The 57525-nt window shown below is 63.3% G+C and carries 56 protein-coding genes and 1 pseudogene (2 of these 57 only partly in view); 33 read left to right on the plus strand and 24 right to left on the minus strand.

Going from position 1 to position 57525, the window contains the following annotated elements; genetic code table 11:
• The 4 genes from XH92_RS20165 to XH92_RS20180 form a co-directional block, all read right to left on the minus strand.
• Window positions 1-201 carry the 5' portion of a PAS domain S-box protein gene (locus XH92_RS20165; protein WP_194460744.1) on the minus strand. 1230 nt of this gene lie to the left of the window's left edge, so only the first 201 of its 1431 coding nucleotides appear in the window; its start codon is at window positions 199-201; its stop codon lies off the left edge, out of view.
• A 93-nt stretch (window positions 202-294) separates the two neighbouring features.
• Window positions 295-492 (minus strand): hypothetical protein, encoded by a 198-nt coding sequence (locus XH92_RS20170; protein ID WP_194460745.1) that lies wholly within the window; start codon window positions 490-492, stop codon window positions 295-297.
• A 31-nt stretch (window positions 493-523) separates the two neighbouring features.
• The gene (locus XH92_RS20175; RefSeq protein ID WP_194460746.1) at window positions 524-880 is read right to left on the minus strand and encodes a hypothetical protein; all 357 of its coding nucleotides are present in this window, start codon (window positions 878-880) and stop codon (window positions 524-526) included.
• A 403-nt stretch (window positions 881-1283) separates the two neighbouring features.
• Window positions 1284-1466, minus strand: a complete 183-nt coding sequence (locus XH92_RS20180; RefSeq protein WP_194460747.1) for a hypothetical protein — start codon at window positions 1464-1466, stop codon at window positions 1284-1286.
• Between the two features lie 105 nt (window positions 1467-1571).
• On the opposite strand from XH92_RS20180, the gene XH92_RS20185 reads away from it, so the two are divergent.
• From XH92_RS20185 to ccoS, 12 genes are all read left to right on the plus strand, one after another.
• Window positions 1572-2321 (plus strand): CBS domain-containing protein, encoded by a 750-nt coding sequence (locus tag XH92_RS20185; RefSeq protein WP_194461347.1) that lies wholly within the window; start codon window positions 1572-1574, stop codon window positions 2319-2321.
• Window positions 2318-2527 carry a hypothetical protein gene (locus tag XH92_RS20190; RefSeq protein WP_194460748.1) on the plus strand — a complete coding sequence of 70 codons (210 nt, stop codon included), beginning with the start codon at window positions 2318-2320 and terminating at the stop codon, window positions 2525-2527. Before XH92_RS20185 ends, XH92_RS20190 begins: the two co-directional genes overlap by 4 nt.
• 220 nt (window positions 2528-2747) lie before the next feature.
• Window positions 2748-2975, plus strand: coding sequence for a hypothetical protein (locus XH92_RS20195; RefSeq protein WP_063695308.1), 228 nt, complete (start codon window positions 2748-2750; stop codon window positions 2973-2975).
• Window positions 2976-3074: 99 nt separating this feature from the next.
• Complete coding sequence (locus tag XH92_RS20200) at window positions 3075-3587, plus strand: hypothetical protein (RefSeq protein WP_194460749.1); 513 nt, start codon at window positions 3075-3077, stop codon at window positions 3585-3587.
• 26 nt (window positions 3588-3613) lie between these two features.
• A complete protein-coding gene (ccoN, locus tag XH92_RS20205) occupies window positions 3614-5236 on the plus strand; it encodes a cytochrome-c oxidase, cbb3-type subunit I (protein WP_371818088.1) in 1623 nt (540 codons plus the stop codon).
• A gap of 8 nt (window positions 5237-5244) precedes the next feature.
• The gene (ccoO, locus tag XH92_RS20210; protein WP_194460751.1) at window positions 5245-5979 is read left to right on the plus strand and encodes a cytochrome-c oxidase, cbb3-type subunit II; all 735 of its coding nucleotides are present in this window, start codon (window positions 5245-5247) and stop codon (window positions 5977-5979) included.
• A gap of 10 nt (window positions 5980-5989) precedes the next feature.
• Window positions 5990-6154, plus strand: coding sequence for a cbb3-type cytochrome c oxidase subunit 3 (locus XH92_RS20215; RefSeq protein ID WP_050402627.1), 165 nt, complete (start codon window positions 5990-5992; stop codon window positions 6152-6154).
• A 6-nt stretch (window positions 6155-6160) separates the two neighbouring features.
• On the plus strand, window positions 6161-7033 hold the full coding sequence (gene ccoP / locus XH92_RS20220; protein ID WP_194460752.1) for a cytochrome-c oxidase, cbb3-type subunit III: 873 nt from the start codon (window positions 6161-6163) through the stop codon (window positions 7031-7033).
• Between the two features lie 95 nt (window positions 7034-7128).
• Window positions 7129-8586: a cytochrome c oxidase accessory protein CcoG gene (gene ccoG, locus XH92_RS20225; RefSeq protein ID WP_194460753.1), complete on the plus strand. Its 1458-nt coding sequence runs from the start codon at window positions 7129-7131 to the stop codon at window positions 8584-8586.
• 16 nt (window positions 8587-8602) lie between these two features.
• Window positions 8603-9103 (plus strand): FixH family protein, encoded by a 501-nt coding sequence (locus XH92_RS20230; protein ID WP_194460754.1) that lies wholly within the window; start codon window positions 8603-8605, stop codon window positions 9101-9103.
• A gap of 11 nt (window positions 9104-9114) precedes the next feature.
• Window positions 9115-11301 (plus strand): heavy metal translocating P-type ATPase, encoded by a 2187-nt coding sequence (locus XH92_RS20235; RefSeq protein ID WP_194460755.1) that lies wholly within the window; start codon window positions 9115-9117, stop codon window positions 11299-11301.
• A complete protein-coding gene (gene ccoS / locus XH92_RS20240; RefSeq protein WP_026191809.1) occupies window positions 11301-11468 on the plus strand; it encodes a cbb3-type cytochrome oxidase assembly protein CcoS in 168 nt (55 codons plus the stop codon). The genes XH92_RS20235 and ccoS overlap by 1 nt, the downstream gene beginning before the upstream one ends.
• Here the strand turns inward: ccoS and XH92_RS20245 are convergent.
• Entirely contained in the window at window positions 11450-11635 is a 186-nt protein-coding gene (locus XH92_RS20245) for a hypothetical protein (RefSeq protein ID WP_194460756.1), read from the minus strand. The genes ccoS and XH92_RS20245 overlap by 19 nt on opposite strands.
• Before the next feature lie 746 nt (window positions 11636-12381).
• Here XH92_RS20245 and XH92_RS43925 point away from each other — a divergent pair.
• Window positions 12382-12725, plus strand: a pseudogene (locus XH92_RS43925) (molybdopterin-binding protein); the annotation flags it as partial.
• Window positions 12726-13771: 1046 nt separating this feature from the next.
• Here XH92_RS43925 and XH92_RS20255 read toward each other — a convergent pair.
• The 4 genes from XH92_RS20255 to XH92_RS20265 all read right to left on the minus strand — a co-directional run bounded on the left by XH92_RS20255 (window position 13772) and on the right by XH92_RS20265 (window position 15358).
• Window positions 13772-14143, minus strand: coding sequence for a hypothetical protein (locus XH92_RS20255; protein ID WP_194460757.1), 372 nt, complete (start codon window positions 14141-14143; stop codon window positions 13772-13774).
• The gene (locus XH92_RS43930; protein ID WP_194461348.1) at window positions 14068-14301 is read right to left on the minus strand and encodes an FAD-linked oxidase C-terminal domain-containing protein; all 234 of its coding nucleotides are present in this window, start codon (window positions 14299-14301) and stop codon (window positions 14068-14070) included. Before XH92_RS43930 ends, XH92_RS20255 begins: the two co-directional genes overlap by 76 nt.
• A gap of 30 nt (window positions 14302-14331) precedes the next feature.
• Window positions 14332-14460 carry a hypothetical protein gene (locus XH92_RS43630; RefSeq protein ID WP_256437672.1) on the minus strand — a complete coding sequence of 43 codons (129 nt, stop codon included), beginning with the start codon at window positions 14458-14460 and terminating at the stop codon, window positions 14332-14334.
• 91 nt (window positions 14461-14551) lie between these two features.
• On the minus strand, window positions 14552-15358 hold the full coding sequence (locus XH92_RS20265) for a hypothetical protein (protein ID WP_194460758.1): 807 nt from the start codon (window positions 15356-15358) through the stop codon (window positions 14552-14554).
• Window positions 15359-15978: 620 nt separating this feature from the next.
• On the opposite strand from XH92_RS20265, the gene XH92_RS20270 reads away from it, so the two are divergent.
• From XH92_RS20270 to XH92_RS20280, 3 genes are all read left to right on the plus strand, one after another.
• On the plus strand, window positions 15979-16587 hold the full coding sequence (locus tag XH92_RS20270; RefSeq protein ID WP_194460759.1) for a hypothetical protein: 609 nt from the start codon (window positions 15979-15981) through the stop codon (window positions 16585-16587).
• An 86-nt stretch (window positions 16588-16673) separates the two neighbouring features.
• Complete coding sequence (locus XH92_RS20275; RefSeq protein ID WP_194460760.1) at window positions 16674-17456, plus strand: alpha/beta fold hydrolase; 783 nt, start codon at window positions 16674-16676, stop codon at window positions 17454-17456.
• Between the two features lie 94 nt (window positions 17457-17550).
• A complete protein-coding gene (locus XH92_RS20280; RefSeq protein WP_194460761.1) occupies window positions 17551-17700 on the plus strand; it encodes a hypothetical protein in 150 nt (49 codons plus the stop codon).
• A 517-nt stretch (window positions 17701-18217) separates the two neighbouring features.
• On the opposite strand, the gene XH92_RS20285 is transcribed toward XH92_RS20280, so the two are convergent.
• The 6 genes from XH92_RS20285 to XH92_RS20310 form a co-directional block, all read right to left on the minus strand.
• The gene (locus XH92_RS20285; RefSeq protein WP_194460762.1) at window positions 18218-20107 is read right to left on the minus strand and encodes an HAD-IIIC family phosphatase; all 1890 of its coding nucleotides are present in this window, start codon (window positions 20105-20107) and stop codon (window positions 18218-18220) included.
• A 21-nt stretch (window positions 20108-20128) separates the two neighbouring features.
• Window positions 20129-20557, minus strand: coding sequence for a MaoC/PaaZ C-terminal domain-containing protein (locus XH92_RS20290; protein ID WP_194460763.1), 429 nt, complete (start codon window positions 20555-20557; stop codon window positions 20129-20131).
• The gene (locus tag XH92_RS20295) at window positions 20554-20799 is read right to left on the minus strand and encodes an acyl carrier protein (protein ID WP_157345131.1); all 246 of its coding nucleotides are present in this window, start codon (window positions 20797-20799) and stop codon (window positions 20554-20556) included. Before XH92_RS20295 ends, XH92_RS20290 begins: the two co-directional genes overlap by 4 nt.
• A gap of 120 nt (window positions 20800-20919) precedes the next feature.
• Window positions 20920-21978, minus strand: coding sequence for a hypothetical protein (locus XH92_RS20300; protein ID WP_194460764.1), 1059 nt, complete (start codon window positions 21976-21978; stop codon window positions 20920-20922).
• 176 nt (window positions 21979-22154) lie between these two features.
• Complete coding sequence (locus XH92_RS20305) at window positions 22155-23372, minus strand: MBOAT family protein (RefSeq protein WP_194460765.1); 1218 nt, start codon at window positions 23370-23372, stop codon at window positions 22155-22157.
• Window positions 23373-23399: 27 nt separating this feature from the next.
• Window positions 23400-24470, minus strand: coding sequence for a bifunctional 2-polyprenyl-6-hydroxyphenol methylase/3-demethylubiquinol 3-O-methyltransferase UbiG (locus XH92_RS20310; RefSeq protein ID WP_194460766.1), 1071 nt, complete (start codon window positions 24468-24470; stop codon window positions 23400-23402).
• A 104-nt stretch (window positions 24471-24574) separates the two neighbouring features.
• On the opposite strand from XH92_RS20310, the gene XH92_RS20315 reads away from it, so the two are divergent.
• The 3 genes from XH92_RS20315 (at window position 24575) to XH92_RS20325 (ending at window position 29953) form a co-directional block, all read left to right on the plus strand.
• Window positions 24575-25015: a hypothetical protein gene (locus XH92_RS20315; RefSeq protein WP_194460767.1), complete on the plus strand. Its 441-nt coding sequence runs from the start codon at window positions 24575-24577 to the stop codon at window positions 25013-25015.
• A gap of 79 nt (window positions 25016-25094) precedes the next feature.
• Entirely contained in the window at window positions 25095-27233 is a 2139-nt protein-coding gene (locus XH92_RS20320; protein ID WP_194460768.1) for a hypothetical protein, read from the plus strand.
• Window positions 27230-29953, plus strand: a complete 2724-nt coding sequence (locus XH92_RS20325; RefSeq protein WP_194460769.1) for a carboxypeptidase-like regulatory domain-containing protein — start codon at window positions 27230-27232, stop codon at window positions 29951-29953. The genes XH92_RS20320 and XH92_RS20325 overlap by 4 nt, the downstream gene beginning before the upstream one ends.
• A 107-nt stretch (window positions 29954-30060) precedes the next feature.
• Here XH92_RS20325 and pyk read toward each other — a convergent pair whose 3' ends face one another.
• The 6 genes from pyk to XH92_RS20355 form a co-directional block, all read right to left on the minus strand.
• The gene (gene pyk, locus XH92_RS20330; protein WP_194460770.1) at window positions 30061-31476 is read right to left on the minus strand and encodes a pyruvate kinase; all 1416 of its coding nucleotides are present in this window, start codon (window positions 31474-31476) and stop codon (window positions 30061-30063) included.
• A gap of 3 nt (window positions 31477-31479) precedes the next feature.
• On the minus strand, window positions 31480-32775 hold the full coding sequence (locus XH92_RS20335; RefSeq protein ID WP_194460771.1) for a glycerate kinase: 1296 nt from the start codon (window positions 32773-32775) through the stop codon (window positions 31480-31482).
• On the minus strand, window positions 32765-34084 hold the full coding sequence (gene oxlT, locus XH92_RS20340) for an oxalate/formate MFS antiporter (protein WP_194460772.1): 1320 nt from the start codon (window positions 34082-34084) through the stop codon (window positions 32765-32767). The genes XH92_RS20335 and oxlT overlap by 11 nt, the downstream gene beginning before the upstream one ends.
• 65 nt (window positions 34085-34149) lie before the next feature.
• Window positions 34150-34932, minus strand: a complete 783-nt coding sequence (locus XH92_RS20345) for a fumarylacetoacetate hydrolase family protein (RefSeq protein WP_194460773.1) — start codon at window positions 34930-34932, stop codon at window positions 34150-34152.
• Between the two features lie 5 nt (window positions 34933-34937).
• Entirely contained in the window at window positions 34938-35954 is a 1017-nt protein-coding gene (locus tag XH92_RS20350; protein WP_194460774.1) for a 2-dehydropantoate 2-reductase, read from the minus strand.
• A gap of 85 nt (window positions 35955-36039) precedes the next feature.
• Window positions 36040-36453, minus strand: a complete 414-nt coding sequence (locus XH92_RS20355) for a CBS domain-containing protein (RefSeq protein ID WP_194461349.1) — start codon at window positions 36451-36453, stop codon at window positions 36040-36042.
• Window positions 36454-36691: 238 nt separating this feature from the next.
• Here XH92_RS20355 and XH92_RS20360 point away from each other — a divergent pair, with 238 nt between their 5' ends.
• From XH92_RS20360 to XH92_RS20380, 5 genes are all read left to right on the plus strand, one after another.
• Entirely contained in the window at window positions 36692-37534 is an 843-nt protein-coding gene (locus XH92_RS20360) for an IclR family transcriptional regulator (RefSeq protein ID WP_194460775.1), read from the plus strand.
• 193 nt (window positions 37535-37727) lie between these two features.
• Complete coding sequence (gcl, locus tag XH92_RS20365; RefSeq protein ID WP_194460776.1) at window positions 37728-39515, plus strand: glyoxylate carboligase; 1788 nt, start codon at window positions 37728-37730, stop codon at window positions 39513-39515.
• A gap of 37 nt (window positions 39516-39552) precedes the next feature.
• On the plus strand, window positions 39553-40338 hold the full coding sequence (gene hyi / locus XH92_RS20370; RefSeq protein WP_194460777.1) for a hydroxypyruvate isomerase: 786 nt from the start codon (window positions 39553-39555) through the stop codon (window positions 40336-40338).
• A 25-nt stretch (window positions 40339-40363) separates the two neighbouring features.
• Window positions 40364-41251 carry a 2-hydroxy-3-oxopropionate reductase gene (locus XH92_RS20375; protein ID WP_194460778.1) on the plus strand — a complete coding sequence of 296 codons (888 nt, stop codon included), beginning with the start codon at window positions 40364-40366 and terminating at the stop codon, window positions 41249-41251.
• Between the two features lie 150 nt (window positions 41252-41401).
• The gene (locus XH92_RS20380) at window positions 41402-42994 is read left to right on the plus strand and encodes a gamma-glutamyltransferase family protein (RefSeq protein ID WP_194460779.1); all 1593 of its coding nucleotides are present in this window, start codon (window positions 41402-41404) and stop codon (window positions 42992-42994) included.
• A 51-nt stretch (window positions 42995-43045) separates the two neighbouring features.
• On the opposite strand, the gene XH92_RS20385 is transcribed toward XH92_RS20380, so the two are convergent.
• From XH92_RS20385 to XH92_RS20395, 3 genes are all read right to left on the minus strand, one after another.
• Window positions 43046-43777: a TetR/AcrR family transcriptional regulator gene (locus XH92_RS20385; RefSeq protein WP_194460780.1), complete on the minus strand. Its 732-nt coding sequence runs from the start codon at window positions 43775-43777 to the stop codon at window positions 43046-43048.
• A gap of 142 nt (window positions 43778-43919) precedes the next feature.
• Window positions 43920-45140 carry an amidohydrolase family protein gene (locus XH92_RS20390; RefSeq protein WP_194460781.1) on the minus strand — a complete coding sequence of 407 codons (1221 nt, stop codon included), beginning with the start codon at window positions 45138-45140 and terminating at the stop codon, window positions 43920-43922.
• Window positions 45141-45157: 17 nt separating this feature from the next.
• A complete protein-coding gene (locus XH92_RS20395) occupies window positions 45158-46141 on the minus strand; it encodes a polysaccharide deacetylase family protein (protein ID WP_194460782.1) in 984 nt (327 codons plus the stop codon).
• Between the two features lie 142 nt (window positions 46142-46283).
• Here XH92_RS20395 and XH92_RS20400 point away from each other — a divergent pair, with 142 nt between their 5' ends.
• The 9 genes from XH92_RS20400 to fdrA (XH92_RS20440) form a co-directional block, all read left to right on the plus strand.
• Complete coding sequence (locus XH92_RS20400; RefSeq protein ID WP_194460783.1) at window positions 46284-47486, plus strand: ABC transporter substrate-binding protein; 1203 nt, start codon at window positions 46284-46286, stop codon at window positions 47484-47486.
• 40 nt (window positions 47487-47526) lie between these two features.
• Window positions 47527-48402 carry a branched-chain amino acid ABC transporter permease gene (locus tag XH92_RS20405; RefSeq protein ID WP_194460784.1) on the plus strand — a complete coding sequence of 292 codons (876 nt, stop codon included), beginning with the start codon at window positions 47527-47529 and terminating at the stop codon, window positions 48400-48402.
• Complete coding sequence (locus tag XH92_RS20410) at window positions 48399-50933, plus strand: branched-chain amino acid ABC transporter ATP-binding protein/permease (protein ID WP_194460785.1); 2535 nt, start codon at window positions 48399-48401, stop codon at window positions 50931-50933. The genes XH92_RS20405 and XH92_RS20410 overlap by 4 nt, the downstream gene beginning before the upstream one ends.
• A gap of 120 nt (window positions 50934-51053) precedes the next feature.
• Window positions 51054-51890, plus strand: coding sequence for a DUF2877 domain-containing protein (locus XH92_RS20415; protein WP_194460786.1), 837 nt, complete (start codon window positions 51054-51056; stop codon window positions 51888-51890).
• Between the two features lie 206 nt (window positions 51891-52096).
• Window positions 52097-52285: a hypothetical protein gene (locus XH92_RS20420; RefSeq protein WP_050404632.1), complete on the plus strand. Its 189-nt coding sequence runs from the start codon at window positions 52097-52099 to the stop codon at window positions 52283-52285.
• A 10-nt stretch (window positions 52286-52295) separates the two neighbouring features.
• Window positions 52296-53546: a DUF1116 domain-containing protein gene (locus tag XH92_RS20425; RefSeq protein WP_194460787.1), complete on the plus strand. Its 1251-nt coding sequence runs from the start codon at window positions 52296-52298 to the stop codon at window positions 53544-53546.
• Complete coding sequence (fdrA, locus tag XH92_RS20430; protein ID WP_194460788.1) at window positions 53543-55051, plus strand: acyl-CoA synthetase FdrA; 1509 nt, start codon at window positions 53543-53545, stop codon at window positions 55049-55051. The genes XH92_RS20425 and fdrA (XH92_RS20430) overlap by 4 nt, the downstream gene beginning before the upstream one ends.
• Before the next feature lie 4 nt (window positions 55052-55055).
• Window positions 55056-56015, plus strand: a complete 960-nt coding sequence (gene arcC / locus XH92_RS20435) for a carbamate kinase (protein WP_050404635.1) — start codon at window positions 55056-55058, stop codon at window positions 56013-56015.
• Window positions 56016-56300: 285 nt separating this feature from the next.
• On the plus strand, window positions 56301-57525 hold the 5' portion of the coding sequence (fdrA, locus tag XH92_RS20440) for an acyl-CoA synthetase FdrA (RefSeq protein ID WP_246788504.1). It continues 320 nt past the right edge of the window; 1225 of the gene's 1545 nt are visible here — the first part of the coding sequence; the start codon lies at window positions 56301-56303; its stop codon lies beyond the right edge, outside the window.

Raw genomic sequence — 57525 nt, forward strand, 5'->3', positions numbered from 1 at the left:
GGCGCTGACGACAAGGCAGAGCACGGTCGTGACGATCGCCGGACCGCGGCCGCCGGCGAATGCGGCAAACAGCACGACCGGCACGTAGATGATCGTGAAGGTTCGGTCCTCGAAATAACTATCAAGCCCCGCGCGCACTGCGAACACGAGCGCGGCCGCTGCCGCGGCAGTGCCATAGCGGTACCAGATGCGGTCGGACATATTCCCCCGGCAAAGCCCTCAGTCTGCTTGATGTTACAACGTCCGGACGGCTGGTGCTACCGGCTGCTCTGTCCAGGACAGTGGGCAGATGACCTATATGACCCAGGCACGCCAATGTGTGGGCTGCACCGCGATGCGTTCGGTGGTGTTCGCCTTCACCCAGCCGCCCAGAATACGGCGGCAGGGGAAGACGAGTTTGTGAATGGCGTTACCTTCGATCACGGCGAGCTCAAGGTCGCGGTCGAAAGGGGCCGTCGCGACCCCCTCCCATGTCGCGCCGGCGCCGGCCACTGGGCGTTCTCGAGCGTCGCGTGCCGGCACGTCAGGCGGCCTTCTGAGTAGCCTCGTCGACACTGCCGGTCTTTCGTGCAAACAGGTTCAGCTCGATCGTACCCAGCGAACGCGCGGTTTCGATCGCGTAGGTCGCGTCGCTCGCGCTACGCGCCGTGACGCCCTTGGCCCAATCCTGCAACGCCGTGACCTTCTCGGCGACCGAGGCCGTGGAATTGAACCTGCGGAAGAGCTCCCAGGCCTCGTTTGATTCGACCTGGATCTGCTCGAACCAGTACCGGTTCGCCTCAATCAGCTTCTCCGAGAATTCCGACTGGACGGTCATGGCGCGCCTCGCATAGCTCTGGATGGCGTCGGAGACGGGACGGGCGTCGTTTCGCTCTGTCATGTTCAAAATCCTTCGTAGGGGGAGGCCTTCATCCCATATGGGCGGCACTTGCGTCTTGATATCCATCAACTCGATGGCTTCCGGTCCGCACCGGTTCTGGCGATCAACCTAACTGCGCTTGGGATCGACGACTGCACCGGTTCGCAGGTTGATGAAGTGGACGCCATCGCAGGCGGCGCACGAGATCGAATGCAGATCGTCAGCCAGAGGTCCGGACGCGTCATCGGGAAGCAGGCCTTGGACGCGATCGCCAGTAGTCGGACACGAGAAGATGATGGGGCGCCAAGCCGTTCTGTCTGCCATTTGCACAATCCCGACGGAACAACATCATCCGGCCGCACGCGTCGTGCCGCATTGACGCACGTCAAAATTCCGGGTGAACGGTCGAGGCGGCGCCGACAGCCTAGAACGGGCGGCGGCGATGGAGCTGGACAGGGCTCGATTTGGCCGATCGGCTTAGCGAAGGCCGCTTTGCCTGCAACATCATCCGGATGAAGGCGACGACAGCGATCGCGAGCGCACCGATCGAGGCGAGCAGGTTCTGCAACATAACTTTGTTCTCCTGACCAGCAGCATCCTCGATCATCGGTCGTAGCGCCTTGATTTCTGTCAAGTGCAGGCATTGAGGGAGATCAAGACGAATGGGCCGGGCTTGTGTGAGCTTGCTGCAAGTCTCGAAAGGAGAGCGGCAATGCGCGCACATCAGATCATGGCGAGACATCTCATCACCGTTGGAACCGAGACCTCCATAATCGAGGCCGCCAAACTGATGATGGATCACCATATCAGCGGCCTGCCGGTGGTCGATGCGGCCGGAAGATTGGTCGGAATCCTGTCCGAGAGCGACTTTCTGCGGCGAAGCGAGATCGGCACGCAACGCCGGCGGGGCCGCTGGTTCAAGTTTCTTCTCGGCTCCGGCTACGCAGCCGCGGACTTTGTCCACGAGCGCGGACGGAAGGTCGGAGAGATCATGTCGTGCGACCCCGTCACCGTGACGGAAGAAACGCCTTTGCCTGATTTGGTCGATCTCATGGAGAAGAAGGGCGTCAAACGGCTGCCAGTGATGCGTGACGGGCGCCTCGTTGGGCTCGTGACGCGTGCGGATCTGCTGCGGGCGGTCGCGTCCGTCGCGCATCAGATTCCGGATCCAACGGCGGATGACGAGCACATCCACGATCGCATCGCGCGAGCGCTCGACGGTACAAACTGGTGTCCGCTCGGGCTGCAAGTCTCAGTGCGCGACGGCGTGGTGCATCTTCGTGGGGTCATCATGGATGAGCGGGCGAGGCAGGCGGCGATTGTCGCCGCGGAGAATGCCGCCGGCGTCAAGGAAGTGCACGATCATCTGTGTTACGTCGATACCTATTCCGGCTTCTATATCCAATCCGCGGAAGACGAACGAGCGGCAGCCGCCAAAGCGCCGAAGGAGACGGCAGGATGATCATTCGCCCCGCAATCATACTGATCCCGTTGATCGCGACCGCGGTGGTCAGCGCCGATGTCGTGGGATTCGCCGCAACGTTGCTAGCGATCTGTGTAATCGTGGGCTTCGCGATCGCTGCTGCCGGATGGACCGTCAACGGCAAGACGACGTCAATACCGGCAGTCCGGCCGTCATCAGCGGACTGGACATCTCGCCACAAATAGCACCTCGTCCGATCTGGTCTCAGTTCCGGATGATGAGAGCCGGACGTCGCGGGAAGCGCGTCACTCGTGGTTGCGGTCGAGATCGTCCAAGGGTTTAGCCGCCCTGTGTATCCTACGCAACAAGACAGTCGCGCCTCAGAGCATTCCGTTGCGACAGATCAATACGGACATCGCGCACCAATGGCAGCATGAGCATGAAATCAGCCCATGTGAGGGTGCCATGACATCATTCGACGTTCGTTTCATCAAAACGGTTTGCGACGACACCGGCCACGAACATCGCGCCTGCCAGGCAGCGTTCAAGGTTGACGCAGTCTCGCTTTCTGCGGCCGCACAGCTGGCCGAGGCCGACTTCTGCAGACAGAAGGGTGTCCGCGACTGGACGATCTTTGCCGACTCCATGGAGCTTCGAACGCCGCCGACACTGCCATCAGCCTGGGGCGGCTAATGATCTTGCGCCGTGGTGGCGATCGATCGCCGCGACATCGCGTGTTTGACCAAGATCAAATCCGAGATCGGGTCCTTCCGCTAGAGCTGGAGAGCCAAAATGGGGCTTGAAGAAATGACCGACCGATCAGAAGGCAACAGCTCGCCGCAATTCGAGAGTCTTCTCGCCCGCTTGCGGGCATTTCTTGCGCGTCGACACGAATTCGATCTCCTGACTCCTCGAGAGGTCGACGAGATCGCTCACGAGCTCAATCTCTCGACGCCCGATCTTCGTGCGCTTGCCCGCGAGCAAGGCTCGCCGAAGTTGCTCAGCAAGCGTCTCGAGCACGCAGGTTTGTCCGAGCAGACGCTGGCGTCGTCGCACTGCGACGTCTTGCGTGATTTGCAGCGGGTGTGCGGTCTCTGCCGTGAGAAGGTCCGTTGTGCGGAGGATCTCGCGCGGGAGCGGCGGGCCAGCCCGGCAAAATACTGCCCGAACGAAATGACCCTGACCGCGCTGAGCCGCGGCGCCGGCGGCATGCGACGTGGCGTGGGAATTGATGCCGATCAAGCAACGGGCAGGGAGATCGTGGTTTCCATGACGCCATCGCACTCAAAGAAAGCCTCCACATGACAGGTCCATCCTCCGTTTCAAAGTCGATGACGATGGGCGAAGCCGGTTTGGCGTCGGCACTCGCAGCTTTTGCCTTCATCAGCTTTCTCGGCGCGGCGATGGGGCACGATGCGGCGTTCAGTTTTCACGCGTCGCTTGCTTGCGCCGCCAGCCTGATCTCCGTGATCATGATCGGCAACCGCTACCTCGACCGTCCGGCCCAGCTGCCTCCGGCGGAGATCGGCGGGCGCCCCAACTACAATCTCGGCCCGATCAAGTTCGCTTCCGCCATGGCGATGTTCTGGGGCATCGCGGGTTTCACCGTGGGTCTCATCATCGCCATGCAGCTGGCATGGCCGGCGCTCAATTTCGATCTGCCCTGGACGACATTCGGCCGCCTGCGGCCGCTGCATACGTCGGCCGTCATCTTCGCGTTCGGCGGCAATGTCCTGATCGCAACATCGTTCTATGTCGTACAAAAGACCTGCCGCACCCGCCTTGCGGGCGACCTGTCGCCCTGGTTCGTCGTTGTCGGCTACAACTTCTTCATTCTGATCGCCGGCACCGGCTACCTGCTCGGCGTGACCCAGTCGAAGGAATACGCCGAGCCGGAATGGTACGCCGACCTCTGGCTGACGATCGTCTGGGTGACGTATCTGCTTGTGTTCCTGATGACGCTGGTGAAGCGCAAGGAGCCGCACATCTTCGTCGCCAACTGGTTCTACCTGGCGTTCATCATCACCATCGCGGTGCTGCATCTCGGCAACAACCCCGCGCTGCCGGTGTCTTTCCTCGGCTCGAAGTCCTACATCGCCTGGGGCGGCGTGCAGGATGCGATGTTCCAGTGGTGGTACGGCCACAATGCCGTCGGGTTCTTCCTGACCGCCGGCTTCCTGGCGATCATGTACTACTTCATTCCGAAGCGGGCGGAGCGTCCGGTCTATTCCTACCGGCTGTCGATCATCCACTTCTGGGCGCTGATCTTCCTCTACATCTGGGCCGGCCCGCATCATCTGCACTACACGGCGCTACCGGACTGGGCGCAGACGCTCGGCATGACGTTCTCGATCATGCTCTGGATGCCGTCCTGGGGCGGCATGATCAACGGCCTGATGACGCTGTCGGGAGCCTGGGACAAGCTGCGTACCGATCCCGTGCTGCGCATGATGGTGGTATCGGTCGCCTTTTACGGAATGTCGACCTTCGAAGGCCCGATGATGTCGATCAAGGTGGTTAATTCGCTGAGCCACTATACCGACTGGACCATCGGCCATGTGCACTCCGGTGCTTTGGGCTGGGTCGGCTTCGTGTCGTTCGGCGCGCTGTACTGCCTCGTCCCGTGGCTCTGGAATCGCCAGCTCTACAGCCTGAAGCTCGTCAACTGGCACTTCTGGATCTCGACGATCGGCATCGTGCTCTACATCTCCGCGATGTGGGTGTCGGGAATCCTGCAGGGCCTGATGTGGCGTGCCTACACCTCGCTTGGCTTCCTCGAATACTCGTTCATCGAATCCGTCGAGGCCATGCATCCCTTCTACATCATCCGCGCGGCCGGCGGCGCGCTGTTCCTGGTCGGCGCCCTGATCATGGCCTTCAATCTCTGGATGACGGTCAATGCCGGCCGAGCCAGCGAAACCGAGGGCGCCGGCGCCCTCCAGCTTGCCGAATAGGTCACGACATGTCTCTCTGGAATCGACACAAGATCTTTGAGAAGAACTCGATCATCCTGATCGTCGGCATTCTCGTCGTCATTGCCATCGGCGGACTGGTCGAGATCACACCGCTGTTCTACCTGAAGAGCACGATCGAGGCGGTCGACGGCGTGCGGCCCTATACGCCGCTCGAACTCGCCGGCCGCAACATCTATGTCCGTGAGGGTTGCTATCTCTGCCATTCGCAGATGATCCGGCCGCTGCGCGACGAGGTCGAGCGCTACGGCCACTATTCGCTCGCGGCCGAGAGCATGTATGACCATCCGTTCCAGTGGGGCTCCAAGCGCACCGGGCCGGACCTTGCGCGCGTCGGCGGCAAGTACTCCGACGATTGGCACGTCACGCACCTGATCAATCCACGCTCGATCGTCCCGCAATCGGTGATGCCCGGGTACCCGGCGCTCGCCAGGACGGAGCTCGACCCGTCCGACGCCGCGGCTCATCTGCGGACGAGCCGCGCGGTCGGCGTGCCCTATACGGACGAGCAGATCGCCAACGCGGCGGCCGATCTGAAGGCGCAGGTCGATCCAGACAGCCCCGGCTCCGACGCGTTCCAGAAGCGCTATCCGAAGGCGGTAGTACGTAACTTCGACGGCAAGGCTGGCAATCCGACCGAGCTCGACGCGCTGATCGCCTATCTGCAGATGCTCGGCACGCTCGTCGACTTCAAACTCTACAACGAAAAAGCCAATCTGCGCTGAGGGCACGAGCATGAAAGCGATCATTCAAGTCGAGAATTTCGCGTCGAGCCTGGTCGGCACGCTCTGGACTCCCGTCTTCGTTGGAATCTTCATCGCCATCGTCGTCTACGCGCTTTGGCCCCGCAACAAATCTCTCTTCGATGCTGCAGCCCGGATGCCGCTGCGGGAGGACTGACCGATCATGAGCGAGCACAATGAGATCGACCGCGTTTCCGGCCGCAGCACGACTGGTCATGAGTGGGACGGCATCAAGGAGCTGAACACGCCGCTGCCGCGTTGGTGGGTGCTGACATTCTATGCCACGATCGTCTGGGCGCTCGGTTACTGGGTCGTTTATCCGGCCTGGCCGCTGGTCTCGGGCTACACCACCGGTCTGTTCCATTATTCCACCCGCGCCAGTGTCGCGACCGACCTTGCCGATCTCGAGAAGCTGCGCGGCGAGAAGATGGCGGTGCTCGGCAACGCGTCGCTGGCCGACATCGAGAAGGATCCCGCTCTGCTGGCGCTGGCTCGCGCCCGCGGCAAGACCGTGTTCGCCGACAATTGCGCGCCCTGCCACGGCAGCGGCGGCGCAGGTGCAAAGGGCTATCCGAACCTGAACGACGACGACTGGCTGTGGGGCGGCTCGCTTGACCAGATCATGCAGACGATCCAGTTCGGCGCGCGCTCTGGACACGCAAAGACCCATGAGGGCCAGATGCTCGCATTCGGCCGCGACGGCGTCCTCAAGAAGGATGAGATCGTGACTGTCGCCAACTATGTGCGCTCGCTTTCCGGCCTTTCCACCGGGCCGAAGTTCGACGCCGCTGCTGGAAAGAAGCTATTCACCGAGAACTGCACCAGCTGCCACGGTGACAACGGCAAGGGCAACCCGGAGCTTGGGGCGCCGAACCTGACCGACCGGATCTGGCTCTATGGCTCCGACGAGGAGACGCTGGTCGAGACCATCACCAACGGCCGCGCCGGCGTCATGCCGGCCTGGGTCGGCCGCCTGGACCCTGTCACCGTCAAGGCGCTGGCGGTCTATGTGCACTCGCTCGGCGGCGGCAAGTAGCCGCCACCGCGAGGGGCCGGGATCATTGACCAAGGTCAAACCCGGACATGGTGCAGCGATGTAGGTTTCAACCAAGAGCCTCACTCGAGCAACCCATGAACAAGCCCGTGTCGCCTGATGAACTCATAACCGACGAAGACGGGCCGCTCTACGCGCCCCGCAAGAAGGTATATCCGCAGAGCGTCTCGGGCCGATTTCGCTCGATCAAATGGCGGCTGATGGCCGTCTGCCTCGGCGTCTACTATCTGCTGCCCTTCGTACGCTGGCATCGGGGTCTCGGCGCGCCCGACCAGGCGGTCTTGATCGATTTCCCAAATCGTCGCTTCTATTTCTTCTTCATCGAGCTCTGGCCGCAGGAAATCTACTATTTCACCGGCCTTTTGGTGCTGGCAGCGCTCGTCTTGTTCCTGATGAATGCGCTGGGTGGCCGGATCTGGTGCGGCTATCTCTGCCCGCAGACGGTCTGGACGGATCTGTTCTATGCGGTGGAGCGCCTGGTCGAAGGTGATCGCCGCGCGCAGATGAAGGCGGATGCTGGTCCAATGACCGCAAAGCGCGCCGGTCGCCGTGCGTTGAAGCACGCGATCTGGCTGATGATCGCCTGGTGGACAGGTGGCGCCTGGGTGCTCTATTTCGCCGATGCGCCGACCTTGGTGCGCGATCTGGCAACCTTTCAGGCGCCGGCGATCGCCTATGTCTGGATCGCGATGCTGACCGCGTCGACCTATCTGCTGGCCGGCTACATGCGCGAGCAGGTCTGCGTCTATATGTGCCCGTGGCCGCGGATCCAGGCGGCGCTGACCGACGAATGGGCACTCAACGTCACCTACAAATACGATCGTGGCGAGCCTCGTTGCTCGGTGAAGAAGGCGTTCGACATTCGCTCGCTCGGCGAGAAGGCCGGCGATTGCATCGATTGCAACCAGTGCGTTGCCGTGTGCCCCACCGGGATCGACATTCGCGAGGGCGCGCAGCTTGGCTGCATCCAGTGCGGCCTGTGCATCGATGCCTGTGACGTCGTCATGACCAAGGTCAACCGCAAGACGGGTTTGATTGGATACGATAACGATATCAACGTTCAGCGGCGCGTTGCCGGCAAGCAGGAGGTTTTCAAGCCCGTTCGCGCCCGTACCGTCGTCTATGCCGGCCTGATCACCGTGGTCTGCGCGGTGATGCTCTACGCGTTGATGTCGCGAACCCTGCTCGATGTCAACGTGCTGCACGATCGCAACCCGATCGCGGTGCGTCTCAGCGACGGCGCGATCCGCAACGGATACACGCTGCGCTTCCTCAACAAGCGTGGCTTTGATCGTGTGATCACGATCGATGTCGACGGGCCGGCCGACGCCAAGCTGCACGTCATCGGTGCGGACTCCGTGACGCCAGACCGTCCGATGATCGTCCTTGGCCGCGACACCACCACCGAACTTCGCGTGCTGGTGACGGCGCCGTTCGATGAAAAGGCGGAAAAGTCGGTACCGGTCACATTCCGCGTCACTGATATCGGCCTCGGAGAGGTCGCCTCCGCGACCGACCACTTCGTCCTTCCCTAACCACGGAAATCTCGCCATGGCAGCCTCTCGTCCAGCCGCGCGACCCATCACCGGACGTTTCGTCCTGATCACGACGATCGCATTCTTCGCCGTCGTCATCAGCGTGAATATGGTGATGATGCGCCTTGCCATTTCGACCCTTCCGGGCACAGAGGTCGACAGCGCCTATAGTGCGAGCCTCGCCTATCAACGCGAGATCGATGCGGCCAGACAGCAGAACGAGCGCGACTGGCGGGTCCAGGCCCATATCGATCGGCGGCCTGACGGCAGCGCCGCAATTGCACTCGAGGCGCGCGACCACGCCGGCGCACCGCTGACGGGAATGAGTTTCCTTGCCCGGCTCGAACGGCCGATCGATCGTCGCGCCGACCGAGCAATCGAGATTGGCGAGGCCGGGGGTGGGAGCTATGGCGGCCGCGCCGAAGGCGTCGCGGCAGGGCAGTGGGACCTCGTGATCGAGGGCGACGCCGATGGCCGGCGCATGTTCCTGTCGAAGAGCCGAATCCTGCTGAATTGAAGGTGCATCCTATGCAGGCGGATATCGATTTCTCTCACTATCTGAGGAGCGCGGGCACCGGGCTCATCCATCTCGATCTCGCAGTCGAGGGCATCAATTGCGCGGGCTGCATGGCCAAGATCGAGCGCAATCTGTCAGCCATACCCGACGTCACCTCGGCCCGCGTGAACTTGACGGACAGTCGCCTTGCGCTGGAATGGAAGGCGGGTGCTCTTGAACCGGCGCTGTTCGTAAGTCGGCTCGCGGAGCTCGGCTACAAGGCCTATCCCTTCGAGCGGGATGATGCCGAAACCCTGGAGGCCCGGCGCGCACAAGGCTTGTTGCGCCGGCTGGGCGTCGCCGCCTTTGCCGCCATGAACGTGATGATGCTGTCGGTCCCGGTATGGTCCGGCAACGTCTCCGACATGCTGCCAGAGCAGCGCGACTTCTTCCACTGGCTGTCGGCGCTGATCGTGCTGCCCGCGACGGCCTATTCCGCGCAGCCCTTCTTCTCGTCGGCGCTGTCAGCGCTACGGGCGCGAGGCGTCAACATGGACGTGTCGATCAGCATCGGCATCATCCTGGCGGTGGCAACCTCGGTGATCGAGACCGTAAACCACGCCGAACATGCCTATTTCGATGCCGCGATCATGCTGATCGCGTTCCTGCTCGCCGGCCGCTACCTCGACCAGAACATGCGGCGCCGCACCCGCGCTTTCGCCGGAAACCTCGCCGCGCTCAAGGCAGAGACGGCGACGAAGTTCGTCAGTCCGACCGAGATCAAGACGGTCCCGGCGGCCGCGATCCGGCCGGGCGACATCGTGCTGCTGCGGCCCGGCGAGCGCTGTGCGGTCGATGGCAATGTGATCGAGGGCCGCTCGGAGATCGATCAGAGCTTGATCACAGGCGAAACCTTGCCGGCGATGGCGTCGCCCGGCAGCGCGGTGTTCGCGGGTACGCTGATCCGTTCCGGCACGTTGCGCGTTCGTGCGTCGGCGGCCTCGGGCGGCACGCTGCTTGACGAGATATCCCGGCTGCTCGATCACGCGCTGCAGGCGCGCTCGCGCTATCTTCGTCTGGCGGAGCGGGCCTCAAGGCTCTATGCCCCGGTCGTACACGCGACCGCGTTGCTCACGATGCTCGGCTGGCTGGCCTATGGTGCGAGTTTTCACGATTCGATCGTGACGGCGATTGCGGTTCTGATCATCACCTGTCCCTGCGCGCTGGGACTTGCCATTCCGGCCGTGCAGACCGTTGCATCCGGTGCGCTGTTCGGTTCGGGTGTGCTGCTCAACGCCGGCGATGCGATCGAACGGATTGCCGAGATCGACCGGGTGATCTTCGACAAGACCGGGACGTTGACGCTGCCTGAGCTCGATGTCGCCAATCTTGGGGACATCCCGGACGATGTCGTGAAGCTTGCGGGGCGGCTGGCACTCTCGAGCCGTCATCCGGTCGCCGCCGCGGTCGCGCGCAAGGCGGGCGCGGCTTCGCCACTGCCGGACATTCAGGAAGAGCCTGGCCAGGGCGTGCAGGGCTTCCACGAGGGGCGGCCAATCCGGCTGGGCCGCCCGTCATTTTGCGGTGCCGACGACCTCGCCAACGAGATTCTGTGCCGCGATCCGGAGGCGTCCGTCGTCGCATTCAGTCACGGCGAGAGCAGGTATGCGTTCGCGGTTCGCCAGCGGCTGCGGCCGGACTCGGCGGAGGTGATCGCAGCATTGACCAGCATGGGCATCGCCGTAGAGATCGTGTCCGGGGATCGCGAGCCGGCGGTCCGGCATGCGGCAAGGATGCTGGGCGTGCATGAATGGCGTGCGGAGGTCTCTCCGGTCGACAAGATCGAACGGATCGAGGAGCTGGCGCGTCAGCGCTGCAAGGTACTGATGGTCGGCGACGGCTTGAATGACGCGCCAGCTTTGGCCGCGGCGCACGCCTCGATGTCGCCCGTTACCGCCACCCACATGAGCCAGGCAGTCGCCGATGCTGTCTTCCTGGGTGAGCGGCTCACGCCGGTCATGGTCGCGGTTAAGGTGTCCCGCAAGGCGTTGCGGCTGATGCGGCAAAATCTTTGGCTTGCCGTCGTCTACAATGTGTTGGCGGTGCCGATCGCGATCGCCGGCCTGGTCACGCCGCTGATCGCGGCGGCGGCGATGTCGGGTTCGTCGGTGATCGTGATGCTCAATGCGCTGAGGGCGCGTGCGAGGGAGACGGTCTGATGGAGGTTCTAGTCATTTTGGTGCCGCTGGCTCTCGCACTTGGCTTTGCCGGCCTGCTCGGCTTTCTCTGGTCACTCAAGAGCGGACAATATGAGGACCTCGATGGCGCGGCCTGGCGCGCCATCGCCGACGACGAGCCGGCCAGCGATCAGGGCAGATCCAAGTAGTGAAAATAAAGCAGTGAGATCGCCGATGCGATGGTCAGCGCCGTACAGGCAAGCGCCAGCACCAGTGTCCAGTCCGTCCGCCGCGGTTGCGGCACCCGCGACCGCAGGAGCAGGACCGAGACCAGCCGGTTGATGGCACCAAACCGCGCCATTGTCAGCAGCAGCACATCGGCAGCACGTCAGGCCGCCAGTAGCGCCAGTGTGTTGCCGACACGGTAACGGGTTGCATCGTCGCGGCGTCCAGCCACCCCTCGCTGTGGCGGATGCACGGGACGCCGAGCGGCTGACGTCCGCCATCAATCATTGCAAGCTCGATTACGCAACCAAATGGCGCCGACGCGATGTCTCGCCACCCGAAAAGGGTGAGCCGGCGAAGCCATGATGTCAGTGTGTGGCGCATGCAACGTCGCCTCCGGTCGATATTGGCCCTTGTCACACGTGTAGCAGTTCGCGCCATTGACATGGCTCAATCCAAGCGATGGCCAGGGAGCCTTGACCCAACTCAATCCAGTAGCCCGGAGGACGCCATATTCTTGAGATGCTCGCCAGCCAGGGGTTTCGTCCATGCAGGGCGACAATCGGCGAACGTCAGGCACGGCGCGAAGCCTGAGACTGTCGTTCGGGGGCAGTAGCGGCAGGAGTTTGCATGGTCGGACTGGCGGAAAGACTGCCGAGAAGGTATTGTCGTCCGTTCGCGAAGATCCAGCTTTGTTTTGATCAGATGGCGCAGGCCGTTTCGATTGCAGGACCTCGGCGGAGAACGGAGGCCGCCTCGGCCAGGTGACGCGCGGCCAGACGATCGAGGAATTCGAGGTGGCGCTGGCTCGCATGGACGAGGGTCGCTGAAGCGGGACGAAGCCCAGGGCGTCATACCGCACGTGGGATGTTCATGTTGAGGCAGCGGGGGGTGCACATGAGCGACCACCACGAAATCGGCCGCACGGCCTGTTCCAGCCCTGCGCGGATCGGTACTCTCGTGGTGTCCGACCGCGCCAGCCGTGGCGAGTATAAGGACCAGGGTGGGGAGGCAATCAACAGCTTCCTTGCCAGGATCATCCGTTCCAATTGATTGCCGAGGCACTGATCGAGATGTCGGATCGGCAGAGCTGCGACCTGATATTGACGATCGGCGGGACCGGACCGGCGCCGCGCGATTTGACACCTGAGGCCACGCGCCGCGTGGTCGCGCGCGAACTTGCGGGCTTCGACGAACTGATGCGCCGGGTCAGCCTGGAGCAAGTTCCGACCGCGATTGTTGGGTGATGGCCTTTTTATAGAGGGCAAATTCTTATAGAGGGCAAATTCTCAAGAAGCGGTCTGATTTTACACCATCTTGGTGAAGGACTGGAGATGGTGGCATGGCCACTAGGATCGCCCTACGGCGGTCGCTGAGCGACCATCCGTCCGCCGGCTGTCTGGGGTGGCCGAGATCATGCCAGCGCGCTGGTGGCGTTGGCGTGCGGGTTGGCACCCCGATGGTCCGTTGCTGATTGCGCCAACCTGCTTGGCTCGCGCGCAGACCGATCCCCGGTCTGATTTCAGGAGCAAGCTAATGACTGAGAAGATGACGGAATGTCCGGACTGCTACGGCACGTCGAAATGCAGGCCGTGAGGATCGGCCGACCGCTGCCGCCTTACCGACCGCGCTCTGGCTGCGATGGGACCGGCGAGATCCCGCACCAGAAGCCTATTCGGTCCCGCGGGCCTTAATTGTCCAGCTTTCCTGTGGCAAACAGCTTGCGCGCACGCTTTGCCGGCCGACTGTGCTCTTTAGTGGCTTGATTGTACGTACGCCGTACACGCATAGTCTGCTGCAGTGAATCACTGTCTGGCCGAGGGCTCGCGGTGGTTTGCTTGGTCGAGTGAGGGGCCAAGTCACCCCAGCGGGTGCTTGGCTCCCTCAGCTCTTGCAGCGCCCAGCCGGAACGAATCACCACCGGAGGCTGCCGTAACCATGGTTGCCGTCCCCACTGGGGGACCGCAACAATTCCGGGCACCGTTCCCCACGTTTTGCGCATGAAAACAGGGCCAATTGCCGACGCCAACTGAGCACGAGTCGCAATAAGAGCGTCCTAGGATCGAATCAGCGTCGGCACGCTGGGCCCATTGAACACTCGACCGACTCACTTCGGCAATACACAGCGGGTGTAGCCTCTGCGTTATCACCAGGCAGGAAGCTTAATGATTCATCAATATCCCCCGTTGGTGGCCTGTTTTTGACGTTTGTAACCCCTCCGCCACATCCGTGGTTTACCGGGAGCCGGGACTCATGACTTTCGCTGAAAAAGCAGTTTCGCTGCGCTCTACCAGGGCAGAACGCGCCGAGCGTACATTGCCTCCCTCTGGGCGGGCTCGCCGCTATCCATCGCAATGATCGCAGCTTCAATGATGCGAGGATCTTCGCCCGCGGCCTCGTTGAGCCAAACCATCATTCGGCCGTTGTTCAAGTGCTGATAGACGTGGCGCGCATCATCGATGAGCGTTTGCCGATTGTAATAGCCCGGACCGAGATATTCATCGAGCCAGCCTAGCCACTGGTCTCGCGTGCTCGCCTGATCGGCAGGCAGGGGCAGCTGATCAGATAGCGGGGTGGGAGTCTTCAGCTCGCGGATGGCTGTCGTGGGCTGATCGATCGTGTACTTCTTCGACCGCGGCAATGGCTGGCTGTTGGGCACCGCGCTATCTTGCCGGGGTTCATCAATCCCTTCGGATCGAGCGCGGCTTTGATGGACCGCCGGTATTGCCGATCTTGATTTCGTTGTCGCTCGCGCCGCTGTCGTACTTCTTCTGTGGGAGTGCGGTTCCCTCGGTAATCAATCCCACGACGACCGATATGGCAGCCAGCTTGCGCGCGGGCAGATGACTATCCGCGTGATCGCCACTCGCGAATGACACGGTCTCCAGAAATCACACGGAACGCGATGACGCCGAACTTCGCCATGTCGATGCCGTCGAGATCGATGGTCTCGATCGGCGCGATGGCCTGCACCACGATCGGGCGTGAGACTGGTGTGTCCGCTCTATAAGAATCTTTCTCTAATAGAGCCGACAGACCTGTCTCATTGGGAAGGTCACCGGGAAGGTCACCGGCCTTGGAGCTTCCGGTAGTAGGTAGCTCGGCTCATGCCGAGTGCATTCCACGGTTCCGCTCGACTCTTGGAATTGCCCGCCAGCCATTCCGTGCGGTCGACGACGCCATTCCTGCGCCGCTCGGTGGTCTTGCGCTCGCGATCGTTGTCCTTCCGGCGCTGCTTCTGACCGTCGCGGACGTCAGCCTCGTTCCATGTGTGTGGCCAGAACGATGTGATACCGAGCAAGGTGTGCTCTTCCTCGGTGAGACCGGTTAGTTCGCCCAGCTTCTTGGCGCTGTAGCGGCGGGGCCGCTTCATTATGAACGCGATCAGCTCTGCCAGCTCGCGGCGGTCCGTCCGGGGCGCCCAGATGTTGGCGGAGGCACGTGCACGGTAAAAGGTACTCCCGACTTCGCCGACGAGAGCGATACAGTTCAGCAAGATGGTGAGATCGTGCCGGCCCGCGTCATCGTCGGGCAGCGCACGGCCATAGCGGTGGAACAGGTAGGCTTCAAATTCCCGGAGGCGAATTACGCCGATGGCGCGCGAAGGCTGAATCCTCGGCTCGAGGACGTCTTCGTATCGCTTGGATATCCACGCATGAGCGGCGGCCACCGCCGCCTTGTCGTGCGGGTTGACGCGCTTGACGCCAGTGCCCTGAACAATGCGCGCCAGCCTGGCATCAAGCGCAGCATGGTCGGCGTGTGACTCGCGCTCGGCGTCCTCGCGCGCGGCGTCGGCGAAGGTCTCGTTGATTTTATCGAGGCGTGCGGCTTCGTCTTCTTGACGCTCGGCGCTGGCGCGCATACATCGTGCCATGTCTTCAGCGCTCCTATCGCTGTCGACGGATGCGGCTGGTGACCGCTTCACACGACACCCTTCGGAAACCCTCGCTTCGCAGGCGAGGGTTTTCCGTTTTTAGATGGTCATCTTCCCTTCACAGCGGAATGGGCTCATTTCAGATTTACCGAATTTGTGAAAGTTGTCGAGCGCGGCGCGCAGTTCGACGACGCGATTCGGTGGGGAGGGGGAGGACACTCATCGTTCGGACAACCGCGATTTGTCGTTACGACTCAGTGCGGCGGTTACCGTCGTTTTGTCCGAACAGGCATTGAAAGTATTCAGCCAACGAACCCCTTCCAAGCTGAATACGAGGGTTCGATTCCCTTCACCCGCTCCAATACGCAGCCGTACCTCGGTCCCGTGACGCGCAGTTCGTCCCGCAGTAGCAGCGAAGCCGCGGGCTCTCGGCTACTTGCGCTGCTCCCAAATCGGCTTTACAGCTTACGAAGGTGCCGAAGGGGCGCCTTCCCGCGCAAGAGGCTCTCACCCTTCAGTAGTTCGTTTCCCGTTGCTTCGAATCGCATCGGGGTTGCGACAATCACTCGACCCTTTGTTCGGCCACAGCGGGAAGGCCGAAGTCTCTACGGAGGGTTGTTGTGTCTCTATCATCTCCATCAAAAGATATTGCGCTTGCGTCGTCTCAGGTCGCCGCTGGCGCGCTGCTGCGCGAAGTCAAGATCCGCGCGCGCCTTCGCCTGAATGATTTGGTCAATCAGGTGCCAGATGCGATCTTCTATGCGCGCTGGATCTCCAGGAAGCGACGTTGGGCTTTGCCGGTATCCTGGAAGCTCGCGCACGCCCTCAATATCGTTTCCACGGAACTTGGATTTCAGGATTGGGCGCACGCTCGCCGTGTGCTCGAGGGACGGGCCCAACTATCCGACGACCAGGGCGGCCTCTGGTACGATCTACGTTGTCAATTCCAGCTCAACAGCTGGTTTTCAACCTATGCTGACGCCCGCGCTTTCTGCCGACAAGGTGGCGAGCGTTTTCTATTCCCGTTCGCAAGGCAGGTCGTCGTTGGCGACGATAATTTCGTGCGAATGCTAGGGCTGGATCCCGCGTCATCGCTCTGGAAGGAGACGGGGAACGATCTGGTCGCAAGTTATGGCACCCACGCCTGGCGCGCTCTTTGCGCGGCCCGCCTTGCGGCGACCCGTGGTCGTTTGCCGATTGGTCGTACGCCGACAGCGCGCAATCTTTGACCTGAGCCAGACGGCTGCCGCCACACCGCTTGAGACGCCTGCGCGCTCGGCCCGATATCAACCATATCTCAAAGAAACAAAGAAACATGTCTGCACATTTCGCTACGTCGGACGACGGAACGCGCATTGCCTATGAAATGACCGGCTCAGGTCCAGTTATGGTGCTTTTGCACGGTGGGGCTCAGTCTCGTCAAACATGGCGTGATGCCGGCTACGTGGATAGGCTGGGTTCGGACTTCACCGTCGTGACTATCGACCTTCGAGGTCACGGTGAAAGCGACAAGCCGACCAGCGTTGAGGCATACGGCATCGACCGCCACTGCCAAGACATCCTGTCCGTTGCCGATCACGCGGGTATCGAACGATTCGCGCTCTGGGGGTACTCGTTCGGAGCAAATACCGGCCGCTATCTTGCTGCCAGATCGGAGCGCGTCACGCGGTTCGTCATGGTCGGTGTGCCGTTTGGTCCCGGCGCTTCCGGCGACTTCCGCCGCACCGTGACGGGTGTTCGGGATCGCTGGATACCGATCCTGCGCGCCCAAAACGAGGGGATACTCGATCTGGAGTCGCTTACTCCCCCCGAGCGCGCCTATCTTCAGAGCGCCCGTGCGCAGCACGAAGTTCCGTGGCTTACCGCCATCCTCGACTGGGGCGAAATCGTTCCGGCGCAACTGCTCTGTCCAACGCTTTGGATCGTCGGCGGGGAAAATCCGGTTGCACTGGAAGGCGCCCGGAGCATCGAGGCTGCCTTGGCGAACTCCAAGGTGTTGTTATGCACGATCGACGGACTGACACATGAATTGGAAATGAGCGACATCGATAACGTCTTGCCGCGCATCCAGGGTTTCATCAGAAATGCCAGTGGTTGAGGGGCGGGGCGCGCTGCAACGGCGTGCGGCACCCGTATTGAACTCGGCCGAGGCTAGCGGCGACTAATCAGTCGGTAGACTGGAGGACCACGCCATGCCCGACTGGATTCTCGCGCCGATCTGTGTGGCCGCACTGGGCGGCTTTATCTGGTTCGCGTTTCGACAGGGGTTCAAGGTCAAGCCCGACAAGAACAACCGCGACCATCCGACTCTGCCCCTTGGGCCGGACGGATCCTGGCGCTAAGGGCGGTGTTGAACGACAGGGGCTGCCGGCACCACGCCGTGTGACCCGTGGCCGGGTGAGATCGTCATGCGGCCGAGGGTGCCAAGGATGGGGGTCGACGGCGTCCTTTGCGGTCGGCGATCCCTACACCCTTTGGAGTATGCCAATCGTCACGTGAACCTTCTGCCCGGATGTGTAGACCTAGTGGCTACCGGGATTTTGCATTTCCTTCCTGGGGCTAGAGCCGACGCCGTCCGCAAGCATTTTAAGCGGGCGGTGTTGTGCTGATCTGAACCACCGCCCCGTCGCAGCATCCCGCTCCCGCGCGCGGAGGCGGCCCATGAAGCGAATACCCACGAGCGAAGCGATCATCACCGTCGCCTTGTTGGTGATGTTCGCACTCGTGATCTGGTTTGGCGCCATGCCCTGAGCACCGGACGTCCGGCGCGACGAGCCCGGAAGATCTCGAGCGGCTGGACGGGCGACGGTTTGGTGCTCCCGACACCCAAGTCACTGAGCCGGCGTGAAACGCCGAATCTCAGGCATTCTCGGCGTCGCGAATAACCTCGAACGGCAAGGGGGGGACGTTGTATTCGGCGATGTTCAGCTTCCAGATGTGGTGGTCGTCCGTGCCGCCGGCCGACGCAAATCCAAGCCTCTTGTACAGGTCGCGCACCAATCCGTTCTTGGCGGTGGGGAGGTAGCTGCCCTCCAGCGTATCGACACCGTTCAAGCGGCAATGGCGGACGAGCTCGGCAACGATGGCTTCCTCGACCCGTCGGCCGAGGACCCGGCAGCTCATCAACCAGGTGTCGATGTCGTAAGCCGTGTCCTTCTTTCGCGCAATGACGACGCCGATAACTCCGTTGTCGCCAAAGCGGTCGCGAAGCCTGATCTGGAAAGTCAGGCAATCCGGCGAACGCGACATCGTCTCGACTTCGGAATGCGTGTAGCGACGCGTCGTCAGGTTGAATTGATTGGTCTTGTTGATGAGCTGTGCGATCCGCCCGAGATTGACGGCATCGAACGCGTGGAATTCGATCGTCATGCCGAGCGACGCCAGAAATTCATCCATGTCGCGAGACTTGGCCGACAGCTCCGCGCGCTGGGCATTCGCCTGATATTGGGCGCCGCGCTGACGATCCTCCTCGGAGAACGTGACGGCTTCGAAATAGCCCGCGTTCAACAGCGTGCGCGCGTAAAGCGAAGGATCGGCGGGAAGTTCGGGCACGGCCACCATCGGCAACGCCTTTCGCACCTGACTTCGCTCGGCGGGATTGTCGTCGAGCAGCACCAGGGAATCCAGACCAATATTCAGCGTCTTGGCGATCGCCTCGATGTTGGTCGCCTTGTCGCTCCAGTTGGCCTGAAAGACGGCAATGTGGTCCAGCTTCAGCAACATCTCGGGGTGTTCCAGGAAGGGCTGTCGCGCGACCTCATCCGTGTTCTTCGAGGACACCGCCAGGATCACACCGCGATCGCGCAGCTGAAGCGCCGTTCGCTGGATTTCGGAGAAGGCTTCTCCTACCCCATCGCCCTGTCCGAGAACGATGCCTTCCAGTCCATCGTCGCCGATCGTGCCGCCCCAGACCGTGTTATCGAGGTCGAGCACGAGGCATTTGCGGGCGTTGCCGCGGATCGCGCCAAGGAGGCGTCCAACATACTCAACGTAGATCGGTACCATCGTTTGCGCGAACGGCAACTTGTAGAGATTCCATTGGACGGGATTGTGCCAGTTCTGGGTTCCGATCGATTCCGCCAGGGCGGCGACATCGAGTATGTAGTCACCCCGCTTCGCGGCGAGCTCGCGAAGCCCGTCGTTGAAGTCCTGAATCTGGCGGCGCATCGACATGGACACTTGCGCGTCCATGCTTCCGAACAGCGGTTGCGGAGGGCAGGCAACGGTCTGAAAAATCACCGGCACGCCGGCGCCGCGCTCGAGACCCTCACGTATCATGCCCAAATAGTCGAGGGCGGACTGGTCCGACGGGGCGTTGCCGCCGCTGTTGAGGGGAAATCCGTGGAAATCCAGCGCCAGCAGAACGGCGTCGGGCTTGGAGGAATTGATCGCGGAGGATGGGTCGAGCGCTTCCTGCACAACCTGATCGTAATCAGCCTGAGTCACGCGCAGCAAGACGCCGTGGCGCGCGGCGCCTGCGGCGAGGGCAGGGGCGAACAGGCAGGTCGTACCATTGCCCAGCAATCCAAGATGAAACTCGCGAAGCGGCGAGAGCGCCTTCTTCTTGGTTCGCGCGCGCTCTATGCTCTTCGAAAGGCGGGTGAGCTGATCGGTGTTGAGGCACTTGGCGGCGAGCGCGACGATATCGGCGCCGCTCGGATCGTCGGAGGCGTCAAGCGCGCTGCATAGCGACTTGAAGTCCGCCGGCGGCGTCTCTAACCAAGGCAGTTCTTGAAGCTGAAACGTCATGGCGTCGACCCCGGGATGGTGTCATTGATCTAGCAGTTTGGATCCGGCGGTGCCGCTCGCGATCAACTTCTCACCCGCGTAAACCCGAAACTTCAGGCTGACGGTATGGGTGGAATGCGACACGTGCGTTAGCTCGCCGTTGAAAGTCGCTTCCTCGTCAATGTACAGCGGCTGATTGAAGTCGATCCGCCAGCTCGTGGCTAGCCCGAGGTCACCCGGCAAGTGCATTCCGACCAGATGCGAAAGTCTAGCGACCGTGAGCGCGCCGTACACCACGGGGCCCGAGAATCCGCGGCTCCGCGCGAATTCGGAATCGATATGAATGCGGCTCGAATCTCCCGACAGCTCTCGGAAGGTATCCATCTCGCTCTGACCGATCCGGAACGGAATCGAGACGGTCATGCCTTCCTTAAGCTCGTTCCATGCCAGCACTCGTGGCTTTTCGCTCAACGCGCAGCTCGCTGACGAATGACGTTGACGAACTCTCCGACGTTCTTCAGGGCGGCAACTTCGCCAGTCGAGAACTGGATCTTGAACTCCACCTCGACAGCGACGACCAGCCGGATATTGCTGAGGCTGTCCCACGCCGGCACTTCTGCCGCGGTCATTTCCGGATGGGGCGTTAGCGTGTCGTCGTCGAAGACGTCCCGGAAAATCGGCGTGAGGCGGGAATAAATTTCCTCGTCAGTCATCACTATCGTCCCATGATTTGGGTGAGTCGGCGGCGGCGTCGAAATTGCCAAGCAAGCCCCGAAAAATCCGCCTTTTCGGCGCGAGAACTAGCAGATGGCACCGGCATTCACAAGGCTCCTTCACCGCCTGCCCAGCATGGCGTCCAGGCGCGGGCCAAGTTCCGCGCTCAGTTGGGCGTAACCGGCCTTGTCGAGATGGACGTGATCGAGGAATTCGGACGCCGGAAGGGTGGCGAGCGGCCCAACGTAAACTCGGTCCGGAGGCTGTGGTGAGATGATTTGCACGAGTTGAGCCTGCAGCTCGGCAAACTTCTGCTGCGGAAGCAGGTCGGGCAATACCTTGGGGTTCTCGGTCGCGTAGAAGATCAGCGTGGGCTGCTTTGCCTCCGAGACGCGGCGCAGGATCCGATCCAGGGCTTGTCGCTGCGGGTTATCGGGAGCCAGATCGATCTTCTCGTACCGCGCGCGTGCGCGCATCAGGAGCACGACATCGCCAAGGTCGTCGCCGGTTGCGCCAGTCGAGCGTTGCAGCCGCTTGTCCGCTGCATCGCGCAGGCCCGCCAGGAAGTTGAAGGGACTGCCGTCGAACCACAGCGCCTGGAGAAAGTCGCGGGACCGGTACAGAAACCACCAGTTGACGAGGGCGTCGTGGCTCCATCCCGCAATTCCGCCAGCGCCCTTGCCGGTGGAATAGGTACCGTTGGAATCCACCGACAGAGTGTCCAACCAGAGACGGGTCCTGGTTTCGCCTTCACGATCGAAATCCCGGGAGAAAGACCGCAGGCTCAGATCGAACACGATGGCATCCGGCTTCGAGGGCAGCACGATGCGCACAAGGTTCTCAAGATCGGTCGGAAGCGTTCCGTTCATGCCGAAGTTGGCGACGAGCACCTTTTGACCGGGATGCTTCTCGGCAAGCCAATTCTGCAACTGGCGCGACAAGGTGTGCGCCTGCCAGGCGGTATCGCCTTTGTCCCGCATGGCCCGGCCGAAGATCAGGGAGTCGCCCAGAACGGCAACCTTCACTCCGTCGAACTTCCGAAACTCCTCGAGCTTGGCATAAAGAGCTGCCGGCGACTGGACGTCGATCGTTGTCTGAAAGATGCCGCTGGCCGGGGCGGCCATTCGCAAGACCACATCCAGGCAGGCCAGTATCGCGATCAGCGCGGCAACCGTCACGCCCAAACGCGAGAGGACGTCGCTGCCTCGGTATCCCTTTGTTTTTGGAGCCTCAACCATCAGCGTTCAGAAATTCTGGTAAACGAACAGCGCCTGGCCGGTGTTCGACAGCAGCACGATGATGGCGATCTTCGCGGCCAGCCACACGATCTTGAGAATGTCGTCGCGTCCCAATGTCATGGATACAGCCCCAGCATCTTGCCGTAGATCGCGCCCCATTCCGAGTAGGATTTGAGCCAAAGGATCAGCGTTGTCGAGACGAATGCGTAAACGAGAAAGCGGCGGAGATAGATCGAAGCCCCGGTGGCGACCGGCCCCTTCTTGACGCCGACATATTTGCGGACGAGCTGGCTCGCAACCAGGGCTCCGCCGTGAACCGTGCCGAACGCCAGAAAGCCCCACGTCACCCCATGCCAAAGCGCGATCAGGATCATCGAGAGGAAGTACACCGCCGATATCATGGCAAACTGAATACTGCGCGGCGCCTTCTTGATGACAATGAAGTTGAGCGGCGTGAAGACGTAGTCCCTGACCAGCGTGCTGAGCGAGATATGCCACCGATTCCAGAATTCCTGGATCGTCGTTGAATCGAACGGCCGATTGAAGTTTTCAATCAGCCGGAAGCCCATCAGCGAGGCTGTGCCGATCACGATGTCGCAATAGCCGCTGAAATCGAGATAGATGAGGCCAAGCTGAGCGAGGGCCCCGACCCACAGCATCGGCCCCGACATTTGCGCGGCATTGTCGAACGAGAAGATTCCGAACGCCGAGAGATTGTCGGCGAGGACGAACTTCTTGATCATCCCGTTGGCGATGCGATGAAGGGCAGGGATGACTGCCTTGGAATCGAAGGTCGGAGATGCCAGCTGCTGCTCGAAGCTCCGATAGCGCTCGATCGGGCCGGCCAGCAACGCGGGGAAGAACAGGACGTAGGTGCAGAACCGAAGGAAGCTCGGCCTTTCGATGAATTCCACCTCCATCAGGTAGCTCACGCAACGGAACACCATGTAGGAGATGCCGATGATGTGGACCGGCATGTAGTGGAACGGGTTGGCCCCTCCCAGCAGTCGAGGGTCTCGCGCCAGAAACAGAAAGATCCAGAGCAGCGCCACGACGAGGAGCTGCGCTTCCATGGTGAAGCGCGCGCCGCGCTGCTTGCGAAACAGGCCGATCCCGTATGAGGCGGCAAGGAAGCCGGCCAGCACGATGATCGACGCCGGATCGAATCCGAAGCTGATGAAGAATGCGAAGCTCAGGAGCAGCAGGGCGACATTGCGCGCCATCTGCAGATTGACGGCGCAGCAGATAATGATGGCGGCCGCCGAGATATACAGAAACTCGAAGCTGTTCAGGGAAGGCCCGCCTACGACGGCGGCCGCAGATTGGAAAAGCATGGCATCCCTTCTCGACGCAACGAGTCCCTAAACGGGCCGCCGTCCGACAGCCACGCAATTGATCGTCAGGCGGTCTTTCAGGCAGCGCTCCAGGCGATACCCCGTCATCGGGAATAGTTCGTTCTTCTCGATCTCGAAACCCGCCGATGTCATGAGGTCGATCATCTCCGACGGCTTGTCGATCAGGTAGAGGTGATCGGGAGCAGGGCTGTTGGCGGGCATATTGACCAGGATCCTTCCGCCGGGCTTCAGATAGCGGATCAGGGACCGCAGGGCCTTGAGCGGGTCCTCGAGATGCTCGAGCAACTCGCTCACGACGATGCTGTCGAAGCTGTCGCGTTGATCGGGCGCGTCGAACATGTCCTGCCGGACCAGCTCGATCTCGTCACTGACGCCGATCACTTCCAGCGTGCGCCGCGTGGCCGCGATGGCGCCTTCGCTGACGTCCCACCCGACGATCGAGCCAGACCGAGGATCCGTTGCCGTCAGATAGAGCAGGGCGCCATGGCCGGGCCCTACCTCGAGATGACGGTATCCTTCCGGGAGCATCGGCAGGTACTGGCTCCGGTAGAAGGTCAGCGCGCAGGCGTGGTTGTGCCAGAACACGCCCGACAGCAGCAGCCCGTTCATGTATTTTTCCATGACGTCGGGCTTCGAGTAGACGTCGCGAACGGCCTCGCTGAATTTGGAGCGCTCATAGCGTCCATGGCGCCGGAAGAACAACTCGGCTTCCAGGATCATGTTCTCGCAGAAGTACCGGTAGTCGTGGCAAATCTTGTCGATGGTCCCGAAGTGATGGAGCGCGATCTTGGTGACGAGCTGCGACGATGCCTCGGTGTCGCGCATGACCTCCAGCGACCTGTTGCCGAGGCTGGTCGCCAAGGTGGCCTCGTGCTGGGGCCACGCGGCAATCTGTCGCTCGACCAGTGCTGAAAGATAGGGGTACGCAGCAATATCGATCTCTGCGATCCTCGACCGCCGCACGATGTCCGTGGAACCAGTCACCTGACCACCCTTTGGTTGAAAATATCGCCCTTCTGACATAGCCGGGCTTATCCGTGCAAGCCCTTGAACGGCGATAATTGTTCTCGACAACAAGGCCGGAGGGCGTCCCGGTGAGGCAGGGCGGAGGCGTCAGCCAATTGATAGCTTGACGGAGCCAAAAAGCTCGGCCAGATAGCCGCAAAGTCAAGGGCCGGAACATGAAAAGCCGCTTCCCTAGCGCATTTGGTCTGCTACGCCAGGCCGTCATCATGGGGACGTTCTTGTTGGCAGGAATTTCGTCTGCCTTCGCGGCCGCTCTGCCACTTGTGGTAGAGAAGGAACATCGGGTCGCAGCAGCCAAGGACACCTACCTCATCCTCGTGCTGGACTTGAAACCTAACCTCGTCGACCTGCAGAAATCCGGCGCAGGGGCTCCGGATCTCATCAGGGCTACCGCTGCCCGCTACGCCAAAGACTATCTCGCGCAACCTGAGTTCAGCTCGAGCCCAAAAGTCGTGGTCTATTTGATCTCGGTCGAAAGCATGGATGAGTACAACCGCGCCAAGTTCGACGGCATGAAGCGGTATGGCACCATCGCTTTCGAGAAAAAGGGCGACGAGGTCGTGCTAACCGAAGACAAGCTCTCTTTTGGCCCATAAGGCTTCAGCCTTTTCCTGGTGACATCGCCTGCTCAACATGACGAGTTCGAAACTTAGAAGGACGGCTGCCGGTATCATCTTGGTCGTCGCGATTTGCGGCGGCATAGCGGCAACGGTCGAGAAAACGCGCCGATACATCAATCAGCGGATTGATCGGATGTTGGCTGAACGCAACCCGCCGAAGCCGGAGCTTCCTCCTCCTCCTCCGGCGCCATCGCCTGCTCCAGCGCCATCGGCCTTCGACAAGAAAGCGGAGATTGAGCTTCACCAATTGTCCGCGCGCGTCGCGACGCTGGAGTCGTTGCTGGCTGGCGCCGGAGGCACGCTGGTCGACCGTGTCCCGGACGCGAGTGAGTATCGCGGGCGGGGCGCACCGGTTGTTGCGATGCTCGATGCCGTGGGGCCCTATCGCAAGAACGGGCTCTTCGAGATCTATGGCGGAAGTTTCCGCGAAAGGCGCTCCGGCCCAATCAGCGTCACCGAAGCGGATTTCGAGATCACTCATGGACAGGCGTGGCTGATCTGGTCACCCGACTTCACGCCGGCGAGGGACGCCACCCATCTACAAATAAAGTTCGCGGCCCCTCCGACGACAGGCAAGCTGACAGTCGGATTTGTCCTCAATGACGGACAGTCGCTCGCCTGGACACTTGATCTGCCCGCCAAGAGCACGGAGCCCGCAGGTCTGCTTCCGCCGGTCCTCCCCGACGACATCGTCATGCGTGCCAACAACGCGCAGGTGGTCGGAGACATCAAGCTTGCCGGGAGCCAGGTGACCGTCCCGCTGCCTCCTAGCCTGCTCCTGAACCTGAGAAACGGTCAGGCGAAGGCAATCTCGCAATGGTTCGTGAAGGTCGACGGTGCGGCCGGAACGACAATGCGTTTCCAGACGCTCGCGCTCGTCCGGCCGGCGGCGCCGCCAACCAGCAACGGCGTCACGTTGGCGGGCAGGGTGGTCGGGGGCGCCATTGCGCCGAACACGTCGATCGAATTGCTGGAGGAATCCGGCAATGCGAAAAAGGGTGTGCTCGCGGCGGACGGTACCTTCGCCTTCACCGCGGTGGATCCGACGAAGCCGGTATCCCTTCGTCTGAGACGCGAAGAGTTCGAGCATTCCACAACACTCGGTCGATGGTTTGTTCCGTCCTACGATCGCAACGATCTCGTCGTTGACGTGCGTCCGATCTACGTCAACGAGGATGGCCATGCCCCTGATTCAACCCGCGCGAAATTCATAGGCGCCCGCAAGCCGTCTCCGTATGCCGCGTTCTACGAACCGCATAGCCGGCAATACTGGCCAGGCGCCGGCACGGTCCAGGAGTACGATTCGACCACATTCGTGAACAATCAGGGTTACGTCGATCGCGACCGGTTCTTCGACAATCCCGACAACTGTGTCCGTCTTGCCAGTACGGGCGGCAGCGACATGGTTGCCCTTCAGGTCCGCCCCTTCGAAAAGGTCAATATCCTTCTCGAGGAAAGTCTCGGCGTAGCCTTGCATAGATGTGTCGAGGTTATCTCCGCTGCGACCGACAACGGCGACATCGGTACGAACTTTCCCAGAATTCGAGACTACAGCTCGAAATTCGGTGTTCAGGGGACTTTGGTCTCGATGCTTGCGGGACTTGTCTCCCAGGTCAGCCCAACAATGCTTCGCGACGGATTGGGATTCGATCCGGAGAACAGCCCGCTTCCGAATTTCCTCCATGATACCAGCGGTGCATTGACGTTCCGCACCGCCTCACCGGTTTTTGCGGTGTTCACCGCCAAGGCGACGCTGCCGGAATATGTCAAAGGAATTCCGTTCGGCACGACGTTGACAGTGCCCTTTGATGTCATGCCGCAAGCCGGCAAGGAGGCATTCCGGTACTGGACTGAAATCGTCTCATATATCGAGAAGCACCATCCTGGTCAGAATTTCATATTCCATACCGGAGTTGATCAGGCACAATGCCGGAACAATTGTGAGATCACGCTGACCTTGGCCGACGGCACCAAGGTTGCCGCGGGCGCGAAGGGATTTGTCAGAAACGTAACCGAGTACTGCGCCAAGAACGGATACACCTGCGTGAACCCCAATTTCTCCGAAAAATACGGGGAAGTGCCGAGGTTGCTGACGTTTCAATACGACGGACATTACTCGAAACTTGGACATCAATGGCTTGCGCAGGAGCTGACGGCGCCATTGGCCAAAATCCTTTCCGATACGTCGAGATGAAAAAGCCGGGCGCCTATCTGTTTGTTCTGCGCCTGTTCGTTGCGCTCGGGTGCTGTGCGCTCGGCCCGGCATCAGCCCTTGCTGATGGCGGGAAACCGGATACGCCGGTTCGCGTGTTGCCGTACCCGTTCTCACATATCGTCAGCTTTGCCGCAGATACCGACGCGCTTCGTCCCTGGCACGGCGCTGCCATTCACCGCTTCTTCAATGAAGAGCTCGGTTTGACGATATCGGATTCGCTTTGGCCGCAAGGCAGTGAGGGAATCTCGGCGTTTTTTGTCGGCCCGGGACAGTTGAATCGATCCCCTTCGGGCATCGGCTCAGAGTCCACTTTTGCCCTGCTTCTGCGAGAGTGGCATCGCGGAAACATCGATCACTTTCACAGCTGGCACGAGGACTCTCCGTTACCTTTTAGAACGGAGATCCAGCCGCCGCTTTCCCTGTCCGCGGCACGATCGAGCTTGAGTATGTCTTCTGTCGGTCTGCCTCCTCAGCCAAGCCGCAACGTGAGATTCTACTTCTCCGCGGCTCCGCCTGCCGACCTTTCGATCATGTTGCACGATAGCAAAGGCAGATCGAGCATTTTTGGTTCGGGAGGTATCACTCGCGGACAAGACATCCAGTTTGAAGTAGGGCCGCTCGGCTGGATCGTCGAGGTGATCGTCCCGCTGCAGTCCAACAGCGTGACGCGGCCTGTCGATCCGATGTCGATCGACCGGATTGAATTTATCGCACCTTCCTGCGCGACCGGGTGTGCCGCTTCCCTCACCAGAGTGGAGCGTGATCACTTCAGCCGGTACACGGTGCTGTCCGAAATCCCGTGGCTGGAAGCGTGGAACGTTCGCCCTGCAATTCTGACGTCCCATGGCGGCAACACGCTCATTCAGGACTTCGGCGTTCCGGGACAGGTTGCGAAGTTTGTCGCGTTCGATAACCCCGCCCTCGTCGATACGCATGCCGCGCTTGCTGACCAGAAGCAGAGCCATGCCTACCATTCCGACCTCTTGAGGAATCTTGGTGTGATCGCGGTCTGGTCCTATTTTCCGGCCGATGCGAAGGATTTATTTGCTCCTCCTGACGGGCCTGAAGTCCAGCGCGGGCTGCCACCGCTCTCATCGACCTACCAGCAGCTCTACAATTTACCTCGTGCGCTGCCGCCACCACTCGACACCGGTAGCGAAGACAAGTTTGATGCGTCGGCGCGAGTCTCGCTCGCGGATATTCCCGAGGACGAGAGGAAGGAGCTCTATTGCGGACCGAGTTGCACCGTGTCCCAGGGCAACGCTCTCGCAATGCTGATTGCCTCTGACCTCCAGTCGATCAACCGCGGCAAGAAGGTGAAGACGCTAGTTTACACCCATTTCGGCTCCGAGGACGGGACTCCAAATTTTCGGGCCTCGCCGGAGGAGCCGGTGACGCAGGCTGTTCGGAAGTGGATGCGGCGGTTCGCCAACTACGTCTATGACTTCGATGGCTCGATCGGTATTGGCCGGCGCATCTGGTCACCTCCGGCGAACACATGGGTTCGCTACCAGGTAATGCATTCCAACATCGCCTCTCACCTGGTCGTTGACGGGTCCGCGGTCTCGATCACGCCGTGGACGGATCCGGTCACGCAAACGACCTGGCCCGATCTGCGCGCCGGCACGCGCGACCTACACGGGCTCACAGTGTACGTTCCGGACGTCGAGCATGCCTCGGTTAGGATCGGCGGCAAGGAGACGCAATCATTTACCCGCAACCCGCCGGATGAAACCGGCAGGGCGTCGATCACGTTGGTCGACGATCAGGTGCCGACCCCGATCATCGGCCGGGTTTCCTTGAAGGACCGCGCACGCGTCGAGGCCATATCCGGTCAATATACCGACCTATCGGAAGCCAATTCCCACGTCAGTCTTGCAGCCGATCAAGCCGACGGCGCAAGCGTCGTCATCAAGCCCTGGAGGCTCGACCTCTGGAACACGAGCCACCTGCAGCTTGCCGTGCGCAAGCGCTGTGCGAGCAAGGATAGCGCGGGCTGTCTTGAATCCCGTTTCAAGATCGAGCTGCTGATGCAGGACGGCGGCACGGTTTCCATTCTGGAAGATCAGGCGCCTGATCGGCGCGTGTCATCCAGCACCTGGTCCGTTCCGCGTTTGAAGAGGCTCGATGAGTGGGTATCGCACACGCTCGATGTGACGCAGTTGTCCTGGTCCAAATTCATCGACCAGGGCGACGACTGGCGTCGGCCCGGCCTTCCGCTCGGAAGGGTCAAGGAGGTGAGGGTGTCGCTGACGAACGCGCCCGCCGGCACGACGCTCGATGTGCAAAATTTCAGGGCTTTGCGGCCCTCCGGAAACGGTCAGGCACCGGATGGCACCAAGTTGATCGCGGGCCGCGTCACCCTGGACGGTTGGATTCCCGCGCCCGGAGTGGAAGTTCGAGCGGCGACAGAGCCCGGACACACCACCACTACCGCGACCGATCAGGACGGGTATTATTTCTTCCCTGGTCAGCCGAATGGGAAAATCGTGAGCATCCGGGCTCAACTGGGCTCGCGGCAGTGCTTCCCAAGGCAGGGGCGCCGCATCGAGATCGGCAAGGATGAGGCTGAGCTCGACATTCAATTGGGGCAGAACCTGCAATTCTCGCGCGGATCGTCGCAGTTGCCATTCACGGCCGCCACCGATCCCGAACAAGCTTGCGAAGCGACGCCGGAGCTTTTGGCGCAAGGTCGGTAATGACCGCGGATACGCGCTTGGGCATCGGCTCGGCCGATACCCGAGCGTCCCGCTTGAACGCTTCGTCGCCGTGCAGACGGTTCGCGGTCGCCCGGCCGACGGCTCCGTCAGGGGAGCGACACGACGCGCAGGTTATTGGTGCTTCCCGCCTGCCCAAAGGGAATGCCGGCGACGACCACCAGCAGGTCGCGGCTTGAGGCAAACTGCTCTGCATGCGCGAAAGCCGTCGCGCGCTCGACCATCTCCTCATAGCTCCCGACATCGTCGGAAAGCACGCTGTGCGCGCCCCAGAGCAGGCACAGGCGGCGCGACACCTCGCGGCTTGGGGTGATGGCGAGGATCGGCAGGCTCGGCCGCTTGCGTGCGACGCGTGCGGCCGTGGTGCCGCTCGACGTGTAGGCCACGATGGCTGCGGCGTGAATCACGGAGGCGAGGTCGGCGGCGGCGGTTGCAACGGCATGCGGCGGCGTCTGCTCCTCGCCGGGCTGGGTCGCCTCGACGATCGAGCGGTACATCTTGTGCTGCTCCGTGCTGCGGATGATGCGGTCCATCATCTCGACGGCCTCGCGCGGATAGCGGCCCGTCGCCGATTCCGCCGACAGCATCACAGCGTCCGCGCCGTCATAGATCGCAGTCGCGATGTCGGACACTTCCGCGCGGGTCGGCGTGGGTGCGGCGACCATGGAGTCCAGCATTTGGGTGGCGACGATCACGGGCTTCACCGCGAGACGGCACGCCCGCACCAGCTCCTTCTGGCGTCCCGGCACATCCTCATCCGGAATTTCGACGCCGAGGTCGCCCCGCGCAACCATGATGGCGTCGCACAGCTGGATGATGTCGTCGATCCGCTCGAGCGCCGCCGGCTTCTCGATCTTGGCCATCAGACCGGCGCGGTCGCCGACGAGGCCTCTCGCCTCGATGATGTCGGAGGGCTTCTGCACGAACGACAAGGCGACCCAATCGACGCCGAGCTTCAGGCCGAACTCCAGATCGAGGCGATCCTTCGTGGTGAGCGGCGAGAGATCGAGCACGGTGCCCGGCAGGTTGACGCCCTTGTGGTTCGAGATGGTGCCGCCGACGATCACCTTGGCTTCGATGAAATCGTCACCGAGCCCGGCGACGCGAACCCGGACCCTGCCGTCGTCGATCAGAAGGTCGTGGCCTGGGGCCACGGCCGCAAAGATTTCCCGATGCGGCAGCGGAATTGAGGTCTTGTCGCCATCCGATCCGGACAGCACGAAGCGGATGGTCTCGCCGGCCGCCACGGTGATCTTTCCGTCGCGCACGTTGCCGACGCGGATCTTCGGACCCTGGAGGTCCATCAGAATGCCGATCGGACGGCCGACCTCCTGTTCGAGCTTCCGGATCGCGGCATGGACGTTTGCGTGGTCGCTCTGGGTTCCGTGACTGAAGTTCAGGCGGAATGTATCGACGCCTGCCAGCAGCAACGCCTTGAGCATCTCGGGGGAACTGCTGGCGGGGCCGACGGTTGCGACGATCTTGGCCCGTCGATGACGACGCATGGGTCACCTCATTGCTGGCTTGCCGGACGCAATTAGCACGGCACGGATATCGTTGACATTGGTAAGCGTTGGCCCGGTGCGCACGAGGTCTCCAAGACGGTCGAAGAAGGTGTAGCTGTCATGGGCCGCCAAATAGGCCCGCGCGTCGAGACCACGCGCGGCGGCGCGCCGCAGCGTATCAGGACCGATCAAAGCTCCAGCCGCATCTTCCGTTCCATCAATTCCATCGCTGTCTCCGGCAATCGCCCAGATATCGGACGTACCTGATAGCGCTATGACAAGCCCCAGCAAGAATTCGGTGTTCCGGCCGCCGCGGCCCGCCGGCCCGCGTCCGATCGTAACCGTTGTCTCGCCCCCCGACAGCAGAACCGCGGGGGCAGGGCCGGGCTGGGCATGCCCTGCGACCGACCGGGCAATGCCCGCTATCACGGTTCCGAGTTCGCGAGCCTCGCCTTCGATCGCGTCTCCAAGGATGATCGGGGTGAGCCCCTCATCTCGCGCTACCTTTGCCGCAGCATCAAGCGCGTGGAACGGCGCGGCAAGGATACGGACATCGGCATCGATCTCGCCGGGCTTTGGGGTCTCGTCGGCTCGGTCGAGGACAAGCCGCGCCGCCTCCGGCAGGTCGATTGCAAACCGGCTCACGATCTCCCGAGCGTCGGCTCCTGTGCTGCTGTCCGGCAGCGAGGGACCGGAGCCGATCGCCGCGGGATCGTCGCCGGGAATATCCGAGATCACGAGGGTCGTGACGTGGGCGGGACGGGCGGCGAGCGCCAGCCGTCCGCCCTTGATCGCGGAGAGATGTTTGCGAACGACATTCATCTCGGCAATCGTCGCGCCGCTTGCAAGCAGGGCCCGGTTGACCGCCTGCTTGTCGGCGAGGGTCATCGGGGAGGCAGGGAGGGTCATCAGGGCCGAGCCTCCGCCGGACATCAGCGCGACGACGAGATCGTCGGCGGAAAGTCCCTGAACGGCACCGAGCATGCGAACGGCGGCGGCCTGGCTCGTGTCGTCCGGCACGGGATGAGATGCCTCGAGCACTTCGATGCGGCCCGCGGGAACGGTATGGCCGTGGCGCGTCACCACGACGCCTGAAAGGTCGACGTCAGGCCAGGCTGCGTCGAGGCCTGCTGCCATTGCGGCCGAAGCCTTGCCGGCGCCGACGACGATGCATCTGCCCTTAGGCTTTGCCGGTAAGGCGCTTGCGATGGTTATCCCTGGATCGCAGCTGGCGATGGCAGCGTCGAAGATCCTCCGCAGCGCCGTCCGAGCCCGCAGGTCCGTCCAATCAGTGTTCAATCGCCGCGCTCCGGCCAGGTGCAGGCGCGATCGCGGCCTTCGCCGTCGTTTCACTGCCCAGAATGAAGGCGCGCCGCATCGGCTTGATCACCAGCAAGGCGGTGAGGGCCGCGGTGGCATTGAGCGCAACCGCGACGATGAACACGGCCTGCCAGCCGAGCTGCGAGGAGATGATGCTCGCGAGCGGCACGAGCAGCGCCGCGGTGCCCTTCGCCGTATAGAGCATGCCGTTGTTGGTGGTGGCGTATTTGGCGCCGAAGGTGTCGCCCGACGTCGCGGGAAACAGGCTGTAGATTTCGCCGAAGACGCCGAAATAGATCGCTGTCGCCAGCACGAAGACGACCGGAATGTGGCCGTAGGTGGACAGCGTCAGCAACATCAGCGCGGCTGTCGCGAATGCGATGAACATCGTGTGCTCGCGGCCGATGGTGTCGGAGACCCAGCCAAAGAACGGACGGCCGAAACCGTCGAACACACGATCGAGCGAGATGGCAAAGGTCAGCGCCGCCATCTGGAAGCCCGCCAGGGTGACCGGCGTATCCGCGATCTTGAAGTCGTGAGCGATCGGCCCGATCTGCGCCGCGGTCATCAACCCGCCGGAAGCCACCATGACGAACACCAGGTACATGACCCAGAAGATCGGCGTGCGCAGGACCTGGGGCGGCGTGTAGTCGATCGCGCTCTGCGGCAGATTGAGCTGCTTCTTCCTGGGGGCCTCGACGCCGTGCGGCGGGCGGACGAACCAGGCCAGCAGGAGAACGATGAGGCCTTGCCCGATTCCGAACGTCAGGAAGGTGCTCTGGTAGCCGCTGGTGGCAATCATGTTGGCGATCGGCACGACGGTGAGCGCTGCGCCGGCGCCAAAGCCCGCGGCGGTCGCGCCCGCGGCGAGGCCACGCCGATCAGGAAACCATTTCAGCGCGTTGCCGACGCAGGTGCCGTAGACGGCGCCGGCGCCGATGCCCGCGACCACAGCCGCCGCATAGAGCATGACGAGCGAAGAGGCATAAGAGTTCAGCACCCAGGCCAACCCGATCATCAGCCCGCCGAACATGACGACGATGCGCGGGCCGTATTTGTCCACGAACCAGGCCTCCACCGGCACCAGCCAGGTCTCAGTCATCACGAAGATCGTGAAGGCGAGCTGGATGGCCGGACGGCCCCAGTGATATTTCGCGTCGATCGGATCGACGAACAGCGTCCAGCCGTATTGCAGGTTGGCGATCATCGCCATGCAGACGATGCCGATGGCGAGCTGGAGCCAGCGGAAGCCGCCGGGCGACGATACCGGTTTCGTGCTGGAGATCATGTGCGCTCCCAAAAGAGGTGTTGATCGTTTGGTCCGGCTGCGTCGGGCTGTCGTCCTGCCGCCGCCTACTGACGAAATTCGTTGGTCAACTCGCCGATCCCGTCGATCGCGACGGTGACCGTATTGACGGTCTCCTTCATCACCCCGACGCCGATCGATGTCCCGCAGCAGATCAGGTCGCCCGGCAGCAGCGTCATGTCGTGCGAGATCTTGCTGACCAGCGCCTGCGCACTGAAGATCATGTCCGCGATCGGATAGTTCTGGCGCTCGACGCCGTTGAGGATGGTGCGCACCACGAGGCGCGCGGGGTCGAGGCCGGAGGCAATCACCGGACCGAACGGGCCATATCCGTCAAAGCCCTTGGCCCGCGCCCATTGCGGGAAAGTCGGATCGCGATTGAGGATGTCGGCGGCGGTGACGTCGTTGGTGCAGGTATAGCCGAAGATGTAGGCGTCGGCCTGTTCGGGCGTGACGGCGGTGCAGCTCTTGCCGATGACAATGCCGAGCTCGCCTTCGTAGGTCGTCTTGCCATCGTAACCCAACGGGCGCGTGATAACGGCGCCAGGCGCGGTCACGCTGGTCTGCGCTTTCAACAAATACAGCGGTTCGGCCGGCTCAGGCGATTTCAGCTTCGCGGCGAGCGCGTGAAAATTATTCCAGAGCGCGACGATCTTGCTCGGCTCGGTCGGCGCGAGCAGCTCGACATCGTCCAGCGCCAGCGTCTGTCCGGTCGGTCGTGTGTCGCCGAACATCTCGCCTGCGTGCACGGAGATGCCGGAGGGGGTGAGGTGTCCGAAGCCGATCTCGGCACGGTGGCGGAAGCGCACCCAGCGCGTAATGTTGGCCATCGGGATCATGCCACCGCCAGCGATTTGGCTTCGGCGCCGGCCGCCCCGTCATAGAGGCCCGCCAGTCTGGTGCGCTGCGCGACCAGCGCCAGCACTGCGTCGAGGGCGGGTGTCGCGATCCCGGTCATCCGGCCCATTTCCTGTACCACGGTGATCAGCGGATCGATCTCGACCGGACGCCCGCGCTCGAGGTCCTGCAGCATCGAGGTCTTGTGCGCGCCGACCTTGCGCGCGCCCTCGATGCGGCGTTCGACGTCGACCCGGAACTTGACGCCGAGGCTTTCCGCGATCGCCTGGGCCTCCAGCATGATCGCCCTCGACAATGCGCGCGTGCCGGGATTGGTGCAGATCACGTCGAGCGTCGCGTGGGTGAGGGCGCTGATCGGGTTGAAGCAGACATTGCCCCACAGCTTGAGCCAGATCTCGTCGCGGATGCGATCGAGCACCGGCGCCTTCATTCCCGCCGCGACGAACAGCGCTGAAAGGCGCTCGACGTCAGGCGTGATCTCACCGGAGGGTTCGCCGAGTGGAAAGCTGTTGCCGTAGACGTGGCGGATCACGCCGGGCGCCTCGATCTCGGTGGCGGGATACACCACGCAGCCGATGGCGCGCGCGGGGTCGAGCTCGTTCCACTGCCGTCCACCGGGATCGATGCTCTCGAGCGCCGATCCTTCGTGACGTCCGCCGTGCTTGTAGAAATACCAATAGGGGATGCCGTTGACGGCGGTGACGATGCGGGTCCGCTCACCCAACAGGGGCCGCATCGGTTCGATGACGCCGGTGATCGAATGTGCCTTGAGGCAGATGACGACGAAATCCTGCTCGCCGAGTTCGGCGGGGTTGTCGGTGCAGCGAGGATGCACCACGCGCTCCTCTTCGCCGATCAGGAGCTTCAGGCCGTTTTGCCGCATCGCGGCGAGGTGCGCTCCCCGCGCGACCAGGCTGACGTCGGCGCCAGCGCGCATAAATTCGACACCGAGATAGCCGCCGATGGCACCGGCACCGTAGATGCAGATCTTCATGAAATCCTCGCGAGCAGAGTAGGGACACAGCATGAGCCGCAGCGGCTCGAACCGGGTTGCGTGGCAATGGCCTCGGGAAAATCGGTCAGGCCGCGCAGGCGGCTTCCTCCAGGGCAAAGCTGATGTCCCGCATGCTCACGACGCCGACGAGCCGGCCGTTGTCGATGACGGGCATATGGCGGATGTCGTGACGGACCATCAGGCGCTCGACATCGGTGAGCGTGTCCTGCGAATTGCAGGCCACCAGCGGCCGCGGCGAAATGAACTGCCCGACTTTCGCAGCAAGACCGCCGGTGCCGCGCTCGGCGATGACAGCGACGACATCGCGCTCGCTGAACATTCCAACGACGGCGGCGTCGATGCTGCGCGAGACGTTCCTGACCACGAGTGCGCCCACATTGCTCGCGTACATCAGGTTCGCCGCAATGCTCACGGTTTCGCTCGAGCCGATCGTCACCACGTGCGCACTGTTGGTGCGAAGGATGTCCCCGACATACATGGCATGGTCCTCCCGGTTGCAGAATTGGGTCGTTAAGAAGCAATCGTGGTATACATTATCCCAGATGTCAAACGAAAGAATCGATGCGTTCTGCAAGAAGAATGGCAAAAAGACTGACCTATGCTCGAATTCTGTTACCTTGACTCTCGGGTCCTTTGGTATGCCATATGCCAATTGTGACGCTCGTTATCGGCGAGCAATTTCGTTCTGAACCGCAACCGGTTAGGGGCAGGTCGTGATGAAAAGAGAGCCGATCCGGCGCAAGCCGTCCGATCCCGATTTTCGCGCGCAGCCGGATCACGACGCGCGAGACGGCGGCGTTCAATCGGTCGATCGCGCGCTGCAAATCCTGGAAGCGCTTGCCGAGGATGACGAAGGCTATCGGCTGACCGATCTTGCGATCCGCATCGGCCTGCCGCCGTCGACGGCGCATCGGCTGCTGACGACGCTGGAGAATCGCAGGTTCGTGCAGTTCGACCGCGAGGAGTCCAAATGGCATATCGGCGCGCAAAGCTTTGTGGTCGGCTCGACCTTCATGCGCCGGCGCAATTTTTCCGCGCGGGCATTGCCCTATCTGCGCAAGCTGCGCGACCAAACCAGGGAGACCGCCAATCTTGCAGTCGTCGATGACGACTCCATCATCGTCGTCTCACGCATCGAAAGCCGTGAGATCATGCGTTCGCTGACCAAGGTCGGCGGACGCGTGGCGTTGATCGCTTCGGGCGTGGGGAAGGCGGTGCTGGCCGCGTATTCCGACGCCGACATCAACGCGATCATCCGCCGCCGCGGCATGCCGCGCCTGACGGAGAAGTCGATCATTCGGCCGGGCGAGTTGTTCAGGGAATTGGAGACCGTGCGAAGGCAGGGCTATGCGGTGGACGATGAAGAGGCGCGGCTCGGCCTGCGCTGCGTCGCCGCGGTCGTGTTCAACGATTGCAGCGAGCCGTTCGCGGCGGTTTCGGTATCGGGCATGGCGGATCGGCTGACGGACGAGCGCTTGCCGGAGATCGGCGCAATCGTGCACCAGATCGCCGCCGAGCTTTCGGCAGAGCTGCGCGGGAGCAGCCGCACACAGCCGTAGCAGGCGCGCGGAGCCTGCTGCGGTTCTCGTCCGCGCCGCTTTCCACGCTTGTGTGGGCGCTAATCGTTTGGAGACATGCAGGAAATCGCAAGCGCTGCCACTGGGCGGAAAATCCAATCGATTGCGTTGAGATCGATGATCGCGGGCCTGATGATCATGCTCAGGCCAACTCACAGCGAGGCGGGATCATCAGATGAAGATGCGAGCAATCGATGCAGCAGTGCGCATTCTGGAACGCGAGGGGATCACTTGCGCTTTTGGCGTTCCCGGCGCTGCGATCAACCCGCTTTACTCCGCACTGAAGCGCAACGGCTCGATCCGGCACATTCTGGCGCGGCACGTCGAAGGTGCCTCGCATATGGCGGAAGGCTACACCAGGGCGAAGGCGGGCAATATCGGCGTCTGCATCGGCACCTCGGGGCCCGCCGGAACCGACATGATCACCGGGCTCTATTCGGCGATCGCGGATTCGATTCCGATCCTATGCATCACCGGTCAGGCGCCGCGGGCGCGGCTCTACAAGGAAGACTTCCAGGCCGTCGACATCGAGGCGATCGCAAAGCCGGTGACGAAATGGGCCGTCACCGTGCGCGAGCCGGCGCTGGTGCCGCGGGTGTTCAGCCAGGCCTTCCATGTCATGCGGTCGGGGCGGCCGGGACCGGTGCTGATCGATCTGCCTCTCGACGTGCAATTGGCCGAGATCGAGTTCGACGACGAGACCTATTCGCCGCTGCCGGTCTACAAGCCTGCGGCGACGCGCAAGCAGATCGAGAAGGCGCTCGAGATGCTCAACGCCGCGGAGCGACCGCTGATCGTCGCCGGCGGCGGCGTGATCAACGCCGATGCGTCCGAGCTCCTGGTCGCGTTCGCTGAAGCGGTCAACGTTCCCGTCGTCCCGACGCTGATGGCGTGGGGCGCCATTCCGGACGATCACCCGCTGATGGCCGGCATGGTCGGTCTGCAGACCAGCCATCGCTATGCCAACGCCACGATGCTCGAATCCGATTTCGTGCTCGGTATCGGAAACCGCTGGGCCAACCGGCATACCGGTTCGATCGAGACCTACACCAAGGGCCGCAAATTCGTCCATGTCGACATCGAGCCGACCCAGATCGGGCGCGTCTTCAATCCGGACCTCGGCATCGTGTCGGACGCCAAGGCCGCGCTGGAGCTGTTCGTGACCGTCGCCCGCGAGTGGCGGAAGTCCGGCAAGCTGCGCGACCGGCAGGCTTGGCCCGCCGCCTGCCGCGACCGCAAGCGCTCGATGCTGCGCAAGAGCCACTTCGACAACATCCCGATCAAGCCGCAGCGCGTCTACGAGGAGATGAACAAGGCGTTCGGCCGCGACACCTGCTACGTGACCGTGATCGGGCTGTCGCAGATCGCGGGCGCCCAGTTCCTCAACGTCTACAATCCACGCAACTGGATCAACGCCGGGCAGGCCGGTCCGCTCGGCTGGACATTGCCGGCCGCGCTTGGGGTGCGCGCCGCCGATCCCGATCGCGACGTCGTCGCGCTGTCGGGGGACTACGACTTCCAGTTCCTGATCGAGGAGCTTGCGGTCGGGGCGCAGTTCAATCTGCCCTACATCCACGTCGTCGTGAACAATTCCTACCTCGGGCTGATCCGGCAGGCGCAGCGCGGCTTCGACATGGACTATCACGTCCAGCTCTCGTTCGAGAACATCAATGCCCCCGAGATCGGCGTCTACGGCGTCGACCATGTGACGGTCGCGGAAGGGCTCGGCTGCAAGGCGATCCGTGTGACGGATCCGAACGAGGCGCAGGCCGCGTTCGCGACCGCGCGCGAGCTGATGGCCAAGCACCGCGTCCCCGTGGTGGTGGAGTTCATTCTCGAGCGCGTCACCAATATCGCGATGGGAACGGAGATCGACAACATCGTCGAGTTCGAAGAGGTGCTCGACCTTCCGCTCGATGACGTGCCGAGCGCGCAACGATCCGGCACGCTGTTGCCGGCCTGACGACATCATCCAGCGCTGCCGAAGCGGAGATACCACCGTGCCTCAATTTGCCGCCAACCTCACCATGCTCTTCAACGAGGTGCCGTTCCTCGATCGGTTCGCCGCCGCCAAGGCCGCCGGCTTCAATGCAGTCGAGTATCTGTTTCCCTATGATTTCGAAAAGAGCGAGTTGCGGGAGGAGCTGACGCGCTGTGGGCTGACCCAGGTGCTGCATAACCTTCCCGCCGGCAATTGGGCCGCCGGCGAGCGGGGCATTGCGATCCTGCGCAATCGGGTCGACGAATTTCGCGACGGCGTGGTACGCGCGATCGACTACGCCAAGGCGCTGGATTGCCGGCAGCTGAACTGCCTGGTCGGCATCGCTCCCGCCGGTGCTGATACGGCAGACCTGCGTGAGACCCTGGTGTCCAATCTGCGCTTCGCCGCCGCTGCGCTCGGCCAGCATGGCATCAAGCTCCTGATCGAGCCGATCAACACGCTCGATATTCCCGGTTTCTTCCTGAACGGAACGGAGCAGGCAGTACAGCTCATTTCCGACGTGGGCTCACCCAACCTGTTCATCCAGTACGACATCTATCACATGCAGATCATGGAAGGTGATCTGGCGCGAACCCTGCAGAAGCACCTCGGCCGGATCGCGCATGTCCAGCTCGCCGACAATCCCGGCCGTAACGAGCCCGGGACCGGCGAGATCAACTATCCCTATTTGTTCAAGCATCTCGACAGCATCGGATATCGCGGCTGGATCGGATGCGAATACAAGCCGCGGACGACCACGCTCGAGAGCCTCGCCTGGCACGCCGCACAGACTTTCGAGACTTAATCAGGCTGACAGGAGCGACGACAACATGAAAGACATAGGATTCATCGGGCTCGGCACCATGGGACGTCCGATGGCGAGCCACCTCCTGGCTGCCGGCTATCGCCTGTTCCTGCACGACGTCGCGCCGATTCCGCCGGACCTGATTGCGGCCGGCGGCGTCGCTTGCGAGTCCGCAAGGCAGGTGACGCAGGAAGCGGACGCCGTGATCATCATGGTTCCGGATACGCCGCATGTGGAAGCCGTGCTGTTCGGTCAAGGCGGCGTCGCGGAGGGGGTCTCCAAGGGCATGATCGTCGTCGATATGAGCTCGATCTCGCCGCTGGCGACGAAGGAGTTTGCACGGAAGATCGGTGCGCTCGGCGCTGACTATCTCGACGCGCCGGTTTCCGGCGGCGAGGTCGGTGCAAAGGCGGCAAGCCTGACCATCATGGTCGGCGGGCGGGAGCGGGCGTTCAACGCGATGAAGCCGCTGTTCGAGACGATGGGGAAGAATGTCACGCATGTCGGCGGCAATGGCGACGGCCAGACCACCAAGGTCGCGAACCAGATCATCGTGGCGCTGACCATCGAGGCCGTGAGCGAGGCCCTGCTGTTCGCATCCAAGGCGGGCGCCGATCCCGCGCTGGTGCGCCAGGCGTTGATGGGTGGCTTTGCGTCGTCCCGAATCCTTGAGGTCCACGGCGAGCGCATGCTGAAGCGCAATTTCGATCCGGGCTTTCGCATCGAGCTGCATCAGAAGGATCTCAACCTCGCGCTGGAAGGCGCGCGGGCGCTCGGCTTGTCGCTGCCGGGCACAGCGGCAGCCCAGCAGCTGTTCAACGCCTGCACCGCCCTCGGCGGCAAGGCCTGGGACCATTCCGCTATCCTGCGGGCGCTGGAAGTCATGGCGGGTCACGAGGTGGCGGCTGCCTGAGCTTCATGCAAATGGTCAGGGTGCCGAACGTCGCTGGCCCGCCTGATGACGGTATCGACGGCCCGGCACCCATATGCCAAAGAGCGGTCTCTGGCTCCTTGACACGGTAAGTAAAAATATTATTACATAGCGTGCTTGGGAGAGAGGCCGATGTTGCAGACAAAACGAAGCTATGGCGGCATGGTGACCGCGCCGCACCACCTGGCGGCGCAGGCGGGACTCGCAGTCTTGTCGGAAGGTGGCAATGCCATCGAGGCGATGATCGCCGCGGCCGCGACGATTGCCGTGGCCTATCCGCACATGAACGGTCTCGGCGGCGACAGCTTCTGGCTCGTCGGCCGCGCCGGTTCGACGCCGGTCGGGATTCAGGCTTGCGGGCGCGCCGCGATGGCGGCGGATCGCAACTGGTATCGCGAGCGTGGCTGCAGCAGCATTCCCGGCCGCGGCCCGCTCGCCGCGCTTACCGTCGCCGGCACCGTCGACGGCTGGCAGAAAGCCTTTGAACTCAGCCGCGATCGTCATGATGGTCGGCTGCCGATGGCGCGGTTGCTCGAGCCGGCAATCCGGCATGCCGAGGAGGGCGTGCCGGTCACCAGCACGCTGCATGAGAACATCCGCAACAAGCGGCATGAGCTCGAAAACGTGCCCGGCTATGCCGAGGTCTATCTGCCGCAAGGCGCTCCGCTCCCGATCGGTGCGCGGCTGCGGCAGCCACGCGTCGCCGCGACGCTGCGGCGTCTGGCCAAGGCCGGGCTGTCCGATTTCTATCGCGGCGAACTGGCGCGCTCGATGGCGGCCGATCTCGAGCGGGTCGGGAGCCCACTGCGGCTCGCTGATCTGGAGCGGCATCAGGCTTCGCTGGTGACGCCGCTCTCGGTCGCGGTGTCCGGACACAAGGTCTTCAACATGCCGCCGCCGACGCAGGGGCTGGCCTCGCTCCTGATCCTGGCACTTTATGCCCGGCGCATGGCTGGTGAAGCCGATGGCGTCGATCATCTGCACAGGCTTGTCGAATGCACGAAGGCTGCGTTCCGCGTTCGCAACGGATATGTGACCGATCCCGACTACATGAAGCGCGCGGCCGCTGAATTCCTGTCCGAGGAGTCGCTGGCCGCGCTTCACGAAACGGTATCCGACCGACGCGCTGCGCCGTGGCCCGATCCGTCCAAGCAGGGCGATACGGTGTGGCTCGCCGCGACCGATCGCAATGGACTCAGCGTCAGCTTCATTCAAAGCGTCTACTGGGAATTCGGCTCGGGCGTCATCCTCCCGGAGAGCGGCGTCACCTGGCAGAACCGCGGCACCAGCTTCAGCCTCGGCGAGACCGATACCAATCGGCTGGATCCGGGACGGCTGCCGTTCCACACCATCCAGCCGGCGATGGCCGAGCTCGGCGATGGGCGGCTGATATCGTTCGGCACGATGGGCGGAGAGGGCCAGCCGCAGACCCAGGCCGCCATCTTCAGCCGTTACGCCTTGCACGGCCAGGAGCTGCAGTCCGCGATCACGGCGCCGCGCTGGCTGCTCGGCCGCACCTGGGGCGAGGAGAACAACAACCTGAAGATCGAATCCCGCTTCGATCCCGCGGTCATCGAACGGCTCCGCGCGCTCGGCCACGACATCCAGGTGACCGGCCCGTTCGAGGAGTTCATGGGACACGCCGGTGCGATCGTCTGGCACCCCGACGGCCTGATGGAAGGGGCCAGCGATCCGCGCAGCGACGGCGTCGTTGCGACCCGCTGAGGATATTCCCGGCACATGATCCGCACGAACCTGCGTCGTGCGGATCGCCCGCTAGCGGGACTGCTTGCCGAGCCGCGCCGTTGCCTTCACAGACTTGTCCTTGCGTTCCCCGACGGTGGCGGTCAGCCAGGTCAGGATCATGTCCTGCGCATGCTCGCGGCGCCGCTCAAGCCAGTCCGACGCACCGAGGTCCTTGTCGAACATCGCCGACAATGTGTACCGGTTGGAAACGTGGAAATAGCTCATCGCAGTGATTGAGACATAGAGCTGGATCGGATCGACATCACCGCGAAACAGGCCGGCAGCCACGCCGCGCCGCAGAATGCTTTCGATGCTGGCAACCAGAGGCAAAGTGAGATCGGCAATCTTGCGCGACTTGCGCATATTGCGCCCGCGCTGCAGGTTCTCGGTGTTGATCAGGGCGATGTAGTTCTGGTGCTGCCCAAAGAAAGTGAACGTGAAGTCGATCAACCCGCTCATTGCGGCGATCGGTTCGAGATCATCGAGTTTCAGCTGCTGTTCGGCCGCGCGAATTTCGGTGTAGACGTCCTCGAGGACGGCAATGTAGAGCCCGTTCTTGTCGCCGAAATAGGCATAGAGCAGGCGCATGTTGGCCTTGGCGCGCTGCGCAATCGCCTCGACGCGTGCGCCGCCCAGGCCGTTGTGGCAGAACTCGAAGGTCGCCGCACGCAGGATCGCTTCCTTGGTGAGCGCGGAGTCGCGAGGCCGCTTTCCGCGCGTGGTCGTGCGGGTGGGGCTGGTCTGTGCTGTTGTCTCTGTCACGGCGTCAACCTTGCCTGGGCTCGGGTATTCACGCAAGGCACGTCCGCATCAGGCCACATCGGGCAGCGGACCGGTTCCCGGCGCAAGCAGCTGGGATTGAGATCGGCATTACGACTATTCGTCAAGTGCGATTCCTCCATGTTCACTGCTTCCGGGCGCCGGCCGCCACCATCACGCTACCCTGCGCGACCAGTCGGCCAGCCTTGTAGACGTCGCGCGGCTTGGGACGAGCGACCACGGCTTCCTGGACATGCCGGGCATCCAGCACGACGAAATCCGCCGTCCCGCCGACCGTGAGGCCGTAATCCTTGAGGCCAAGCGCGCGCGCTGCGTTGGTCGTCACCATGGCAAAGGCCGCGGCCAGTTGATCGTCCGTGTTGAAGCCGGAGCGATAGCCGACCATCATCGCGCGTTCGAGCAGGTCGCCGTCGCCATAGGGCCACCAGGAATCGCGGATGTTGTCGTTGCCGGAGAACACGGTGACGCCGGCATCGCGAAGCAGCAACACGGGCGGAAACAGCCGCGCGCCCGGGGCATTGGTGAGAATGGCGACGCCGGCCTCGGCAAGCTGCTGCGCGGTCCGTTGAACGACGTCGACAGCCACCTCGCCGAGCGCGTAGGCATGACTGATCGTGACCTTGCCGCCGAGGCTCGACGCCTTGGTCCTTCGTGCGATTTCCTCGATTTCCGAGATGCCTTGCAGGCCGCCGTCATGCAGGTGGATATCGATGCCGACGCCATGCCGCTCGGCGATCCCGAAGACGACATCGAGATGCCCGGCGACGTCGCCATCATGGCCCGCGGGATCAAGTCCGCCGACCAGATCGGCACCGGCGCGCACGGCTTCCTCGAGCAACTTGGCCGTTCCGGGCGATGTCAGGATGCCGCTTTGGGGAAACGCGACGATCTGGATCGAAAGCTTCTCCCGGTGAGCCTCCCGCGCGGCGGCGATCGGTTCGAAATGCCGCAGGCCGACCTCGGCGTCGACATCGACATGGCTGCGCATGTGAGTGGTGCCCTGCGAGACGCAGAGGTCGATCAGGGCGGCGGCCCGAACCGGGATCGGCTTGGCGCCGGCGAGGGCTTCCTTCTCGAATTTGACACGCTCGCGCACGTCGAAGCCGGCGGTGCAGGGCCGGTGCGGCTTCCAGTCGTCGCCGATGAAGCATTTGTCGAGGTGGATGTGACCTTCGACCATGCCGGGGAGTACCAGGCGCCGGCCCAGATCGCGCGTTTCGCCGACTGCGCCGTAGCTTTGCGGGGACGGCGTGATCGCCACGATCTTGCCGCCGCGCACGGCGATCTCGACGAGCTGGCCGTCGGTCAGCCGCGCGTTCTGAAACAGTGTGTCGATGGCTGTCAATTCGGGTCTCCGGTTTCTTATGTCGGTACGATGCCGTCGAGCAGGGTGCGGGAAAATGCCGCGATCTCGCCGGCGGTGGTGATCCAGATGTCGTCGCGCCTTGCGACGATTGCCTGCAAGGCGCGCCGCAGTGGCCGCAGCCGGTGCGGCTGGCCGACCAGGTATGGATGCAGCGCGATCCCCATCACCAGCGACTGTTTTGCGGATTGCGCCAGCATCTCCTCGAATGCGTCGGCGATCATGGCCGCAAACTGTTCGCCGCTGTCCTTGCGCCCGACAATCGAGGGGATGTCGTTCAGTTCCTGTGGATAGGGGACGGACAGGATCCGCCCGCCATCCCTTGTCGCGAACCACACCGGCTGATCGTCCATGCACCAGTCGAGCAGGTATTGGTAGCCCGCTTCGGCGAGCAGGTCCGGCGTCACGGCGGATTGCGAGATCCACGGACCGAGCCAGCCAAGCGGTCGCCGCCCCTCGGCGCGCCCGATGATGTCGGTGGCTTCCTCGATCAGTCGCTGCTCCTCGGCAGGTGAGAGCACGCCCTGGCGTTCGGAATTGGTCCGTCCATGGCCGACGACCTCGTCGCCTCGCGCGCGAAATGCGTCCATGACTTCCGGGCAGTAGTGATAGATGCTGCTGTTCGCGAGCACGGAGACCGGCAATTTCAGTTCGTCGAACAGGTCGATGAGCCGCCACACGCCGACCCGGTTGCCGTAATCGCGCCAGGCGTAATTGAGCACGTCCGGGTGCGGGCCGCCCGGGCAGAGCTCGGCACCAAGTCCGTCGCCAAAAGCGAAATGCTCGAGGTTGAGCGCGACATAGACCGCGAGCCGCTTTCCCTCCGGCCACGCGAAGTCGGGACGGCGCGTGATCGCGCTGTAGCGGTAGCGGTCGTGAGAGAGCAGTGCGCGCGCTGGATCCGGCGCTTGCGTGGATGTTGCACCGCCGAGAACGCCACGTGAGGTGGCTCGCTCCGGTTCCGCTGCAATCTGCCGTTCCATTGCAATCTCCACTCGGCACGCGATCAGCCGCTTGACATTCGTCGATTTGTGAAGAAAGTTTTTACTTCCGTCAAGGCCGCGGACACAGCGGCAGCGGACCAGAGGCGGCTCGGGAGCCGTCGGAGAGGGAGGAATTGCAGAAATGAGCTACGCTTGTACCCCCATCACCGGGCTGTGCCGCCGCGTTGTCTTGCAGGGCGCACTGGCCATTCTCATCGGCTCCGTGCCGTTCGCGGAGCGGGCGCAGGCCGCCGAGCCGATCAAGATTGGCCTCGTCACCGCGCTGTCCGGGCAATCGGCGCGCGCCGGCGAAGCGTTGACCCGCGGCGCCACGATCGCGATCGAGGAGATCAACGCGAAGGGGGGCGTGCTCGGCCGTCCGCTGGAACTGGTGCGCCGCGACGATGAAAGCAATCCCGCCAAGGGGCTGACCGCGGCGCGCGAACTGATCCAGCGCGAGAAGGTCGCGGTGCTGCTCGGCGGTCTCGATACGCCGGTGCAGCTTGCGATCGTGCCGTTCGTCAACAACGTCAAGATGCCGTTCGTGGTGCCGTGGGCCGCCGGAACCAACATCACGCAGAACGGCGCCGCGTCCAATTATGTGTTCCGCGTCTCGGCGATGGACGACGAGGTCGACAAGGCGATCGTTGCATTCGCCGGCAAGACCTTCGCCGCCAAGAAGCCGGGCCTCATCCTCGTCAACAATCCCTGGGGCGAATCCAACGAGCACGGCCTGCGCGCGGCGCTGAAGGCTGCCGGGATCGAACCGGCGGGTGTCGAGAAGTTCGAGGCGAACGATGTCGACGTGGTCGCGCAACTATCCCGGCTCAAGCAGGCCGGCGCCGACTCGCTGTTCCTGGTCGGCAATGTCGGTCCATCCTCGCAGGTCGTGAAATCGCTCGACCGGATGGGCTGGGCGCCGCCGATCGTCTCGCATTGGGGACCGGCCGGCGGCCGCTTCACCGAGCTTGCCGGGCCGAGCGCCGAGAGCGTCGTCTTCGTCCAGACCTACAGCTTCTTCGGCAACCTCTCGCCGGTCGGCAAGCGCGTGCTCGCCGAACTGCAGGCGAAGTATCCGGACATCAAGGGCCCGGCGGACGTGACGCCCGCAGTCGGCTTCGCCAACGCCTATGACAGCGTCCTGGTGATCGCCGGCGCGATCCAGAAGGCCGGCAGCACCGATCCGACCGCCATTCGTGACGGCTTCTACGGAATCGACCGGCTGGAAGGCCTGATCAAGACCTATGAGAAGCCGTTTGCCCAGGACAAGCACGATGCGCTGACGGCGCAGGACTACATCTGGGCCCATTTCGAAGACAACCACATCCTGCCGTTCAAGAACTGACGGCAGCGGTCGTCCAGCAAGCAGATCGGGGTGATCATCGATGTCGTTTCTTTCGGCGATAATAACCGGAATGGCGCTGGGGAGCATGTACGGTCTGCTCGCGCTGGGCTTTCACGTCACTTACGCCGTGTCCGGCACGGTCAACTTCTCGCAGGGCAGCTCGATGACCCTGGGAGCCGTTGCCGGATACTTCTTCCTCATCGTGTGGGGCTGGCCGGCCGCGATCGGCATTCCCGCGGTGTTATTGGTCTGCGCGGTTTACGGCGTCCTGATTGAACGCTTCGCGGTTCGTCCGTTCGTGCAGCGCGGGTCGGACAACTGGCTGATGGCGACCGTTGCGGTCGGCATCATCGTCGACAATGTGATGCTGTTCGTGTTCGGCAAGGAGCCGCGCAGCTTCCCGTCGATGCTCGCGGCCAAGCCGATCCAGATCGTGGAGGGCGCAGGCGTCTACCCGCTGCAGCTCCTGATTCCCGTGGTCGGCCTCCTGCTTGCGCTGGCGCTGCATCTGATCACCCGCCGCACGCGGCATGGCGTCGCGATGCTTGCGGTGGTGCAGAATCCCAACGCCGCGCGGCTGATGGGCATCAATGTCAGCGGCGCCATTGCCGCGAGTTACGCGGTGTCGGCCATGCTGGCGGGCGTCGCCGCGCTGTTGATCGCGCCGCTGTTCAACGTCTCGTCCGAGATGGGTACGCTGTTCGGCATCAAGGCGTTCGCCGCTGCCATCATCGGCGGTCTCGCCAGCGCCTGGGGCGTCATGCTGGCCGGATTGTGTCTTGGCCTGATCGAGGTGTTCGCGACCAACTATCTCGGCTCGGTGTACACCCAGATCATCACGTTCGCTTCCGTCATCGTCATCCTCGTCGTCATGCCGCACGGGCTGCTCGGCCGAGCTGGAGTTAAGAAGGTATGACCTCTCGCGCCTCCCTTCTCGTCGCGCTCGCGGCGTTCGCGATTGCCATCTTCTATGCCGCGGTCGCGGACAGCTATTCGGTGTTCCTGATCGCGACGATCTCGCTGACTGCGATCGCCTGCATCGGCCTCAACGTCCTGCTCGGCCTCGCGGGCCAGATCTCGCTCGGCCATATCGGCTTCATGGCGATCGGTGCGTACACCACTGTGCTGCTGATGGAAAAGGCCGGCTGGCCCTATCTCGCGGCGACGGCGGGGGCCATCGTGCTGGTCAGCATCGTCGGCGGGCTGCTGGCGATGCCGGCGCTGCGCGTGCGTGGGCCGTATCTGGCGATGGTGACGATTGCGTTCGGCTTCATCGTCGAGCATGTCACGATCGAGTGGCGCGATCTCACCGGCGGCGGCAACGGCCTGATGCTGAGCGCGCCGCCGAGCGTGTTCGGCTATTCGCTGTCCGAGCGTTCGCTTGCCATCGCCGGCGTCGTGCTGGTATTCGCCGGCCTCATCCTGTTCGAGCGGCTGAAGCGCAGCGGCTGGGGCTATGCCATGCGTGCCGCCCGCGATACCGAGGTCGCGACGCGCTCGCTCGGCATCGATCTGGTGCAGGTCCGCGCCGTGGCCTTCGTGATCTCGGCGGCCGCGATGGCGCTGGCCGGCGCGCTGTTCGCGCCGCTGCAGGGCTATATCAGCCCGAGCTCGTTTCCGTTCCTGCAATCGGTGCTGCTGCTGTTCGCCGTTATGGTCGGCGGCGCCGGCTCGGTGCTCGGCCCGGTGATCGGCGCCGCGCTGGTGGTGCTGCTGCCGGAAGCGCTGTCGGATCTTGCGGAGTATCGCCTGCTGGCCTTCGGCGTGCTGCTGTTCGTCGTGCTGCGCGCCGCGCCCTCCGGCATCGTTGGCCTCGTGGAACAGCTCGTCGGAAGATTCCTGCCGGCGCGCAAGCCGGTGGCCGAGCCCGCGATCGCTGCGGCGGAAACCGATGCTGCGATCCTCGAGACCCACAATGCGGCGGGGCTCGACGTGACCGATCTCTCGATCTCGTTCGGCGGCGTGCGCGCGGTCCAGGGTGTCTCGTTCAAGGCGGCGCCCGGTGCCGTCACCAGCATCATCGGTCCCAACGGCGCAGGCAAGACCAGCGCGCTCAATCTGCTCTGCGGTTTCTACCGGCCGCAGGCAGGGACGGTGAAGCTTGGCGATCGCGACGTCACGGGCATGACGTCGCATCTGCTGGCGCGGGTCGGCGTCGCCCGTACGTTCCAGACCACGCAGCTGTTCGGCTCGCTCACGATCCTGGAGAACATCCTGCTGGCCGAACGGGTCGGCCGTCTCGGCGGCGTCGTCTCCGCGCTGCGCAACCCGGAGACCGAACGTTTCGCCCGGTTCCTGCTGCGCTTTGCCGGCGTCGATGGCGACGTCGATCGTCTTGCGGATTCGCTGTCCCATGGCGAGAAGCGGCTGGTCGAGATCGCGCGCGCGCTGGCGTTGCGGCCGCGCATCCTGCTGCTCGACGAGCCCGCGGCGGGCCTGTCGAAGGGCGACAAGCAGCGCCTGACCGCGCTGTTGCGCCGGATCGCCGATCTCGGGATCGCCGTGATCATCGTCGAGCACGACATGCCGATGATCATGTCGCTGAGCGATCTCATCGTCGTGCTCGACGGCGGCAAGCGCATCGCGATCGGCGATGCGGCGGCGATCCGCAACGATCCGCTGGTGCGCAAGGCCTATCTTGGCGACGCCACGCCCGGTGAGAAGCGCCGCGAGCCGCGGCCGGCGCGGCAGGGCACCGCGCTCGAGGTCAAGACGCTCGATTCGTTCTATGGCCTGTCGCGCGCGTTGAACGGGATCGATCTGGTGGTCGCGCCCGGCGAGGCGGTCGCGGTGCTCGGCGCCAACGGCGCCGGCAAGACCACCCTGATGCGGTCGATCGCCGGTCTCGAACCGCCGCGGTCGACGGGCGAAGTGCGGCTCGCCGAGACCCGCATCGACAGGATGCCCGCCCATGTTCGTGCCCGCTCCGGCGTCGTGCTGGTGCCGGAAGGGCGGCAGGTTTTCCCGGAACTGACGGTGAAGCAGAACCTGCAGCTCGGCGCCTATGCGCGCAAGGGGATAGACCTAGATGCCGAGATCGAGGCGATGTTCGTCCGCTTCCCGCGGTTGAAGGAGCGCATCGACCAGCGCGCCGGCCTGTTGTCGGGAGGCGAGCAGCAGATGCTCGCGGTCGCGCGCGGCCTTCTAACCGGGCCGAAGATCTACATGCTGGACGAGCCGTCGCTCGGGTTGGCGCCGCTGGTGGTCGATGAGTTGTTTGCGTCCTTTGAGCGGCTGCGCAGCGAAGGCATGACCATCATCGTGGTCGATCAGATGGCAGGCCATGCGCTCGCGCTGGCCGACCGGGCCTATCTGCTGGAGACCGGCGCGATCCTGAAGAGCGGCGCCGCCGACATCATCGCCGAGGATCCGTTGCTCGAGGCGGCGTATCTCGGCGGCGAGGCCCAGGCCGGCGCGCCGCAACGGCTCGCGGCCCAGGCACGTTGAGGGAGGCGAGGGCGGATGTTGGTCGGAAGTCGCGAAGCTGACCGAAGGCAGCCCGGTCGCGTGCGCGCGGCGGGCGAGCGTCGTCACGAGCCGGCAGCTACGGTCTGCGCGGATGTGGAAGTGGGTCTCCTTGCCGACAAAGCGCTTCGCGAGCGCGCCGCGGGCCAGGTGGTCGCCGTGTTCGAACGTTCGTTCTACGCCGTGATCGACGGGATCTGGATCTGCGTTGGACGGACCGGCATCGGGTCGGGTCCGCTGCACGTCGTCGGTGATTTCCGATGGCCGGGGCTGGCCGTCGGCGATCCGGTGCGGGTTGCGGACTCCATTCTGTGGATCGGAGCGACGCCGCTCGCGAATCTGGCCGCGCGGTCGGTCTGGGCGCCGCCCGCGGCACCACGCTGGTCGATCAGCAGCCTCCGTCGTGGCCTTGATGCCGTCGACGAGGTGTGGGGCGGCGACCTGACGTCGGAGGGCCTTGCGGTGATCGGGGCCGGACGGGTTCCGGCCGACGCCTCCGCACTCGTTCGCGCCGCCATGCCCGGCCTCGCTGCACTCGAGCAAGTCCTGGCAGGCACCGATGACGATGCGGATCGATGGTCCGGGCTTGCCGGCCTGATCGGTCTCGGGCCGGGGCTTACGCCATCCGGCGACGATCTGATCGGCGGTGTGCTGATTGCGCTGGCTGCGCTCGGACGCATCGAGTGTCGCGACGCATTGTGGGAACATTGCCGCGCGCTGCTCGATGGCACCAACGACATCAGCCGAATCCATCTGCGCGCGGCGGCGCTGGGTTACGGCGCGGCGGCACTGCATGCCGCCATCCATGCAACGATGAGCGGCGAGGCGGCCGGATTTCGCCGCGCGCTCACCGCCCTGGCGGCGATCGGGCATACGTCCGGACTGGATGCATTCGCGGGCAGTCTGGTCGTCCTGCGCCACGCCCTTCGCGCGCGGTGACGCCGTTGCGGATCGGATTTCGAGTTCTCCCAGACTGCTCCGAACGAAGTTCGGAGCACTTTTTTTAGGGCGGGATTACGCTTCGGCCGGTCCGCTGTTCGAGCGGGTTGCGGAAATTCGCATTTCCCGAGAATCCGGTCTTGACGAAGTAAGTATTTTCTTATTAGCTCGACACAACGAAAACGAACTTTGTTAGGGCGGAGACGATGACGGATCAGGATAGGCCGCAGTATCAGCAATTGCTGGCGCGCAAGGTCGAAGTCGTGAATGTCGGGCTTGAGGGGTTCGTGAAGGACCTTCGCGACTGCGGCATCGACGTCGTTCACGTCGACTGGAAGCCATCGGCCGGCGGCGATCCGCAGATGGCGGCCCTGCTCGCAAAGCTCGGTGTGTGAGGGCGCACCGATGAAACTGATCGAAGACGCAAACCAGCAGGCGCTCACCCGGATCCTCGAAGGGGAGCCGCGGCTGATCGACATCGTTCCCGCCCGAGAATTGATCCCGGGCCTGCGCGAACGGATGATCCTCCACGCCGGACCGCCGATCTCCTGGGACAGGATGTGCGGCCCGATGCGAGGTGCGGTCGCGGGCGCCATCGTGTTCGAGGGATGGGCGAAGGATCTGCCGACCGCGACCAAGCTCGCGGCCAGTGGCGAGATCGAATTTCACCCGAACCACCATTTCGGCGCGGTCGGCCCGATGACCGGCATGACGACGATGTCGATGCCGCTGTTCGTGGTCGAGAATGCGCGCTTCTCCAATCGCGCTTATTGCGCGATCAACGAGGGGCTCGGCAAGGTGATGCGCTTCGGCGGCAACGACGCGAGCGTGCTGAAGCGGCTCGCCTGGCTGCGCGACGTGTTCGGGCCGACGCTCGGCAAGGCGATCCGCGCCGCGGGCGGCATCGACCTGAAATCGATCGTCGCGCGGGGCCTGTCGATGGGCGACGAGCTGCATCAGCGCAATCTCGCCTGCTCGAGCGTCTTCCTCCGCGAGATCGCGCCCTGGATGGCGCGAAGCTCGACCGACAACGCCGTTCTCGCCGAATGCCTCGCGTTCATCGGGCAGAACGATCAGTTCTTCCTCAACATCGCGATGGCGATGGGCAAGGCGATCACCGATCCTGCCAACGGCATTCGGGGTTCGACCATCGTCACCACGATGTGCCGCAACGGCACCGATTTCGGCATCCGCGTCAGCGGGCTCGGCGAGCAATGGTTCACCGCGCCGGTCGAAATGCCGGAAGGACTTTATTTCGCCGGCTATTCCGAGAAGGACGCCAATCCGGACATGGGCGATTCCGCGATCGTCGAGACGATTGGTCTCGGCGGATTTGCGATGGCGGCAGCGCCGGCCGTCGCGGGCTTCGTGGGCGCCGGCGCGCCGTCCGAGGCCGGCAACTTCACCCGCTCGATGGGCGAGATCACGGTTGCGCAGAATCCGGAATGGACCATCGCCGCGATGGACTTCGCGGGCGTGCCGACCGGCATCGACATCCGCCTGGTCGTCGATTCCGGCGTGGTGCCGGTCATCAACACCGGTATCGCGCATCGCGAGCCCGGCATCGGGCAGGTCGGTGCCGGCGTGGTCAAGGCGCCGTTGGCGTGCTTCCAGCAGGCGATCGTCGCGATCGCCAAGGATTTGGGTGTGTCATGAACGTCGTTGTCCTGAACGAGGTCCGCAAGGGATTCTATCTCGACTCGGTCGCGCTGATGCGGCTGTCGCGCGAGGTGGCCGGCTCGCCCGGCGTGATCGAGGCGGCGTTGATGATGGGGACGCCGTCGAACGCCGCGATCATGCGCAATGCCGGGCTGCTCGAGGAGGGCACTGCCGTGAATGGCAATGACCTCGTCATCGCGGTCAAGGCCGAGTCCGAATCCGCCGCCCGCGAAGCCCTCGACAATGCGATCAAGTCACTCGACAAGCCGAAGACCCAGGGCGAGGCGCAGGCGGCATGGCGGCCGCACTCGATCGCCGCCGCCGTGAAGGTCAGGCCGGACATCAATCTGGCGCTGATCTCCGTTCCTGGCGAGTTCGCCGCCGCCGAAGCCCGCAAGGCGCTCAATCGTGGCCTGCATGTCCTGATGTTCAGCGACAACGTGTCCCTCGAGGACGAATTGTCACTCAAGCAGCAGGCGCGGGCGGCCGGCCTGCTGATGATGGGACCGGATTGCGGAACGGCCGTGATCGGCGGCGCGCCGCTGGCGTTCGCCAACAAGATCAAGCGCGGCAGGATCGGCATCATCGGCGCGTCGGGCACCGGAACGCAGGAGGTCTCGTGCCTGATCTCGGAAGCCGGCGCGGGAATCTCCCACGCCATCGGGGTCGGCGGGCGCGATCTGAAGAAGGATATCGGCGGTATCACCACGCTGATGGCGATCGATGCGTTCGATTCCGATCCGGAAACCGATCACGTGGTGCTGATCTCGAAGCCGCCACATCCCGATGTCGCCAAATCCGTGCTTGAGCGGATCGGCAGGAGCCGGAAATCGTACACCGTATGCTTCATCGGTGCTTCGGAAGTCGATCTGCCGCCGAACGCCCGCTTCTCGCCGACGCTGAAAGGCGCCGCGGAGCTGGCTCTGGACGACAAGAGGATCGGCGAAGGGTTCGATGCGAATGCCGTCGCATCACGGCTTCCGCGCAGCAGCCGCGGCGGGATCGAGGGTTTGTTCGCCGGCGGAACGCTGTGTGCCGAAGCGCAGGTGATCCTTACTGCCGCAGGCCGGAAGGTGGCGTCGAATGCCGCGATCCCTGGCGTAGTCAAGCTCGGCGTCGAGCCGAACGCCGGCCGCGATCGGCTGATCGACCTCGGCGACGACGAATATACCCGCGGCCGACCGCACCCGATGATCGACCCGTCCGTGCGCGATGACGCGTTGCGCGCGGCACTCAAGAACCGCGATCTTTCGGTGATCCTGCTCGATCTCGTGCTCGGTTATGGCGCGCATGCCGATCCCGCCGAGCATCTGACGAAAATCGTCGCCGATCGCGGGCAGGATGCGCCGGCGTTGATCGCGTCCGTCGTCGGCACGGAGCAGGATCCGCAAGGGCGCTCCGCGCAGGTCAGGAAACTGGAGCGGGCTGGAATCCTCGTTGCGCCGTCGAACGCGCAGGCGTGCGAGCTTGCGGTTGCCATCGTCCAGAATGCCGGGAGGTAAGGAAATGCGTACACTCAATGACGTACCGCGCCGCCTGGTGGTCGCGATCGGTGGCAATGCGGTTCACCCCGAGGATATCAGGGGCACCTCCCAGGAGCAGAAGTCGGTCGCGCAGATCACCGCGGAAGCGCTGCTGCCGCTTGCGCAACTTGACAATGAACTCGTCATCACCCACGGCAACGGCCCGGTCGTCGGCAAGATCATGATGCGCCAGATGCTGACGATGAGCCGAATCCCGCCGATGGACATGGACATCTGCGTCGCGCACAGCCAGGGCGGCATCGGCTATCTCCTGATGCAGGCGATCGAGAATGCCTTGCGCGAACAGGGCAACCAGCGGCATGTGGCAAGCCTGCTGACCCAGGTAGAGGTGGACAAGGACGATCCCGCGTTCAAGAATCCGACCAAGTTCGTCGGGCCGTTCTTCTCCGAGGACGAGGCGAAGAAGATCAGCGCCGAGCTCAATTGGGCGATGCGTGAGGATTCAGGGCGCGGATGGCGTCATGTGGTGCCGTCGCCGAAGCCCAAGCATGTCTGCGACATCTCGCTGGTCGACGCCTTGGTCAAGCGAGGAACGATCGTCATTGCGGGCGGTGGCGGCGGCGTTCCCGTGGTCCGTGACGCGAAGGGCGTGCGCACCGGCGTGCCGGCGGTCATCGACAAGGATCTGACGTCAGCTCATATCGCCAATGTGCTTGGTATCGAGGAGTTGCTGATCCTGACCGCGGTCCCGCGTGTCGCGGTGAATTTCGGCAAGCCGAACAAGAAGGATCTGGATCAGGTCAGTCTCGAGGAGATCAAGGCCTACCACCGTGAGGGACATTTCCCGCCGGGAAGCATGGGACCCAAGGTCGATGCGGCGATCCGGTTTCTCGAGGGCGGCGGCAAGCGCGCGATCATCAGTCACCTCGATTGCGCCATGGCGGCGCTGCGGGGCGAGACCGGGACACACGTCGTTCATTAGCTACCGGGATTGGCGCCTCGGCGGGGGATCCGCCCGCGCCAATCTGGATTCGAGCGGCGAGCATGACGGTGGTCCGATTTCGATGGCCGCAATCGCGCCCGCGCTCACCGAGTTGAAGCAGGTGAGACGCCTCGGCGCCTCATTCTGATCAGGCAATCGAGCTGGCCGCTGGCTCAAGCTCAAACACAAGACAAACAAGCAGCCTGCGGGATTCAAGGGAACGACAAGGCAATGGCCATTCAATCCAGCATTAGGGCGAACCTGTACAAGGATTCCGTATCGTTGATGCGGATTTCCCAAGTCACGATCGCGCGGACCGGCGTGCAGCGGGTCACGCTGCTGATGGGGACGCGCAGCAACAAGGAGTTCCTGCAACAGGCCGGGCTGATGAGTCCGGCGCTGGAGAACGCCAAGCCGGGTGACATCATGATCGTCGTGGCGGACGATGCGCCCGAGAAGCGCGAAGCCGCGGAGCAGGAGATCCACTCCCTGCTCGCCGGCGAAGAACCGAAGGGCGGATCGGCCGAAGCGGCGGCGGAAGCACCGCCGCGCTCGATCTCAGGCGGCGTCGCGATTGCCGACCATGCCGACCTCGCATTGATCTCGGTGCCGGGCCCTTACGCCGCCGCGGAAGCCTTGAAGGCGCTGCGCCGGGGCCTGAACGTGCTGCTGTTCAGCGACAACGTGCCGATCGAGCAGGAGGTGGCCATCAAGCGCGTTGCGGCGCAGAAGGGCCTGCTGGTGATGGGACCGGATTGCGGCACGGCCATCATCAACGGCGTGCCGCTTGGATTTGCCAACGTCGTTCGGCGGGGCGCGATCGGGCTCGTGGGTGCGTCGGGCACCGGCCTGCAAGAGGTGATGTGCCAGATACATCGTCATGGCCAGGGCATCTCGCAGGCGATCGGCACCGGCAGCCACGACGTTTCAAGCGAGGTCGGCGGCATCACGATGTTGCAGGGCCTGGAGCTGCTGGCCGCCGACGCGCACACCAAGGTTGTCGCCATCGTCTCGAAGCCTCCTGCGCCGGATGTGCAGAAGCGGGTGATCGAGCGCGCCGGGGCGATCGGAAAGCCGGTCGTGATCTGCTTCCTCGGCGGCGAGCCGGCTGCATCGGCCGGCAATGTTCACCGCACGTCGTCGCTCGAGGAGACCGCGCGGCAGGCCGTCGCGCTTGCGGGTGCGCGCCAACCCGGAAGCGACGAGCAGTCCATTGAAAATTTGGCAACGAAGGTTTGTGCGTCGCTGGCGCCGTCGCAGCGCTACTTGCGCGGTCTCTATTCCGGCGGAACGTTCTGCTCGGAGGCCCAGACCATCTGGCGGGCGGCGGGCATTCGCGCCCGCTCCAACGCGCCGCTTGCCGGCGCAGAGCGTCTCACCGACGTGGAAGAGAGCCACGGGCACACGGCGATCGATCTCGGCAGCGACGAATTCACGGTCGGGCGTCCGCATCCGATGATCGACTATGGCGTGCGGGTCGAACGGCTGCTGAAGGAAGCGGGCGATCCGG

Source organism: Bradyrhizobium sp. CCBAU 53421 (assembly GCF_015291625.1).
Classification (GTDB): domain Bacteria; phylum Pseudomonadota; class Alphaproteobacteria; order Rhizobiales; family Xanthobacteraceae; genus Bradyrhizobium.

Bases quoted from the DNA above. Each gene is read 5' to 3' on its own strand.
- XH92_RS20175 (WP_194460746.1), bottom strand. From the start codon at position 880: ATGACAGAGCGAAACGACGCCCGTCCCGTCTCCGACGCCATCCAGAGC.
- XH92_RS20180 (WP_194460747.1), bottom strand. From the start codon at position 1,466: ATGATCGAGGATGCTGCTGGTCAGGAGAACAAAGTTATGTTGCAGAAC.
- XH92_RS20185 (WP_194461347.1), top strand. From the start codon at position 1,572: ATGCGCGCACATCAGATCATGGCGAGACATCTCATCACCGTTGGAACC.
- XH92_RS20190 (WP_194460748.1), top strand. From the start codon at position 2,318: ATGATCATTCGCCCCGCAATCATACTGATCCCGTTGATCGCGACCGCG.
- XH92_RS20195 (WP_063695308.1), top strand. From the start codon at position 2,748: ATGACATCATTCGACGTTCGTTTCATCAAAACGGTTTGCGACGACACC.
- XH92_RS20200 (WP_194460749.1), top strand. From the start codon at position 3,075: ATGGGGCTTGAAGAAATGACCGACCGATCAGAAGGCAACAGCTCGCCG.
- ccoN (WP_371818088.1), top strand. From the start codon at position 3,614: ATGACGATGGGCGAAGCCGGTTTGGCGTCGGCACTCGCAGCTTTTGCC.
- ccoO (WP_194460751.1), top strand. From the start codon at position 5,245: ATGTCTCTCTGGAATCGACACAAGATCTTTGAGAAGAACTCGATCATC.
- XH92_RS20215 (WP_050402627.1), top strand. From the start codon at position 5,990: ATGAAAGCGATCATTCAAGTCGAGAATTTCGCGTCGAGCCTGGTCGGC.
- ccoP (WP_194460752.1), top strand. From the start codon at position 6,161: ATGAGCGAGCACAATGAGATCGACCGCGTTTCCGGCCGCAGCACGACT.
- ccoG (WP_194460753.1), top strand. From the start codon at position 7,129: ATGAACAAGCCCGTGTCGCCTGATGAACTCATAACCGACGAAGACGGG.
- XH92_RS20230 (WP_194460754.1), top strand. From the start codon at position 8,603: ATGGCAGCCTCTCGTCCAGCCGCGCGACCCATCACCGGACGTTTCGTC.
- XH92_RS20235 (WP_194460755.1), top strand. From the start codon at position 9,115: ATGCAGGCGGATATCGATTTCTCTCACTATCTGAGGAGCGCGGGCACC.
- ccoS (WP_026191809.1), top strand. From the start codon at position 11,301: ATGGAGGTTCTAGTCATTTTGGTGCCGCTGGCTCTCGCACTTGGCTTT.
- XH92_RS20265 (WP_194460758.1), bottom strand. From the start codon at position 15,358: ATGGCACGATGTATGCGCGCCAGCGCCGAGCGTCAAGAAGACGAAGCC.
- XH92_RS20275 (WP_194460760.1), top strand. From the start codon at position 16,674: ATGTCTGCACATTTCGCTACGTCGGACGACGGAACGCGCATTGCCTAT.
- XH92_RS20280 (WP_194460761.1), top strand. From the start codon at position 17,551: ATGCCCGACTGGATTCTCGCGCCGATCTGTGTGGCCGCACTGGGCGGC.
- XH92_RS20285 (WP_194460762.1), bottom strand. From the start codon at position 20,107: ATGACGTTTCAGCTTCAAGAACTGCCTTGGTTAGAGACGCCGCCGGCG.
- XH92_RS20295 (WP_157345131.1), bottom strand. From the start codon at position 20,799: ATGACTGACGAGGAAATTTATTCCCGCCTCACGCCGATTTTCCGGGAC.
- XH92_RS20305 (WP_194460765.1), bottom strand. From the start codon at position 23,372: ATGCTTTTCCAATCTGCGGCCGCCGTCGTAGGCGGGCCTTCCCTGAAC.
- XH92_RS20315 (WP_194460767.1), top strand. From the start codon at position 24,575: ATGAAAAGCCGCTTCCCTAGCGCATTTGGTCTGCTACGCCAGGCCGTC.
- XH92_RS20325 (WP_194460769.1), top strand. From the start codon at position 27,230: ATGAAAAAGCCGGGCGCCTATCTGTTTGTTCTGCGCCTGTTCGTTGCG.
- pyk (WP_194460770.1), bottom strand. From the start codon at position 31,476: ATGCGTCGTCATCGACGGGCCAAGATCGTCGCAACCGTCGGCCCCGCC.
- oxlT (WP_194460772.1), bottom strand. From the start codon at position 34,084: ATGATCTCCAGCACGAAACCGGTATCGTCGCCCGGCGGCTTCCGCTGG.
- XH92_RS20345 (WP_194460773.1), bottom strand. From the start codon at position 34,932: ATGGCCAACATTACGCGCTGGGTGCGCTTCCGCCACCGTGCCGAGATC.
- XH92_RS20350 (WP_194460774.1), bottom strand. From the start codon at position 35,954: ATGAAGATCTGCATCTACGGTGCCGGTGCCATCGGCGGCTATCTCGGT.
- XH92_RS20355 (WP_194461349.1), bottom strand. From the start codon at position 36,453: ATGTATGTCGGGGACATCCTTCGCACCAACAGTGCGCACGTGGTGACG.
- XH92_RS20360 (WP_194460775.1), top strand. From the start codon at position 36,692: ATGAAAAGAGAGCCGATCCGGCGCAAGCCGTCCGATCCCGATTTTCGC.
- gcl (WP_194460776.1), top strand. From the start codon at position 37,728: ATGAAGATGCGAGCAATCGATGCAGCAGTGCGCATTCTGGAACGCGAG.
- XH92_RS20375 (WP_194460778.1), top strand. From the start codon at position 40,364: ATGAAAGACATAGGATTCATCGGGCTCGGCACCATGGGACGTCCGATG.
- XH92_RS20380 (WP_194460779.1), top strand. From the start codon at position 41,402: ATGTTGCAGACAAAACGAAGCTATGGCGGCATGGTGACCGCGCCGCAC.
- XH92_RS20395 (WP_194460782.1), bottom strand. From the start codon at position 46,141: ATGGAACGGCAGATTGCAGCGGAACCGGAGCGAGCCACCTCACGTGGC.
- XH92_RS20400 (WP_194460783.1), top strand. From the start codon at position 46,284: ATGAGCTACGCTTGTACCCCCATCACCGGGCTGTGCCGCCGCGTTGTC.
- XH92_RS20405 (WP_194460784.1), top strand. From the start codon at position 47,527: ATGTCGTTTCTTTCGGCGATAATAACCGGAATGGCGCTGGGGAGCATG.
- XH92_RS20410 (WP_194460785.1), top strand. From the start codon at position 48,399: ATGACCTCTCGCGCCTCCCTTCTCGTCGCGCTCGCGGCGTTCGCGATT.
- XH92_RS20420 (WP_050404632.1), top strand. From the start codon at position 52,097: ATGACGGATCAGGATAGGCCGCAGTATCAGCAATTGCTGGCGCGCAAG.
- XH92_RS20425 (WP_194460787.1), top strand. From the start codon at position 52,296: ATGAAACTGATCGAAGACGCAAACCAGCAGGCGCTCACCCGGATCCTC.
- fdrA (WP_194460788.1), top strand. From the start codon at position 53,543: ATGAACGTCGTTGTCCTGAACGAGGTCCGCAAGGGATTCTATCTCGAC.
- arcC (WP_050404635.1), top strand. From the start codon at position 55,056: ATGCGTACACTCAATGACGTACCGCGCCGCCTGGTGGTCGCGATCGGT.